51 protein-coding genes (1 of these 51 running past the window's edge) are annotated in these 56,810 nt (G+C 64.9%); 10 read left to right on the top strand and 41 right to left on the bottom strand.

Annotation, left to right across the window (positions count from 1 at the left end; genetic code table 11):
* From BMX85_RS27050 to BMX85_RS26975, 16 genes are all read right to left on the bottom strand, one after another.
* A protein-coding gene (locus tag BMX85_RS27050; protein WP_090326372.1) for an enoyl-CoA hydratase crosses the window boundary here: on the bottom strand, positions 1-5 show its start. Its footprint begins 769 nt before the window's first position; only the first 5 of its 774 coding nucleotides appear in the window; its start codon is at positions 3-5; its stop codon lies off the left edge, out of view.
* Positions 6-79: 74 nt separating this feature from the next.
* Entirely contained in the window at positions 80-1,276 is a 1,197-nt protein-coding gene (locus tag BMX85_RS27045) for an acetyl-CoA C-acyltransferase (RefSeq protein ID WP_090326369.1), read from the bottom strand.
* Positions 1,277-1,308: 32 nt separating this feature from the next.
* Positions 1,309-3,708 carry a 3-hydroxyacyl-CoA dehydrogenase/enoyl-CoA hydratase family protein gene (locus tag BMX85_RS27040; RefSeq protein ID WP_090326361.1) on the bottom strand — a complete coding sequence of 800 codons (2,400 nt, stop codon included), beginning with the start codon at positions 3,706-3,708 and terminating at the stop codon, positions 1,309-1,311.
* Between the two features lie 16 nt (positions 3,709-3,724).
* Positions 3,725-5,515: an acyl-CoA dehydrogenase C-terminal domain-containing protein gene (locus tag BMX85_RS27035; RefSeq protein ID WP_090326358.1), complete on the bottom strand. Its 1,791-nt coding sequence runs from the start codon at positions 5,513-5,515 to the stop codon at positions 3,725-3,727.
* A gap of 57 nt (positions 5,516-5,572) precedes the next feature.
* The gene (locus BMX85_RS27030; RefSeq protein WP_090326353.1) at positions 5,573-6,175 is read right to left on the bottom strand and encodes a TetR/AcrR family transcriptional regulator; all 603 of its coding nucleotides are present in this window, start codon (positions 6,173-6,175) and stop codon (positions 5,573-5,575) included.
* Between the two features lie 234 nt (positions 6,176-6,409).
* Complete coding sequence (locus tag BMX85_RS27025; RefSeq protein WP_090326349.1) at positions 6,410-6,784, bottom strand: RNA-binding S4 domain-containing protein; 375 nt, start codon at positions 6,782-6,784, stop codon at positions 6,410-6,412.
* On the bottom strand, positions 6,781-7,944 hold the full coding sequence (gene clsB, locus BMX85_RS27020; RefSeq protein WP_090326345.1) for a cardiolipin synthase ClsB: 1,164 nt from the start codon (positions 7,942-7,944) through the stop codon (positions 6,781-6,783). Before clsB ends, BMX85_RS27025 begins: the two co-directional genes overlap by 4 nt.
* Positions 7,945-7,950: 6 nt before the next feature.
* On the bottom strand, positions 7,951-8,778 hold the full coding sequence (locus BMX85_RS27015) for an endonuclease/exonuclease/phosphatase family protein (protein ID WP_090326341.1): 828 nt from the start codon (positions 8,776-8,778) through the stop codon (positions 7,951-7,953).
* A gap of 73 nt (positions 8,779-8,851) precedes the next feature.
* The gene (locus BMX85_RS27010; RefSeq protein ID WP_090326338.1) at positions 8,852-9,121 is read right to left on the bottom strand and encodes a DUF2442 domain-containing protein; all 270 of its coding nucleotides are present in this window, start codon (positions 9,119-9,121) and stop codon (positions 8,852-8,854) included.
* The gene (locus BMX85_RS27005) at positions 9,114-9,359 is read right to left on the bottom strand and encodes a DUF4160 domain-containing protein (RefSeq protein WP_090326333.1); all 246 of its coding nucleotides are present in this window, start codon (positions 9,357-9,359) and stop codon (positions 9,114-9,116) included. Before BMX85_RS27005 ends, BMX85_RS27010 begins: the two co-directional genes overlap by 8 nt.
* 75 nt (positions 9,360-9,434) lie before the next feature.
* Positions 9,435-9,713, bottom strand: a complete 279-nt coding sequence (locus BMX85_RS27000) for a DUF2442 domain-containing protein (protein ID WP_090326328.1) — start codon at positions 9,711-9,713, stop codon at positions 9,435-9,437.
* Positions 9,691-9,930, bottom strand: coding sequence for a DUF4160 domain-containing protein (locus BMX85_RS26995; protein ID WP_090326322.1), 240 nt, complete (start codon positions 9,928-9,930; stop codon positions 9,691-9,693). The genes BMX85_RS27000 and BMX85_RS26995 overlap by 23 nt, the downstream gene beginning before the upstream one ends.
* A gap of 73 nt (positions 9,931-10,003) precedes the next feature.
* Entirely contained in the window at positions 10,004-10,465 is a 462-nt protein-coding gene (gene nudB / locus BMX85_RS26990) for a dihydroneopterin triphosphate diphosphatase (RefSeq protein ID WP_090326318.1), read from the bottom strand.
* A gap of 66 nt (positions 10,466-10,531) precedes the next feature.
* Positions 10,532-12,331, bottom strand: a complete 1,800-nt coding sequence (gene aspS, locus BMX85_RS26985; protein ID WP_177196893.1) for an aspartate--tRNA ligase — start codon at positions 12,329-12,331, stop codon at positions 10,532-10,534.
* A 76-nt stretch (positions 12,332-12,407) separates the two neighbouring features.
* Positions 12,408-13,028 (bottom strand): DUF502 domain-containing protein, encoded by a 621-nt coding sequence (locus BMX85_RS26980; RefSeq protein WP_090326309.1) that lies wholly within the window; start codon positions 13,026-13,028, stop codon positions 12,408-12,410.
* 69 nt (positions 13,029-13,097) lie between these two features.
* Positions 13,098-13,400, bottom strand: coding sequence for an FmdB family zinc ribbon protein (locus BMX85_RS26975; RefSeq protein ID WP_090326305.1), 303 nt, complete (start codon positions 13,398-13,400; stop codon positions 13,098-13,100).
* Between the two features lie 249 nt (positions 13,401-13,649).
* Here BMX85_RS26975 and BMX85_RS26970 point away from each other — a divergent pair, with 249 nt between their 5' ends.
* Positions 13,650-13,847: a hypothetical protein gene (locus BMX85_RS26970; protein ID WP_090326299.1), complete on the top strand. Its 198-nt coding sequence runs from the start codon at positions 13,650-13,652 to the stop codon at positions 13,845-13,847.
* A 63-nt stretch (positions 13,848-13,910) separates the two neighbouring features.
* Here BMX85_RS26970 and BMX85_RS26965 read toward each other — a convergent pair whose 3' ends face one another.
* The 8 genes from BMX85_RS26965 to BMX85_RS26930 form a co-directional block, all read right to left on the bottom strand.
* Positions 13,911-14,507: a class I SAM-dependent methyltransferase gene (locus BMX85_RS26965; protein WP_090326294.1), complete on the bottom strand. Its 597-nt coding sequence runs from the start codon at positions 14,505-14,507 to the stop codon at positions 13,911-13,913.
* A 2-nt stretch (positions 14,508-14,509) separates the two neighbouring features.
* Positions 14,510-16,078 (bottom strand): ubiquinone biosynthesis regulatory protein kinase UbiB, encoded by a 1,569-nt coding sequence (ubiB, locus tag BMX85_RS26960; RefSeq protein ID WP_090326290.1) that lies wholly within the window; start codon positions 16,076-16,078, stop codon positions 14,510-14,512.
* Positions 16,075-16,698 (bottom strand): ubiquinone biosynthesis accessory factor UbiJ, encoded by a 624-nt coding sequence (locus BMX85_RS26955; RefSeq protein ID WP_090326286.1) that lies wholly within the window; start codon positions 16,696-16,698, stop codon positions 16,075-16,077. Before BMX85_RS26955 ends, ubiB begins: the two co-directional genes overlap by 4 nt.
* A 100-nt stretch (positions 16,699-16,798) precedes the next feature.
* Entirely contained in the window at positions 16,799-17,764 is a 966-nt protein-coding gene (locus tag BMX85_RS26950; RefSeq protein ID WP_090327040.1) for a Tim44 domain-containing protein, read from the bottom strand.
* Positions 17,765-17,781: 17 nt separating this feature from the next.
* A complete protein-coding gene (gene ubiE / locus BMX85_RS26945) occupies positions 17,782-18,516 on the bottom strand; it encodes a bifunctional demethylmenaquinone methyltransferase/2-methoxy-6-polyprenyl-1,4-benzoquinol methylase UbiE (protein ID WP_090326281.1) in 735 nt (244 codons plus the stop codon).
* Between the two features lie 83 nt (positions 18,517-18,599).
* On the bottom strand, positions 18,600-19,883 hold the full coding sequence (locus BMX85_RS26940) for an alpha/beta hydrolase family protein (RefSeq protein WP_090326276.1): 1,284 nt from the start codon (positions 19,881-19,883) through the stop codon (positions 18,600-18,602).
* 12 nt (positions 19,884-19,895) lie between these two features.
* Entirely contained in the window at positions 19,896-21,170 is a 1,275-nt protein-coding gene (locus BMX85_RS26935; RefSeq protein WP_177196892.1) for an LLM class flavin-dependent oxidoreductase, read from the bottom strand.
* Positions 21,170-23,413 (bottom strand): TonB-dependent receptor, encoded by a 2,244-nt coding sequence (locus tag BMX85_RS26930; protein WP_090326266.1) that lies wholly within the window; start codon positions 23,411-23,413, stop codon positions 21,170-21,172. The genes BMX85_RS26935 and BMX85_RS26930 overlap by 1 nt, the downstream gene beginning before the upstream one ends.
* Positions 23,414-23,623: 210 nt before the next feature.
* Between BMX85_RS26930 and BMX85_RS26925 the strand changes: the two genes are divergently transcribed.
* A complete protein-coding gene (locus BMX85_RS26925; RefSeq protein ID WP_090326263.1) occupies positions 23,624-24,679 on the top strand; it encodes a LacI family DNA-binding transcriptional regulator in 1,056 nt (351 codons plus the stop codon).
* An 8-nt stretch (positions 24,680-24,687) separates the two neighbouring features.
* Positions 24,688-25,617 carry an aliphatic sulfonate ABC transporter substrate-binding protein gene (locus tag BMX85_RS26920; RefSeq protein WP_090326257.1) on the top strand — a complete coding sequence of 310 codons (930 nt, stop codon included), beginning with the start codon at positions 24,688-24,690 and terminating at the stop codon, positions 25,615-25,617.
* A 125-nt stretch (positions 25,618-25,742) separates the two neighbouring features.
* On the opposite strand, the gene BMX85_RS26915 is transcribed toward BMX85_RS26920, so the two are convergent.
* The 4 genes from BMX85_RS26915 to BMX85_RS26900 form a co-directional block, all read right to left on the bottom strand.
* Positions 25,743-26,171, bottom strand: a complete 429-nt coding sequence (locus BMX85_RS26915) for a gamma-butyrobetaine hydroxylase family protein (RefSeq protein WP_090326254.1) — start codon at positions 26,169-26,171, stop codon at positions 25,743-25,745.
* On the bottom strand, positions 26,168-26,620 hold the full coding sequence (locus BMX85_RS26910; protein WP_090326250.1) for an HIT family protein: 453 nt from the start codon (positions 26,618-26,620) through the stop codon (positions 26,168-26,170). The genes BMX85_RS26915 and BMX85_RS26910 overlap by 4 nt, the downstream gene beginning before the upstream one ends.
* Positions 26,620-30,633, bottom strand: a complete 4,014-nt coding sequence (locus tag BMX85_RS26905) for a DUF3683 domain-containing protein (RefSeq protein ID WP_090326247.1) — start codon at positions 30,631-30,633, stop codon at positions 26,620-26,622. Before BMX85_RS26905 ends, BMX85_RS26910 begins: the two co-directional genes overlap by 1 nt.
* Before the next feature lie 224 nt (positions 30,634-30,857).
* On the bottom strand, positions 30,858-31,349 hold the full coding sequence (locus tag BMX85_RS26900; RefSeq protein ID WP_090326243.1) for a YqaA family protein: 492 nt from the start codon (positions 31,347-31,349) through the stop codon (positions 30,858-30,860).
* A 277-nt stretch (positions 31,350-31,626) separates the two neighbouring features.
* Between BMX85_RS26900 and ilvA the strand changes: the two genes are divergently transcribed.
* On the top strand, positions 31,627-33,162 hold the full coding sequence (gene ilvA, locus BMX85_RS26895) for a threonine ammonia-lyase, biosynthetic (protein ID WP_090327032.1): 1,536 nt from the start codon (positions 31,627-31,629) through the stop codon (positions 33,160-33,162).
* A 127-nt stretch (positions 33,163-33,289) separates the two neighbouring features.
* On the top strand, positions 33,290-34,123 hold the full coding sequence (gene queF, locus BMX85_RS26890) for an NADPH-dependent 7-cyano-7-deazaguanine reductase QueF (protein ID WP_090326239.1): 834 nt from the start codon (positions 33,290-33,292) through the stop codon (positions 34,121-34,123).
* Here queF and BMX85_RS30270 read toward each other — a convergent pair.
* Positions 34,077-34,331 (bottom strand): hypothetical protein, encoded by a 255-nt coding sequence (locus BMX85_RS30270; protein WP_143068078.1) that lies wholly within the window; start codon positions 34,329-34,331, stop codon positions 34,077-34,079. The genes queF and BMX85_RS30270 overlap by 47 nt on opposite strands.
* A gap of 101 nt (positions 34,332-34,432) precedes the next feature.
* Here BMX85_RS30270 and BMX85_RS26885 point away from each other — a divergent pair, with 101 nt between their 5' ends.
* The 3 genes from BMX85_RS26885 (at position 34,433) to rapZ (ending at position 36,819) form a co-directional block, all read left to right on the top strand.
* Positions 34,433-34,915 carry a PTS sugar transporter subunit IIA gene (locus tag BMX85_RS26885; protein ID WP_090326235.1) on the top strand — a complete coding sequence of 161 codons (483 nt, stop codon included), beginning with the start codon at positions 34,433-34,435 and terminating at the stop codon, positions 34,913-34,915.
* A 100-nt stretch (positions 34,916-35,015) separates the two neighbouring features.
* Positions 35,016-35,951, top strand: coding sequence for an HPr(Ser) kinase/phosphatase (gene hprK, locus BMX85_RS26880; RefSeq protein WP_090326229.1), 936 nt, complete (start codon positions 35,016-35,018; stop codon positions 35,949-35,951).
* Between the two features lie 7 nt (positions 35,952-35,958).
* The gene (gene rapZ / locus BMX85_RS26875; protein ID WP_090326224.1) at positions 35,959-36,819 is read left to right on the top strand and encodes an RNase adapter RapZ; all 861 of its coding nucleotides are present in this window, start codon (positions 35,959-35,961) and stop codon (positions 36,817-36,819) included.
* 38 nt (positions 36,820-36,857) lie between these two features.
* On the opposite strand, the gene BMX85_RS26870 is transcribed toward rapZ, so the two are convergent.
* The 8 genes from BMX85_RS26870 to BMX85_RS26835 all read right to left on the bottom strand — a co-directional run bounded on the left by BMX85_RS26870 (position 36,858) and on the right by BMX85_RS26835 (position 43,482).
* Entirely contained in the window at positions 36,858-37,940 is a 1,083-nt protein-coding gene (locus tag BMX85_RS26870; protein WP_090326220.1) for an enoyl-CoA hydratase/isomerase family protein, read from the bottom strand.
* Positions 37,941-38,083: 143 nt separating this feature from the next.
* Positions 38,084-38,443, bottom strand: coding sequence for a ribosome hibernation-promoting factor, HPF/YfiA family (hpf, locus tag BMX85_RS26865; protein ID WP_090326216.1), 360 nt, complete (start codon positions 38,441-38,443; stop codon positions 38,084-38,086).
* Between the two features lie 75 nt (positions 38,444-38,518).
* Positions 38,519-39,997 carry an RNA polymerase factor sigma-54 gene (locus tag BMX85_RS26860; protein ID WP_090326213.1) on the bottom strand — a complete coding sequence of 493 codons (1,479 nt, stop codon included), beginning with the start codon at positions 39,995-39,997 and terminating at the stop codon, positions 38,519-38,521.
* Between the two features lie 9 nt (positions 39,998-40,006).
* A complete protein-coding gene (gene lptB / locus BMX85_RS26855) occupies positions 40,007-40,759 on the bottom strand; it encodes an LPS export ABC transporter ATP-binding protein (protein WP_090326208.1) in 753 nt (250 codons plus the stop codon).
* A 2-nt stretch (positions 40,760-40,761) separates the two neighbouring features.
* Positions 40,762-41,325 (bottom strand): lipopolysaccharide transport periplasmic protein LptA, encoded by a 564-nt coding sequence (gene lptA / locus BMX85_RS26850; protein ID WP_090327028.1) that lies wholly within the window; start codon positions 41,323-41,325, stop codon positions 40,762-40,764.
* A 22-nt stretch (positions 41,326-41,347) separates the two neighbouring features.
* The gene (gene lptC, locus BMX85_RS26845; RefSeq protein ID WP_090326204.1) at positions 41,348-41,941 is read right to left on the bottom strand and encodes an LPS export ABC transporter periplasmic protein LptC; all 594 of its coding nucleotides are present in this window, start codon (positions 41,939-41,941) and stop codon (positions 41,348-41,350) included.
* 12 nt (positions 41,942-41,953) lie between these two features.
* Positions 41,954-42,484: a KdsC family phosphatase gene (locus tag BMX85_RS26840; protein WP_090326200.1), complete on the bottom strand. Its 531-nt coding sequence runs from the start codon at positions 42,482-42,484 to the stop codon at positions 41,954-41,956.
* Positions 42,484-43,482 (bottom strand): KpsF/GutQ family sugar-phosphate isomerase, encoded by a 999-nt coding sequence (locus BMX85_RS26835; protein ID WP_090326193.1) that lies wholly within the window; start codon positions 43,480-43,482, stop codon positions 42,484-42,486. The genes BMX85_RS26840 and BMX85_RS26835 overlap by 1 nt, the downstream gene beginning before the upstream one ends.
* Before the next feature lie 127 nt (positions 43,483-43,609).
* On the opposite strand from BMX85_RS26835, the gene BMX85_RS26830 reads away from it, so the two are divergent.
* The gene (locus BMX85_RS26830) at positions 43,610-45,592 is read left to right on the top strand and encodes a monovalent cation:proton antiporter family protein (protein WP_090326189.1); all 1,983 of its coding nucleotides are present in this window, start codon (positions 43,610-43,612) and stop codon (positions 45,590-45,592) included.
* 81 nt (positions 45,593-45,673) lie between these two features.
* Here the strand turns inward: BMX85_RS26830 and BMX85_RS26825 are convergent, their stop codons facing one another.
* The 3 genes from BMX85_RS26825 to BMX85_RS26815 all read right to left on the bottom strand — a co-directional run bounded on the left by BMX85_RS26825 (position 45,674) and on the right by BMX85_RS26815 (position 49,564).
* The gene (locus BMX85_RS26825; RefSeq protein WP_090326185.1) at positions 45,674-46,861 is read right to left on the bottom strand and encodes a GGDEF domain-containing protein; all 1,188 of its coding nucleotides are present in this window, start codon (positions 46,859-46,861) and stop codon (positions 45,674-45,676) included.
* Between the two features lie 90 nt (positions 46,862-46,951).
* The gene (locus BMX85_RS26820; protein WP_090326179.1) at positions 46,952-47,803 is read right to left on the bottom strand and encodes an MOSC domain-containing protein; all 852 of its coding nucleotides are present in this window, start codon (positions 47,801-47,803) and stop codon (positions 46,952-46,954) included.
* Between the two features lie 132 nt (positions 47,804-47,935).
* The gene (locus BMX85_RS26815; protein ID WP_090326176.1) at positions 47,936-49,564 is read right to left on the bottom strand and encodes an NYN domain-containing protein; all 1,629 of its coding nucleotides are present in this window, start codon (positions 49,562-49,564) and stop codon (positions 47,936-47,938) included.
* Positions 49,565-49,759: 195 nt separating this feature from the next.
* On the opposite strand from BMX85_RS26815, the gene BMX85_RS26810 reads away from it, so the two are divergent.
* Entirely contained in the window at positions 49,760-50,986 is a 1,227-nt protein-coding gene (locus tag BMX85_RS26810) for a glycosyltransferase (protein WP_229210685.1), read from the top strand.
* Between the two features lie 76 nt (positions 50,987-51,062).
* Here BMX85_RS26810 and BMX85_RS31470 read toward each other — a convergent pair.
* The coding region (locus BMX85_RS31470; protein WP_304529062.1) for a calcium-binding protein at positions 51,063-56,810 on the bottom strand (5,748 nt) is incomplete at its 5' end.

The raw sequence follows: 56,810 nt of genomic DNA, 5'->3' as shown, positions 1-56,810 counted from the left end.
TCCATGCTATCTCCATATGACAAGGGCGCCGTGGTTGACCCGCAGCGCCCTCTTTTGATTACGTGCTTATGCGCGCGATTTATACACGTTCGATGATACCGGCCGCGCCCATGCCGGCGCCGACGCACATCGTCACCATGCCGTACTTGAGGTTGTTACGGCGCAGCGCGTGCACGACGGTCGCGGCGCGGATGGCGCCGGTCGCGCCCAGCGGGTGGCCCAGGGCGATCGCGCCGCCCATCGGGTTGACCTTGGCCGGATCGAGGCCCAGGTCGCCGATGACGGCCAGCGCCTGCGCGGCGAACGCTTCGTTCAGCTCGATCCAGTCCAGCTGGTCCTGGGTGATGCCGGCGGCCTTGCAGGCGTCGGGAATCGCGAACTTCGGACCGATGCCCATGATTTCCGGCGGCACGCCCTTGACGGCGAACGACGAGAACTTGGCCAGCGGCGTCAGGTTGTGCTCGCGCAGAAATTTCTCCGACACGACCAGCAGCGCGCCGGCGCCGTCGGACATCTGCGAGCTGTTCGCTGCGGTGACCGAACCCTTGGCGGCGAAGACCGGCTTCAGCTTGGCCAGCGATTCCATCGTCGAGTCGGCGCGCGCGCCTTCGTCGGTGTCGACGGTGCGGGTCTTGATCTTGATCTCGCCGGTCGCCAGGTCCGGCGTGCGGGTGATGATCTCGACCGGCGTGGTCTCGTCCTTGAAGAAACCGGCCTGCTGCGCGGCGATGGCGCGGCGGTGCGATTCGACGGCGAACGCGTCCTGCGCTTCGCGCGACACTTTCCACTGCGTCGCCACTTTCTCGGCGGTCAGACCCATGCCGTAGGCCATGCCGACGTTTTCGTCGGTGAACATGTTCAGGTTCATCGATGGATGGTGGCCCATCATCGGCACCATCGACATCGATTCGACGCCGCCGGCGATCATGGCGTCGGCTTCACCGACGCGGATGCGGTCGGCGGCCATGGCCAGCGCCGTGATGCCCGAGGCGCAGTAGCGGTTGATGGTGACGCCGCCGACGGTCTTCGGCAGGCCGGCCAGCAGCACCGATTGACGGGCGATGTTGAAGCCCTGCTCCGCTTCCGGGAACGAGCAGCCGATGATGGCGTCGGTGATCAGGGCCGGGTCCAGGCCGGGCGCCTGCGCCAGCGCCGATTGCAGCACGCGCACCAGCAGGTCGTCCGGGCGGGTCTTGTTGAACATGCCGCGCGGCGCCTTGCCGATCGGGGTGCGGGTGGCGGAGACGATGTATGCGTCTTGAATTTGTTTGCTCATTATGTTCTTCCTGTTCAGTGTCGGTCGGCGGCTTAGTTGCGGACCGGCTTACCGGTTTGCATCATGCCCATGATCCGCTCTTGCGTCTTCGGATGGTTCAGCAGTTCCAGGAAGGCTTTACGCTCCATGTCCAGAATCCACTGCTCGCTGACGAACGAACCCTGGTCGATGTCGCCGCCCGAGACGATCTCGGCGATCATGTCGCCCAGCTTGAAGTCGTGCGCGGAGATGAAGCCGCCGTCGCGCATGTTGACCAGTTGCGCCTTGATGGTCCCCCAGCCGTAGCGGCCGGTGACCTGGATCGGCGTCTTCAGCGGCGGACGATAACCCTTGTCGAACATGGCGCGCGCTTCAACCTTGGCCACGTGCAGCAGCTCGTAAGGATTGAAGACGATCACGTCGTCCTCCTTCAGGTAGCCCATCGCCTGCGCTTCGAGCGCCGACTTCGACACGTTGGCCGTGGCCGCGTTGGTGAAACCGGTTTTCAGGAATTGCAGGATGTCGTTGCCTTTGGCTTCCTTGAAGGCGCGCAGTGCCGCTTCCTTCAGGCCGCCGCCGGCCGGGATCAAGCCGACGCCCACTTCGACCAGGCCGATGTACGACTCGATCGAGGCCACGCGCTTGGACGCGTGCAGCGCCATTTCGCAGCCGCCGCCCAGCGCCAGCCCGGCCACCGCAGCCACCACCGGCACGTTCGAGTATTTCATCGCCATGAAGGTGTCTTGCAGTTCCTTGATGATCGGGTCGACCGCCTTGGCGCCGCCTTGCATGAACGCAGGCAATGCCGATTGCAGGTCGGCGCCGGCCGAGAAGGCGCCGCCTTCGGCCGCGTCGCTATTCCAGATGACCAGGCCCTTGAAGTTCTTCTCGGCTTCGGCCAATGCCTTGCGGTAGCCGGCGATGACGCCAGGGCTGATCACATGCATCTTGGTCTTGAGCGAGATGATCAGCACGTCGTCGCCGGTGTGCCACAGGCGCACGTCGTCGTCTTCATGCACGGTGGTGCCGGCTTTCTTGCCGTCGGCCTCGCCGCTGCCGAACACCGGCGCGCGGAACACCTGGCGGTCGTAGACCGACAGCGTCGAGCGCGGCACGAACGATTTCGACACGGCCGAGTACGAACCTTCCGGCGTGTGCACGCCGCCTTTTTCAGCGACCGGGCCTTCGAACACCCAGGCCGGCAGCGGCGCGTTGCACAGCGCGTTGCCGGCGTCGATGTCTTCCTTGACCCACTGGGCGACCTGCGTCCAGCCGGCCGCCTGCCACGTCTCGAACGGGCCGGCGGTCCAGCCGAAGCCCCAGCGCATGGCGAAGTCGATGTCGCGCGCGTTGTCGGCGACGGTGTCGAGGTGCACGGCGATGTAGTGGAAGGCGTCGCGGAAGATCGCCCACAGGAACTGGCCCTGTGGATTGGTCGATTCGCGCAGCGCTTTCATTTTCTTGACCGGATCTTTTTCCTTCAGGATGCGGGCGATGATGTCGGCGGCCTTGCCGCCGCCGGCGACGTACTCACCGGTGGCGAAGTCGAGGCGCTGGATGTCCTTGCCGACTTTTTTATAGAAACCGGCGCCGGACTTTTGGCCCAGGGCGCCTTTTTCAACCAGTTTCGCCAATACTTCCGGCGTCTTGTAGACGGCGGCGAAGGGGTCGTTCGGCAGGTTGTCCTGCATCGTTTTGATCACATGGCCCATCGTGTCCAGGCCCACCACGTCGGCGGTGCGGAAGGTGCCCGACTTGGCGCGGCCCAGCTTGGCGCCGGTCAGGTCGTCGACCACGTCCACGCTCAGGCCGAACTTCTCGGCTTCGTGCACGATCGCGAGGATGCCGAACACGCCGACGCGGTTGGCGATGAAGTTAGGCGTATCTTTCGCACGAACCACGCCCTTGCCCAGGGTGGTGGTGAGGAAACCTTCCAGCTGGTCGGCGATTTCCGGCTTGGTGAACTCGGTCGGGATGATTTCGACCAGGTGCATGTAGCGCGGCGGGTTGAAGAAGTGCACGCCGCAGTAGCGCGATTTCAGGTCGGCGTCGAAGCCTTCGGACAGCTTGGTGATCGACAGGCCCGAGGTGTTCGAGGCGAAGATGGCGTTGGCGCCGATGTGCGGAGCGACCTTCTTGTACAGGTCGTGCTTCCAGTCCATGCGCTCGGCGATGGCTTCGATGATCAGGTCGCACTCGGCCAGCTTGGCCAGGTCGTCCTCGTAGTTGGCCACTTCGATCAGCGCGGCGTGGTCCTTGTTGCCCAGCGGCGCAGGCGACAGTTTCTTCAGGTTCTCGATGGCTTTCAGAACGATACCGTTCTTCGGGCCTTCCTTGGCCGGCAGGTCGAACAGCACGACGGGCACTTTGGCGTTGACGCAGTGGGCGGCGATTTGCGCGCCCATCACGCCGGCGCCCAGCACGGCTACTTTTTTAACGATGAAATTGGTCATGTCGTTTCCTCTAGTCTTAGAACAGGTCGGCGTCGAGTGCCATCAGGTTGGCGGAGCCCGAACGTGCCTGGCGGATCAGGGTTGCGGTTTCAGGCTGCAGGCGGGCGAAGTAGAAGCGCGCGGTCGCCAGCTTGGCCTTGTAGAAATTGTCGCCGCTGTCTTCCTTGGCCAGCGCGATCTTCGCCATCTGCGCGAAGAAATAGCTGTATACCATATGGCCGACAACACGCAGGTACGGTACGCAGGCGGCGCCCACTTCGTCCGGATTCTGGAAGGCTTTCATGCCGATTTCCATGGTCAGCTTGGTGACCTTGTCGCCCAGGTCGCCCAGCGGAGTGATGAATTCGCTCATCGCTTCGTCGGTGCCGTTGTCTTCGACGAATGCCTTGATCTTCTCGCCGAACTTGCGCAGCTTGGCGCCGTTGTCGCCCAGGATCTTACGACCCAGCAGGTCGAGCGACTGGATGGTGTTGGTGCCTTCGTAGATCAGGTTGATGCGGGCGTCGCGCACGTACTGCTCCATGCCCCATTCCGAGATGTAGCCGTGGCCGCCGAACACTTGCATCGCTTCCGAGGTGGCGATCCAGGCGTTGTCGGTGATGAAGGCCTTGACGATCGGGGTCAGCAGCGCGACTTCGTCGGCCGCTTCCTTGCGCACTTCTTCGTCCGGATGGTGCAGTTCGCGGTCGATCTGCAGCGCCACATAGGAAGTGAAGGCGCGCGCGCCCTCGGCGTAGGCCTTGCCGGTCAACAGCATGCGGCGCACGTCCGGGTGCACGATGATGCGGTCGGCCGGCAGTTCCGGATTCTTCACGCCCGACAGCGAACGCATTTGCGTGCGGTCCTTGGCGTAGATCAGCGCGTTCTGGTAAGCCACTTCGGTCAGGCCCAGCGACTGCATGCCGACGCCCAGGCGGGCCGCGTTCATGAACACGAACATGGCGTTCAGCCCCTTGTTCGGCTGGCCGATGATCCAGCCCTTGGCGCCGTCCAGGTTCATCTGGCAGGTCGAGTTGCCGTGGATGCCCATTTTTTCTTCGATGGCGCCGCAGGTGATCGGGTTGCGTTCGCCGACCGAGCCGTCTTCCTTCGGCAGGAACTTCGGCACCAGGAACAGCGAGATGCCTTTCGAGCCTTCCGGCGCGTCCGGCACGCGGGCCAGCACCAGGTGCAGGATGTTTTCAGCCATGTCGTGCTCGCCGGCCGAGATGAAGATCTTGTTGCCGGTGATCAGCCACGAGCCGTCGGCCTGCGGCAGCGCCTTCGAGCGCAGCATGCCCAGGTCGGTGCCGCAGTGCGGCTCGGTCAGGCACATGGTGCCGGTCCACTCGCCCGAGACCAGCTTCGGCAGGTAGGTTTTCTTTTGCTCGTCGGTGCCGTGTTCCTTCAGGCACTCGTAGGCGCCGTGCGACAGGCCCGGGTACATGGTCCAGGCCTGGTTGGCCGAGTTCAGCATTTCGTAGAACGAGTTGTTCAGCAGCACCGGCAGGCCCTGGCCGCCGTACTCAGGATCGCACGCCAGCGCGGCCCAGCCGCCGTCGACGTATTGCTTGTACGCTTCCTTGAAGCCTTTCGGCGTCGTCACGGAGTGGGTCGCGGCGTCGTGCTTGCAGCCTTCGCGGTCGCCCGAATGGTTCAGCGGGAACAGCACTTCCGACGTGAACTTGCCACCCTCTTCCAGCACCTGGTTGATGATGTCGGCATCGATTTCGGCGTAGTCCGGCAGTGCCTTCAATTCTTCTTGCACATTGAGCAGCTCGTGCAGCACGAATTGCATATCCCGGATTGGCGCGACGTATTGACCCATGTTTTTTCTCCTGATGACTACTTAAATTAGTTTAAATGCGTTGACTTGATGACTTGCTTAATGAGGTACTTCTGCATTGCGGTAGGATTCGATCAAGCGCTCGAAGCCGACGCCGGCGCGCTCCAGGCTGCCCGGAATGCGCAGGAAGCGCGCATCGTGGTGCAGGGCCAGGATCAGGCCGTACATCTCGTAGACCAGCTGCTGCGGATCGGTGTCCGCTTGCAGGTCGCCGCAGTCGACGGCCTGCTTCACGCAGCGCAGCAACGCGCCCTGCCAGGCGCCGACCATCGCCATCAACTCCTCGCGGATCGGCCCCGGACGGTCGTCGTACTCGACCGCGCCGCTGATGTAGATGCAGCCCGAGGCCACCTCCACGCTGACACGCTTGACCCAGCGCGCGAACATCGAACGCAGACGCTGCAAACCGCGCGGTTCCTTGACGCTGGGGAAAAACACTTCCTGCTCAAAACGGTGGTGATACAGCTTCAGCACTTCCAACTGCAAATCTTCACGCGATCCGAAGTGCGCGAACACGCCGGATTTGCTCATGTTCATCTTATCCGCGAGCAATCCAATGGTCAGCCCTTCGAGGCCGTCCCGGCTGGCCAGGTCCAGCGCCACATCCAGGATGGCCGCGCGAGTCAGCTCGCCCTTGCGCATAAATTTAGTTGAGGTATTAATAACTTGCATCCCAAGGTGTAGTTACATGGAGAAAAGAACATTTTGCTCCACTTCGTTTACTCCGTGTGAAAAAATTGCGAACGCTCGTACTATTATCCACCGGGGGATAAAAGTCAAACAGTACATTTAGAGGTGGGAGTCTATTGCTGCGGTGCGGCAATACAGCATGGAGGGAGGGAATGCGGCAAGCCGCTCACGGGCGTTCGACGCCCGTTATGAAAGCTTCCCCATTTGACGGCGGTCGCGCTTGGTGGGACGGCCCTTGAAATCGGCCGTCGGCTCGCGGAACATCTTGCGGTTCTCGGCCACGTTGGCGCGCCGCTCGACGCTCTCGTCGGTTTCCTCATACAGATTGCGGGCGATCGGCGCCGCCTGCCGCACGTCGGACAGGTTCATCACATCGATCTCCCAGCGGTCGGAGCCGTTGTCGATGTCCAGCTTGTCGCCGATGCGCACGGTGCGCGCCGGCTTGACCTTGTCGCCGTTGACCTTGACCTTGCCGGCGTCCACCGCGTCCGTGGCCAGCGAGCGCGTCTTGAAAAAGCGCGCCGCCCACAGCCATTTATCCAGTCTGACACTATCGCTCAAGCGTATTTCCCCACGGAGAACAACCGCATCACGGTCCGGTAGAATACGAACGCGATTTCGTAACCGATGCGTCGGAAGCGGCCGACGTGCTCGAAGTCGGCATAGCTGATGACCACGCCGTCGGCGACGGCCGCCTCGATGTGCCGGCGCAGGTTCTGCGCGAAGGCCGCATCCTTGATGATCACGTTCGCTTCCTGATTCAAAAACAGGCTCAAGCCGTCGACATTGCTCGAACCCACGGTCGCCCAGTCGTCGTCGATGACGGCCACCTTGGCGTGCAACTGGGTTTTGTGATATTCCACCACTTTGACGCCGGCCGCAAGCAGCTTCGGATAGAACGAGTGCGCCACCGCGTCCTGCAGCCAGATCTCGCCGACGCCGATCAGCAACACCACCTCGACGCCGCGCTCGGCGGCGGCGGCCAGCGCGTGGCGGAATTTGCGCCCCGGCGCGAAATACGGATTGGCCAGCAGCACGGTCTTGCGCGCGCGGCCCAGCGCCTGCAGGTAGGCGCGCTGTATCGTCCGGCGGTTGCGCAGGTTGTCGCGCACCACGAAGCCGGCGTGCACCATGTTGGCGGCGGCGATCTTGTTGACCTTGCGCGCGTCGCGGTACAGGCTGATACGCTTCATCAGGCCCATCTTGCCCAGGCGCTGCCACTGGGTGTGCGCCTCCAGGTGGATCGCCCCCACCAGCGGGCCGCGCACCTGCACCGCGAAGTCCCAGCGCGGCGCCGACAGGCTGATCGCGTGGTTGTAGTCGCAGAACATGTCGTCGTTGATATTGATGCCGCCGACCAGCGCGACCTCCCGGTCGACCACGCAGATCTTGCGGTGGGTGCGCGTGATGCCGCGCTTGAACCACGGATTGAAGATGCGGTGGTGGACGCCGGCCGCTTCCAGCTTCTCGTGCATGCAGTTGACCTTGCGCCGGCCGGTGCCCCACCAGTCGGTGATCATGCGCACGTCGACGCCGCGCCTGGCGGCGGCGGACAAGGCGTCCATGACTTTCTGGCCGGTGTCGTCGTCGGCGAAAATGTAGGTCTCGAAATAGACTTCGTACTGGGCCGCGTCGATCGCGCCGATCAACGCCGGGAAATACTCGGTGCCGGTGTACAGCAGCGTGACTTCGTTATCGGCGAGCAGTTTGACCGAGCCCATGGTGCCCTACCCCAGCGACAACGACGCCACGATGGGCGCGTGGTCGGACAGCTTGGCCCACAGGCTGCCATGCATGACCTCGGCCGATTCGACCTTGAAGCCGCGCACGTAGATGCGGTCGAGCCGGAAGAATGGCAGCGCCGCCGGGAAGGTGCGCGCCGGGCTGATGGTGGCCTTCATGCTGGCCTTGCGGCGCAGGGTGCGCATGATGCCGTCCAGCGACGCGTTCGTGCCGAGTTCATCGAAGGCCTCGACCACGCCCAGCGCGTTGCGCAGCTCGGCGCTGAGGGTGTTGCGCCAGTCGTTGAAGTCGCCGGCGATGATGACCGGTTCGCCGTTCGGCGCCGATTCGCGCACGGCCGAGATCAGCGCCTGCGTCTGCCGGCGCCGGCCCGCCTCGAACAGCCCCAGGTGCACCACGTAGCAGTGCACCAGGCCGTGCTCGGTATTCAGCACGCAGTGCAGGATGCCGCGCTGCTCGTAGGCATGGTCGGAGACGTCGTGGTTGGCCATGTTGGCGATGGGGAAAGCGCTCAGCAGCGCGTTGCCGTGGTGGCCGTGGTCGTAGACCGCGTTCATGCCGTAGGCCGCGTGCAGGTGGCGCGACTCGCCCGCGAAATATTCATGTTGCGCCGCAGCGGGCCAGTGCTTCTGACCCAGCTGCTCGGCGCCATACTTGGCCGCCTTGAGGTCATGCTTGCCTTGAACCTCTTGCAAAAAAACCACATCGGCATTGAACAGGCCGATCGCCTGTTTTAGCGCCAGCACACGCGGCTCGGCGCGGATGGAGGACACTCCCTTGTGAATATTGTAGGTGGCAACTCGGATTTTCATACGGAACATTCTAACCCCGAGTGCGCCTCCACGTGTGTTCGGCTACGCACACAGCGATCCGCGCAAGAAGCGGTCAACCAAACCTGGTGTTCGATGTCGGTCGCCGAATCGTGGTGTCGCCGTGTCCCCTCAACAAATGTTCAACACTGATATCTTCGTCGAGCGCTTCCCAGTGCAGACCCTGGCCACCACCGCTCAATACATAGTCTTCGCGTTGTAACGGAGTGGCTTGAGAAAGTCGCGGAAAAAAGTTGAGCGGCACCCCCAGCGTACGACCGTCGACGAGGTGCACCCACATATTATTCTGATCAAAAGAGAGTTTTTTTGCACGCGCTTCAATCATCAAAATACTCCTTCCACATATCGATGAAATAGTCTCGATGTTCAGCCACGAAGCGCACGAGTTCACGCATGGTCTTGGCGGGAATCCCAGAGGAGTGGGCGGCCGTCACCTCCGGTTCGATCCAAATCTTGGCGAGGCCTCCTTGTCCTTGCACGTGGACGTGAACAGGCTCACGGGGCAACCCTTCGTTCGAGAAAAAGAAGAACTTATACCCTTTGTAGCGCAAGATGGCAGGCATGGCAAGCGGCAGGTGGATAGCGATCCATGATACTAGGACGGGATCGCAGACCTACGCTTGAGCCGATACAATACCTTAATAGGTATCGGCTTCTGGAGATGATGGAGCTGCTGAAGAGAAACCGCGCAACATCGCACTGACGCTGAGATCTTCATCGAACCGCGCCCAGTGCAGCGCGTCGCCGGCACCGATGATTTCCCATTCGTCCAGTTGCGCCGAGGTCGCGCTCGCCAAGCTGGGATACCATGCCAGCGGCGTGCTGATGCGCCGCCCGTCCATCAGCCCGACCACCAGCGACTGGTCCTCGAACACCACGGTCTTGATGCGCTCGTCAGGCGTCTTCAAAGTAATCATTCCAGATCCTTAGAAAATCGAGCCGGTACTCGACGATGATGCGGACGATCTCGCGCACTTCAAGCGCGCTGAAGCCGACGTTGCGCACCACCGTCGCGCTCTCGATCCAGAACTTGGCCGACTTGCGGTCCTTGTCCACATGCAGGTGCGGCGGCTCACCCGTGACCTGGCTGTGAAAATAAAAACGGTAACCCCTGAGCCGCAACAGCGTCGCCACAACATCCTCCGGAACATGCTCCGAATGCCAAAGTATGCGCGGCACAGTCTGCCACTATTTGATGCGGCACAATCTAGCTAAACTGCTTCGGAAGCTGCTGGGGAAGTTGCAGAATCGCTTCCGCATTGGAGAAAGAAAAACATTTATCGGCCGCTTCCAGGTGCGGCATCCAAGCATGATTGAGGTGCTCGCGCGGGCTGAGCGTGATGGCGATATCGCGCGGCACTTCCACGCTGAACACGTGCTCGGTGTTTTCCGTCACGCCAGGCGCGTAGCGGTGGCGCCAGACCGGATAGATGGTGTAGATGTTGGACAGGTGCCAGTCGCGCAGCACGATGCGCTCGCCGTCGGCGACGATGCCGGTTTCCTCGAACAATTCGCGCGCGGCCGTCTCCAGCAACGGCTCGTCGACGGCGTCGAGCGAACCGGTCACCGATTGCCAGTAGCCCGGCTTGTCGGCGCGTTCGATCAGCAGCACTTGCAGGTCGGCGGTGTGGATCACCACCAGCACGGATTCGGGTATCTTGTATGGCATGAGGTCGGGACCAAAGAAAAAGGCGCCACGTGTGAACGTTGGCGCCTCTTCATTATGCCAGATGAATTAGCTGGCGACTTTCGGCTCGACGGCACGCAGACGGATGTGCAGTTCCTTCAACTGCTTCTCGTCCACTTCCGACGGCGCCTGGGTCAGCAGATCCTGCGCGCGCTGGGTTTTCGGGAAGGCGATCACGTCGCGGATCGAATCGGACTTGGTCATCAGGGTGACGATGCGGTCCAGGCCGAACGCCAGGCCGCCATGCGGCGGCGCGCCGTATTGCAGCGCGTCGAGCAGGAAGCCGAACTTCAGGCGCGCTTCGTCGGCGTCGATCTTCAATGCGCGGAACACTTTCGACTGCACTTCCTCGCGGTGGATACGGATCGAACCGCCACCGAGTTCCCAACCGTTCAAGACCATGTCGTAGGCCTTGGCGATGCAGGCGCCCGGATTGGTTTCCAGCATGTCCTCGTGGCCGTCCTTCGGCGCCGTGAACGGGTGGTGGGTCGCGGTCCAGCGGTCGTTTTCCTCGTCGTGTTCGAACATCGGGAAGTCGACCACCCACAGCGGCGACCAAACGTCGTCGAACAGGCCGGCGTTCTTGCCGAACTCGCTGTGGCCGATCTTCACGCGCAGCGCGCCGATGGCGTCGTTGACGACCTTGGCCTTGTCGGCGCCGAAGAAGATCAGGTCGCCGTCTTCGGCGCCGGTCATCTCGATCACTTTGGCCAGGGCGGCGTCGTGCAGGTTCTTGACGATCGGCGATTGCAGGCCGTCGCGGCCCTTGGCTTTCTCGTTGACCTTGATGTAGGCCAGGCCGCGCGCGCCGTAGATGGCGACGAACTGGGTGTAGGCGTCGATTTCCGAACGCGGCATTTCGGCGCCCTTCGGCACGCGCAGGCCGACCACACGGCCGTTAGGCATGTTGGCGGCGCCCGAGAAGACCTTGAAGTCGACGTCCTTCATCACTTCGGTCAGGTCGGTGAACGACAGCTTGACGCGCATGTCCGGCTTGTCCGAGCCGTATTTGCCCATCGCTTCCGAGAAGTCCATCACCGGGAACGGGTTCGGCAGGTCGACGTCCATCGTGTTCTTGAAGACGATGCGGATCATTTCCTCGAACAGATCGCGGATTTCCTGTTCGGTCAGGAACGACGTTTCGCAGTCGATCTGGGTGAATTCAGGCTGGCGGTCGGCGCGCAAGTCTTCGTCGCGGAAGCACTTGGTGATCTGGTAGTAACGGTCGAAGTTGGCCACCATCAGCAGCTGCTTGAACAGCTGCGGCGACTGCGGCAGCGCGAAGAAGCTGCCGGCGTTGACGCGCGACGGCACCAGGTAGTCGCGCGCGCCTTCCGGGGTCGACTTGGTCAGCATCGGCGTTTCGATATCGATGAAGCCCAGGTTGTCGAGGTACTTGCGCACTTCCATCGTCACCTTGTAGCGCAGGCGCAGGTTGTTCTGCATCTGCGGACGGCGCAAGTCCAGCACGCGGTGGGTCAGGCGGGTGGTCTCGGACAGGTTGTCGTCGTCCAGCTGGAACGGCACGGCCACCGAAGGGTTCAGCACTTCCAGTTGCGAGCACACGACTTCGATCTTGCCCGACTTCAGGTTGGCGTTGACGGTGCCGGCCAGGCGGTCCTTGACCACGCCGGTCACGCGCAGGCAGAACTCGTTGCGGACGTGTTCGGCGGCCTTGAAGACTTCGGCCTGTTCCGGATTGCAAACGATCTGTACCAGGCCTTCGCGGTCGCGCAGGTCGATGAAGATCACGCCGCCGTGGTCGCGGCGACGATGTACCCAGCCGCACAGGCTGACGGTTTGGCCAAGCAGCGCTTCAGTGGTGAGGCCGCAGTAGTGAGTACGCATTGAGGACATGTTATTTCTCGGTTCAGGTTAGATTGCTCGTGAATTCGGTGTGAAGCGTGTTCTTGGGTGCTGCTGTTTATTTGCTGACGACTGCGATGGCTTGCGGCACGCTTTCCGGCGCCACCACGCCCATCGAGACGATGTACTTCAGGGCCGCGTCGACCGACATGTCGAGTTCGACCACATCCTTGCGCGCCAGCATCAGGAAAAAGCCCGACGTCGGATTCGGCGTGGTCGGCACGTAGACGCTGACGTAGTCGCCCACCAGGTGGTTCTTGACGTCGCCGCCGGGGGTGCCGGTGAGGAAGGCGATGGTATACGAGTTCTGGTGCGGATACGGGATCAGCACCGCCTTGCGGAAGGCGTTGCCCGACGACGAGAACAAGGTGTCCGACACTTGCTTGACGCTGGAATACAGCGAGTTCACCAGCGGGATGCGCTTGAGCAGCTTTTCCCACATGCGCACCACGTAGTTGCCGACCAGATTATTGGTCAGCAAGCCGGTCAGGAACACGATCACGATCGTCAACAGCGTGCCCAGGCCGGGAATATTGACGCCGAACAGCGCCTTCGGCTGCCAGCGCGCCGGCACGAACAGCAGCGACTGGTCCATCGTGTTGATGATCAGGCTCAGGACCCAGGCGGTAATCGCCAGCGGCACCAGGATCAGCAGACCGGTAATGAAATATTTACGCATTAAAGACTCTTATATGGGTGCTCATGTGGGTGGAATGACGCACGGCAGCGGCCCGGCCGCTGCCGTCGTTCAGGCCGTTCCCGTGCCGCTCGCCGGCTTGGGCGTGCTGGCAGCCGCGTCCGCCTTGGGCGCGTCGGCCTTGGCCGCACCGTCCACCGGACCGGTGGACACGCCCGTCGCCGGCGGCGTGCCGCCACGGAAATCGGTGGCGTACCAGCCGGTACCCTTCAGCTGGAAACCAGCGGCGGTCAATTGTTTCTTAAACGACTCCTTGCCGCACGACAGGCAAACAGTCAGCTGCGGGTCGGAAATCTTCTGCAAGACATCCTTGGCAAAACCACATGCCTCGCAGCGGTAAGCGTAGATCGGCATCTATTACTCCGCAAAAATCATCAAAACCCTGAATTATAAAGCTTTTTACCGGGCGCTAGCCTGTTTCCTGTCGCCAAGTCCGGATGGCGGCCCGCAGGCTATCGATTCCATTAAAAGAATTCACTCGTAAATTGTTGGCGAGCATGATTAAATGGCGGCCTCAAGCGTTGATTTCCCAATCCCCGAATCGCCGCCTCGATGCTGTCCCGACTGTCGACGCACCGTATTCATCACCGATTGGGAAATATTATGAAGAAATATCTGTTTGCCGGCCTGCTGGCCACCACGCTGCTCTCCCCCGCCTTCGCGCAAGGCAAATATGCCGCCGAATCACCGGAACAACCGCTTCCCCGCCGCACCGTTGTCGCCAGTATGGCACTGCTGATTGTGCTGGGCTTGGCGAAGCGGCGGCTGACGCGGCCATCTAAAACACGTATGGCGGATTAAACGGAACGCCGTAATCGGCCATCGTTGTCCTGCCGGCCACCGCGGACAGGACAACGCGGATTTTCAGGCTCGCCGGCGCCAGACCATCCAGCGCTCCTTGCCGTCGAAGACGGGGATGGAGTCGCCTACAGGTTGGTCGGTGATGCATTCGAAATCCTGCTGCAGCAACGCGTCCAACTGCTCGCGGGCGATGCCGAACGGCGGCCCCTTGGGGGCGTCATCAAAGAAGAAATATCCGGCCAGCAGCGCGCCGGCGGGCAACAATGCCGCCCAGCGCGCCGCCACCCTGGGCCACATCGCGCGCGGCATGGCGCACAGGAAGGCGCGCTCGTAAATGAGCTGCAATGGCCGCGCGGGCTGCCAGGCAAAGAAATCCGCCTCGACGACGCGCTCCGCATGCCCGCCAACGGCGCGCTTGCCGGCCTGCACCGCCTGCGGCGAAAAATCGATGGCCGTCGCATCCCACCCCGCCTCGGCCAACAACGCCAGCTCGTAGGCCGAGCCGCAACCCGGGATCAACGTGACCAGCGGCGCGCTGGCGGCGACAAAGTCGCGCAGCGCCAGCGGCACGCCGCCGCGATCCCACGGCGTGAAGCTGCGCGCGAAGCGTTCATCCCAGAACGCCGGCGACAGCGGATCGCGCTGCTGGAAGTCGGCCATGATCAGAGCAGGTGGTGCCAGCGCAGGTACAGCTGGAAGCCGGCCACGCCCAGCCCGAACGCGCCGGCGAAGTAGATCACAAAGCTGAGCAACCGGTTGGTGCGCTGCTGTTCGTGGATCAGCACTTTGATCAGTTCGCCGTTATCGGCCGGCTGCTCGCCCTGCTGCTCCAGCGCCCGGTGAATCAAGCGCGGCAGCTGCGGCAGGATCTGCGTGTAGCGCGGCGCCTCGGCCTTCAACCGCTGCAGCAAGCCCTGCCAGCCGACCTGCTCGGCCATCCAGTTCTCCAGATACGGCTTGGCGGTCTTCCACAGGTCGAGGTCGGGGTCGAGCTGGCGGCCCAGGCCTTCGATGTTGAGCAGCGTCTTTTGCAGCAGCACCAGTTGCGGCTGCACTTCGACATTGAAGCGGCGCGAGGTCTGGAACAGCCGCAGCAGGATCTGGCCGAAGGAGATGTCCTTCAGCGGACGGTCGAAGATCGGTTCGCAGCAGGCGCGCACGGCCGACTCGAGTTCGTCGACGCGGGTTTCCTTCGGCGCCCATCCCGATTCGATGTGGGCCTCGGCCACGCGCTTGTAGTCGCGGCGGAAGAAGGCCAGGAAGTTTTGCGACAGGTAATCCTTGTCGTAGTCGTTGAGCGTGCCGACGATGCCGAAGTCGAGCGCGATGTAGCGGCCCAGGGTTTCCGGTTCGATCGACACCAGGATATTCCCCGGGTGCATGTCGGCGTGGAAAAAGCCGTCGCGGAACACTTGCGTGAAGAAGATCTCGACGCCGTCGCTGGACAGTTTTTTCAGGTCCACGCCGGCCGCTTCGAGCTTGTCGATCTGCGACACCGGCAGCCCGTGCATGCGCTCCATCACGATCACGCTGTTGGAACAATAGTCCCAGTACATCTCCGGCACCATCAGCAGCTTGGAGTCGGCGAAGTTGCGGCGCAGCTGGCTGGCGTTGGCCGCCTCGCGCATCAGGTCGAGCTCGTCGTGCAGGTATTTGTCGAACTCGGCGACGACTTCCTTCGGCTTCAGGCGCTTGCTGTCGGCCCACACGCGGCCGACCCACTCGGCGGCGATGTGCATCAGCGCGACATCCTCGTCAATCGATTTCTTCATGCCGGGACGCAGCACCTTGACCGCGACCTGCTTGCCGTCCTTCAAGGTGGCGAAGTGCACCTGCGCGATCGACGCCGACGCCACCGGCGTGCGCTCGAACGAGGCGAACAGCTGGTCCGGGTGGGCGCCCAGCGATTTGCGGATCTGCGCGATGGCCAGGTCGGAATCGAACGGCGGCACCCGGTCCTGCAGGCGCGACAGCTCGATCACCAGGTCGGCCGGTATCAGGTCGCTGCGGGTCGACAGCACCTGGCCGAACTTGACGAAGATCGGCCCCAGGTCCTCGAGCGCCATGCGCAGGCGCACGCCGCGCGGGGCGGAGATGTCGCGCCAGAAAATGATCGTGTCGATGAGCTTGGCGGTACGCGGCACTTTGAGGCCGGAAATGGCGATTTCGTCGAGACCGTAACGAATGGCGACCCGCAGGATCTTCAGCAGGCGTAAAAATTTCAAAATCATTGGGTTCCCAGTTTCTGTTCCAGTTTGGCCAGGCGCTTGGCGGCCCGTTCCACGTCGTCGCGCAGGCGCACCACGTCGGCCGAGAATTCCTCCACCGCCTGCGGGCGCACCAGCACCTGTTTTTCATCGAGCAGGAACTCGGCGACGTTTTCGGCCAGCTTCTGGTGGCCCGTCTTGACCGCCTCGAACGCGGCCCTGGCACCCGACACCATGCGCACCGCCGCCACCGGGCCGACCACTTTTTCCAAATCGACCTCCGCTTCCCAGCGCAGCGACGTGCTCAGGCTGGAGATGGCGTTGGCGAAATCGGCGTCGCCCTCGATGCGCACGTACGAGAACGCGCGCTCGCGGTTTTGCGCGATCAGCGGCAGGTCCGGCAGCTTGACCCTGATGGTAACCCGGGCCGGCTCATCCGCCGGTGCGGGCTCGAACAAACCGTCGGCGGTCACGCGCAGGCGCAGCGCGACGGTGCCGGCGTCGATGCAGGCGACCTTGCCGGCGTGGCGCCGCAACTGCTCGCGCGCCCACGGCTCCTGCGCCAGCAGATGGTTGACGGCCGCGCTTGCCGGCGCGGCGGCGGATAACAGGGCGGATAAGTGACTGAAGTTCAGTGGGGTCATCGGTAGGTCGTCGCTCAACAAGTTCTTTACGCCGGAAAAACAAAACCGCCCGGAAAGCGGGCGGTCTCGATCTTACCAGTTCGCCGGGATTTCCCGGTGATTACGCCAACTGTTGAATACCAGCAAGCAACCAGCCCGAAGCGCCGGACACCGGCTTGGTCAGGTTCCACACCTCGTTGAACGGCTCGGCCAGCGCGTCGGGCGCGGGCTTGATCATGCCGACGAACTTGACGCTGGCGAGGTACTCGGTCTCGCTCGTCTCGATGCCCAGCAGCTCGGCGTCGATGCTGACGACGTCGGTGTAATCCTTTTGCGCGCCGCGCTCGTTGATTTGCAATTTCATTTCAGCAAATACTTCAGGCGTGGTGAACTCGCGGATGTCGGCGGTGTCGCCCTTGTCCCACGCCGCTTGCAGGCGGATGAAGTTGCTTTTGGCCACGCGCAGGAACGACACGGCGTCGAAGTCGCCCGGCACGCCCCACGGGGTGTGCGGCACCGGCGCGGCTTGCACCGGCTGGTATTGCTGCTCAGGCAGGCGCGAACCGATTTCCGGCGTGCCGCCGGCTTGCGGGGCGTAGGCCTTGTTGTAGCCGTTGTCGTAGGCGTTGTTGTTACCGCTGCCATTGAAGTTGCCGCCGAAATTACCACCTGCCGCCGGCGCCACGGTCGGTTGCGACTTGCGGCGGAACATGCGGAAGATGAAGTACGCGGCGCCGGCCAGCAACGCCAGCATCAGCAACGTGCTCAGGATCGACGCCATCGCGCCGCCGATGCCCAGGTGCGAGAACAAAGCGCCCAGGCCCAGGCCCAGCAGCGCGCCGCCGAGGATGCCTTTCCACATGCTGGGGCGCTTGGCCGGCATGGCGTTCGGCGCGTTCGGGGCAGGCGCCGGGGCGGCCTGGCGCGGCGCCGGCGTCGGCGCGGCGGCCGGCGGCATGCGGTTGACGTTTTGCGACTGGCGGCCGATCGAACGGTTGCCGCCGGCGGGACGCGCGGTCGCCTCGGCCAGCATCGTGAAGGCGGACAGCGCGACAATCGCGCTGATCATCAATTTTTTCATGTTCATGGTCATTCCTACAGTATTTACAGTTTGATACCGGTGTGTAAAGCGGCCACACCTGCCGTCAAGTTGTAATACGTGACCCGTTCCAGACCCGCCTCTTCCATCATGGTTTTGAGCGTGTCCTGGTCCGGGTGCATGCGGATCGACTCGGCCAGATAGCGATAGCTTTCGGCGTCGCCGGCAATCTTCTGGCCCATCCAAGGCAGCACCTTGAATGAATAAATATCGTACGGTTTTTGCAAAGGCGTCGCCACCTTGGAAAACTCCAGCACCAGCAACTTGCCGCCGGGCTTCAATACGCGGCGCATTTCCGCCAGCGCCTGATCCTTGTGGGTCATATTGCGCAGCCCGAAAGCGACGCTGACGCGGTCGAAATAGTTATCCGGGAACGGCAATTTCTCCGCATCACACAGTAAGGTGGGGGTCAACAGGCCACGATTCAAGAGGCGGTCGCGGCCGACGCGCAACATCGACTCGTTGATGTCGGTCAGCCACACCTCGCCGGTCGGGCCGGCCTGCTTGGCGAACACCTTGGCCAGGTCGCCCGTGCCGCCGGCGATGTCGAGGCACTTGAAACCGGGGCGCACGGCCGCGTTGGCGATGGTGAACGTCTTCCACAGACGGTGCAGGCCACCCGACATGACGTCGTTCATGATGTCGTACTTGGCGGCGACGGAATGGAAAACCTTGGCGACTTCGCGGACTTTGTCGTCTTCCGCGACGGTTTTGTAACCGAAATGAGTGGTATTTGTCATGGTGGCAGGCCTGTTAGTTTGCCTGCATTATACAAGCGCACGGGGTTTTTTCCCTCCCGCGCGCCCTTGGCCGCATATTGTGCCTATCGGGCGGGCAGGTGGCGCCACTCCAGCCCGAGCGCGGTGCGCTTGCGGAAGCCCTTCCACAGGCCCGGATCGGGCTTGATGGTGCCATCGGCGGCCAGCGGCGGCAAGTCCAGATACGGCTGCAACGGCTGCGCCTTGAGGTGGATGCCGAGGAAGGCCGTCACGAAGTGCTGGTTGATGTTGTTGATGCGGCGGCTGTCCCACACCGGCTCGGAATACGACTGGAAATCGTCGAAGCTGGACCACATCGCCGGCGACGGCGGATTCGGCGCCGAGTTGTGGCGCCCGCCCTGATAGGTCAGCAGGTAGCGGTCGGCATTGACGACGCCCTCGAAAATGCGCACCACGCCATCCTTGTAGCCGGCCACGTCGTCCTGGTCGCCGGTAATGAAAAGGGTCGGCGTGCGCACGCCGGCCAACCCTTGGGCATCCCACACCTTGTGCGCGCCGCCCCACGGCGCGAAGGCCACCAGCGCCTTGATGCGGGCGTCGCGGCGCGATTCGTAGTCCTTGTTGCCCTGCTGGTTCACGGCCAGCTTGCCGCCGGGGACGTACGCGGCGGCGGCGGCGCTGACGCCGGCGCCGACGGTGTTCAGCGCGCCATAGGCGCCCATCGAGTAGCCGATCAAGGCGGTGTTGCCGGCATCGGCCACGCCGGCGAGGAAGTTGCCGCTGCCGCGCTTGGCCCAGGCCGCGACGCTGTCGAGCACAAACAGGTCGTCCAGGCGGCGGTTCAGCAGGGTGCTGGCGAAGCCGGCCTTGTCGGCGCGCGTGGATTCGGGGTGGTCGATGGCCACCACGACGTAGCCCTTCGACGCCAGGTTCTCGGTCAGGTAGCTCATTTGCAGGCGCGAACCCGGATAGCCGTGCGAGACGATCACCAGCGGATAGCGTCCGGCGACGGGCGCCGCGTCGCGCGCCGCGCGGCCGTTGAACTGGAACGGCGTGTTGGGGCGGGCGGGATCGTTCGGGCCGGCGCCCAGCACATCGGTGTAAACCGTATGTTCGTTCTGTCCCGCCGCCAGAATGGCCGGGTACCAGACTTCCAGCGTCAGCTTGCGGGTGTAGCGCGGATCGGGGTTGGCATCGCTGTAATGGAGCACGTCCAGTTGGTCGGCATGCTCCGCTACCAGAGTGCGCACGCCGACCGGCAAAGAGCCGCGCGCGGCCAGCTCCGGCGCGTCGGGGCGGAAGTCGCCGAAGTATTCCTGCGCGCGCACTGGCGCGATCAACGCCGAAACGGCCAATGCCGCGATCACAATCCTGCTGGCTACCTTCATTTTTATCCTTGTCTATAGACCCAAATGCTCCCGCAACGTCGTGCCATGGTACGCGGTGCGGAACAAACCGCGCCGCTGCAACTCCGGCACCACCAGCGACAGGAAATCATCCAACCCTCCCGGCAGCGCCGGCGCCATGAAATTGAAGCCGTCCGCCGCCTCCTGCTCGAACCACGCCTGCATCTGATCTGCCACCGCCTGCGCCGTGCCGACCACCGTGAAGTGTCCGCGCCCGCCGGCGATGCGCTCGTACAGCTGGCGTATCGTCAAATTCTCGCCCTGCGCCAGATCGGTCAGCAACTGCTGGCGGCTGCGCTGGCCGTCCTGCGTCTGCGGCAGATCCGGCAGCGGACCGTCCAGCGGATAGCCCGATAGATCGAAGTTGCCGATCATGCGCCCCAATAGCGCCAAGCCGGCCTTCGGCTCGATCAAACGCTGCAACTCGCCGAACTTGTCGTCCGCCTCGCCCTGCGAGCGCCCCACCACCGCGAACAAGCCGGGCATCACCTTCAGCGACTCCGGCGAGCGGCCATGCGCCACCACGCGGCGCGTCATGTCGCGGTAAAAATCCTGCGCCTTCGCCAGCGACGGCTGCGCGGTGAACACCACCTCCGCCGTGGCGGCGGCCAGATCGCGTCCGGCCTCGGAACCGCCGGCCTGCACCACCACCGGCCGCCCCTGCGGACTGCGCGACACGTTCAGCGGCCCGGCGACGGCGAAATGCGGGCCGCGATGATTCAACTTGCGCAGTTTGGCGGGATCGACCAGCCGGCCGCCATCCTTGTCGTTAATAAGCGCCCCATCCTCCCAACTATCCCACAATCCCGTGACAACCTGATGAAATTCGCGCGCGCGCTCATAGCGCGCCGCGTGCGCCACGTGCTGGTCGCGGCCGAAATTGGCCGCCTCCGCCGCGTTGTCGGACGTGACCAGGTTCCAGCCCGCCCTGCCCTCCGATATCTGGTCGAGCGACGCGAACTGGCGCGCCACCGTGTAAGGCTCGTTGTAGGTGGTGGTGGCGGTGCCGATCAAACCAATTTTTTCGGTCGACGCGGCCAGCGCCGACAACAACGTCAACGGCTCCAGCGCAGGCACGCCGCCGGTCAACGCCAGACTGTCGGCGAAGAACACCGCATCAAGGCAGGCCCGCTCCGCGCTTTGCACCTGCTGCCGGAATACCTTGAACGGGTTCGACTCCAGGTCCGTCTGCGGATGCCGCCACGCGGCGACGTGGTGCCCGTGCCGCATCATGAAGGCGGCGATGCTCAGTTGCTTGGTTGATGACATCAGAACTCCTTGCGTGCGGTGATGCCGAAGTAGCGCTCATCGTCACGCGGCACGGCACGCGTGACATAGCCGGTCGAGGTGACCAGATTCGTCGCGTAGGATTTGTTGGCCAGGTTTTTACCCACCAATGCGATGCGCCAGCCGCCCGGCGTCGATGACAAGGCGATGCCGGCGTTGATGACGCCATACGCGCCCTGGATCGCATCCGGCGACTGGAACAGGTCGAACTGCGTCTTGGCCTGATAGGTATAGTCGGCCGAGAAGTCGACGATCAAACCGTTTTGCAGCGGCAGCGCGTAGTTGGCGCGAGTGAAGGACTTCCACTTCGGCGAAAACGGCAACGGCTGGCCATTCAGATTGCACGACGCCGTGGCGGCCGGCGGGCAGTTGAAGCTGTCGATACTGGCATCGGTGTAGGCCAGCGACACGGTCAACGTCAGTTCGCGGGTCGGCCGCGCGTTGATATCCAGCTCGACGCCCTTGGTCGACACGTCGCCCGCGTTGATCAGTCGCGTGATGACGGTGCCGGCGACGGTGTCGAAGAAGTTGGCCTGGTAGTTCGAATACTTGGTGTTGAAGACGGCGACATTGGCGGTCAGGCGGCGGTCGAAGGCGCTCGCCTTCAATCCCAGCTCGAACGAATCGGAGGTTTCCGGCTTGAGCGCCAAGGTGTCGCGGCCAAGCATGTTGAAGAAGACGTTGTAGGCCGGCCCCTTGTAGCCGCGCGAGTACGTCGCGTAGGCGTTCACGTCGCGCGACAGCTGGTATTGCAGGCCGACGCGCCCGGAGTAGCCGTCCTCGCTGGTCGAGCCGCTGTTGCTCACGCCGGGCTGCACGCCGGGGAACGCCGCCGTCGATGTCGAGCTGCGGACATGGTCGTAGGACAGTTCATCCTTGGTCCAGCGCGCGCCGGCGATGGCGCGCCACTCCGGCGTCAGATTGAACGTGCTTTCGCCGAACAGCGAATAGCTGTCGTTCTTGACGCCATAGTCGGCGCGGCCGGAATTGGGCGCCGTCGTGGTAGCGACGATGCGCTGGTACGTTTCGCGGTCCTTGCCATGCAGGTAGAACGCGCCGACGACATATTCGAGGAACTGGTCCTTCGGCGACGCCAGCCGCAGCTCCTGCGACACCTGGCGGAAATCGACGGTGCCGATATCGCGCGTGGCCGGATAGGCGGCGCTGATGCGCGCCGCTTCCGCCGCGTTGCCGATGGCCGAGGTGCTGGTGTATTGCTGATTGGCCCAGTCGCGCACCGCCGTGATCGAGGTCAGGGTGTAGCCGCCGTTGCGCCAGTCAACCTGCGCCGACAAGCCCTTGTTGATGTCGCGGATATCGCTTGGAATATCGGTGTTGATGCTGCGGTTTTGGGTCGACGCGACCACCGGCGCGATCGCCTGCGAGAACGGCGCGCTGGTGGACTTGTAGGCGGTGAAGGACGGCGAGGCGTTGGAGCGCAGATAGTCCGCGATCAGGCTGATATCCAGATTCTTGTTCGGCGTGATGTCGACGCGCGCGCGCACGCCTTTGCGATCGTATCCATTGACCTTGCCGCCGCCGGCGTGGAGGTTGTCGACATTGCCGTCGTAGTCCGCATACAGCGCGGTGACGGCGGCGGCGACCACGCCCGGCTGGATCGTGCCCGACAGGCCGGCGCGCACGCGCTTCTCATTGCCCTCGTACCAGGAGGCGTCGACAAAGCCGCTGGTCTGTTCCGCAGGTTTGCGGCCGATCACGTTCAGCACGCCGGACGACGCGTTCTTGCCGAACAAGGTGCCTTGCGGGCCGCGCAGGATCTCGATGTGCTCGATGTCCAGCAAATCCAGCGTCGCCTGGCCCGGGCGCGCGTACACCACGCCGTCGATCACCGTCGACACAGTGGGTTCCACGCCGGGAGAAGTCGAGATGGTACCGATACCGCGCACGAAGATCGTCGAATCCTTGTTGCCACCCTGCTGACGGAACGTCACGCTCGGCACTTCCTGGACGATGGTGTCGATGCTGGTGCGGTTGGCCTGGGCCAGGTCGTCGCCGTTGAGCACCGACACGGCCACCGGCACCGATTGCAGCGAGGCGTTGCGGCGCGTCGCGCTCACCGTCACGCTGGGAACGGCGGCACTGTCGGTGCGGTCCAGAATGGGCGCGCTGGCCGCATCCGCCGCATCCAACCCGCCCGCCCATGCCGAGCTGACAAGCAAGGCGCCCAACGTCAGCGCACCGATTTTTTTACTGTTGTTCTTCATTGCCGATCCCTTGATTTGAAAGCGCCCTTTGCGCCATATGCGGAAAATCCACTTTCATCATCGAAGAACCAACTTAGTTCCCCGCCTGACGTTTGCTAGACTTTGAATGGTACCGATACCCTTTTTTTAGTGTCGGTGCGGGCCGATTTGAAGTCAAAGAATTAAAAAACCCATCGATATGTCTTTTCTAAATATGCGCGGACCAAGCAAATGAGCGAACCGGAAAGCACACGCAAACGCCGTGGCTCCGGCCGCGCGACGATCCACGACGTGGCGCGGCTGGCGGAAGTCGGATCGATCACCGTGTCGCGCTACTTCACGGAGCCGGGCCGCGTGGCGGCCACGCGCAGCGCGCGCATCGCCGCCGCCGTCAAGCAGCTGGGCTATGTGCCGAACCTGATGGCGGGCAGCCTGGCGTCGTCGCACAGCCGCATCATCGGCATGGTGATACCCAATATCTCCGGGCCGATTTTCGCCAGCACGATCCAGAGCTTCAGCGACACATTGAGCCGCCACGGCTACCAGCTGCTGCTGGCGTCGAGCTATTTTTCGGCCAAGCAGGAGGAGAGCGCGGTGCGCGCCTTCCTTGGCTGGAAACCGGCGGCGCTGGTGGTGACGGGACGCTTTCACAACCGCGCGACGGAAAAGCTGCTATCGGAAGCCGGCATTCCGGTGGTCGAAACCTGGGACTACGAGCCACGCCGCAAGCCGATACAGGTCGGCTATTCGAACATCGCCGTCGGCGAGCAGGCGGCGCGCTACCTGTACGCCAAAGGCTATCGCCGCATCGCCTTCGTGCAAAACAGCCTGGCGGGCGACCTCAGTGCCGTGGACCGTAGCGACGGCTACGCGTCTGTGATGCGCGAGCACGGACTGCAACCGAACATTTACGTACCGACGGCGGAGGCGCCATTCGACGCCGGCAAACAGGCCATCGAGGCGCTGGCGCTCAAGCTTGCGAAGCGCAGCGGCCAGCACGCCGAGGCGATCATCTTCGCCAACGACAATCTGGCCGCCGGCGCCCTGCTGGCGGGCCAGCGCGCCGGCCTGGAGATACCCGAGCAGTGCGCCATCGTCGGTTTTGGCGACTATCCGTTCTCGCCGCTGCTGCTTCCCGGTTTGACCACCATCCGGCCGCCGGGACGCGAGATCGGCGAAATCGCCGCGCTGCGCATCCTGGAGCAGCTGGGCGTGCTGCCGGCGTCCGGCCAGGACACGCGCCTCAACCTGCTGGCCTGCGAACTTATCGAGCGCGAAAGCGCATAAAGGAACCCATGAAGAACATCGTCGCCGGCTTGTTGCTGGCCCTCCCCCTGCTGGCGCACAGCGCGCCGGCCATCACCATCGGCTTCCAGAAAAGCAGCGGCCTGCTGGGCATTTTGAAGAACCAGGGCACGCTGGAGAAGGCCTTCGCCGGCCAGCAGATCAAATGGATCGAATTCCCCGCAGGGCCGCAGATGCTCGAAGCACTCAACGCCGGCAGCATCGACTTCGGCAGCACGGGCGCGCCGCCGCCGGTGTTCGGGCAGGCGGCCGGCATCGACCTGCTGTACGTCGCGGCGGAACCAGCGCCGGTCAACAGCGAGGCGATCTTCGTGCCGAAGGAGTCGGCGGCGCGCACGGTGGCGGATTTGAAGGGCAAGAAGGTGGCGTTCCAGAAGGGATCGGGCTCACACTTTTTGCTGGCGTCCGCGCTGCAAAAGGCGGGCTTGAAGCTGAGCGACATCAAGCCGGTATATTTGTCGCCATCGGACGCGCGGGCGGCCTTCGTCAGCGGCGGCATCGACGCGTGGGTGGTGTGGGACCCGTACTTCGCGTCGGCGCAGAAATCGTATCAGGTGCGGGTGTTGAGCGACTACACTGGCCTGCCGCAGGCGAACGGTTTTTATCTGGCATCGCGCAAGTTCGCCGCGCAGTCGCCGAAGGTATTGGCGGCGCTATTGGAACAGGTGGCGCTGACCGGCCAATGGGCCAACGCGCATACGAAGGAAGTGAGCGCGATGCTGGCGCCGCAAATGGGGCTGCCGGTCGATATCGTCGAAACCTGGCAGCGCCGCACGCGCTACGGCGCGGTGCCGGTCAGCGCCGCCATCGCCGCCAACCAGCAGCGCGTCGCCGACGTGTTCTATCAGCAGAAATTGATCCCGAAGGCGATCAGTGTGGCAGGAAGCATTTGGCCATGGCAATCGGCCACCGCCCGATGAGATGCTACGGAGACACGTAGGGCGGATTAGGCGGAACGCCGTAATCGGCCATCTTTGAGCCGTCGACGGCGCATGCATTGGCCGATTACGCTGCGCTAATCCGCCCTACATGCCTCCTCGCAATGCTAGTGTTTGTGGCCGCAGGATGGCCCGTGCACGTGTGGCGCCGGCGCCGGCGCGTTGGCGGGATCGCGGCCGCTGTCGCCGTCCAGGCCCGACGCGTGCAGGCGGTCCATATAATCCTGCCACAGCTTGTCCTTCTCGTTGCCCAGCTTGTACAGGTAGTCCCACGTGAACAGGCCGGTGTTGTGCCCGTCCGTGAAGGTCGGCTGCACCGCGTAGTTGCCGACCGGGTCCATCGCCGCGATGCCGACTTCGCGCTTGCCGACTTGCAGCACTTCCTGGCCGGGGCCGTGGCCCATCACTTCGGCCGACGGCGAATACACGCGCATCAGCTCGAACGGGATCGTGAACGAGGCGCCGTCGTCGAACTCGATGTCCAGCACCTTGGATTTATTGTGGACGGTCAACGCGGTCGGATTCCTGGAGCTCATGGTTGTACTTTCAAACGTTCGATAATCGCCGCGTGCAAGGCGGGCACCAGCGCGCGGCGCGCGGCCAGCACCTCCGGCGCGCCGGCGCGCGCGGCCGTGGCGAAACTCGAGTTGGGGAAATGCGCATCGTCCGGATAGCGCGGAATCACGTGCCAATGCACGTGCGGGGTCATGTTGCCGAAGCTGGCCAGGTTGATCTTTTCCGGCGCCATCACGGCGCGCTGCGCCGCCTCCACCGCGAACACCACAGCCATGACATGGCCGCGCTCGGCCGCGCCGAGATCGGTCATCTCCTTGACGTGCGCGTTCCACACCACGCGCGTGAAGCCCGGATACTCGGCATCGTCGACGGCGATCACCGACAGCCGGTCGTCGCTCCAGATGACGACGCCGTCGGCGGGCGCCGCCAGCAGCTTGCACAGATCGCAGGTATCAACACCGCGCGCCATCACACCAGCACCCGCTCGATGCCGCCGTCGTTGGCGCGCTTGACGTAGTCGGCCATCCAGTTCTCGCCCAGCAGATGCTTGGCGATCTCGACAACGATGTAGTCGGCCGTGGTGCCGGCGTCCTCGCCGTAGCGCGAGACGCCGCCCAGGCAGGCCGGGCAGCTGGTCAGGATCTTGACCTCGCCTTCGAAGCCGTCGGCGCGCAGCTTGTCGGCGCCCTTGATGACTTCCTCTTCCTTGCGGAAGCGCACCTGCGTCGAGATGTCCGGACGCGCGATCATCAACGTGCCCGAATCGCCGCAGCAGCGGTCGTTCTTCTCGATCTTGACGTTGTCGTGGGTGGCGATCAGGCCGTTGACGGTCTTGGTCGCCTCCTGCAACTTCATCGGCGTGTGGCACGGCTCGTGGTACATATAGCGCGTGCCGGTCACGCCTTCCAGGCGGACCTGCTTCTCCAGCAGATACTCGTGGATGTCCATGATGCGGCAGCCCGGGAAGATCTTGTCGAACTCGTAGGTCGCCAGCTGGTCGTAGCAGGTGCCGCACGACACCAGCACCGTCTTGATGTCCAGATAGTTGAGGGTGTTGGCCATGCGATGGAACAGCACGCGGTTATCGGTCATCATCTTCTCGGCCTTGTCGTACTCGCCCGAGCCGCGCTGCGGATAACCGCAGCACAGGTAGCCCGGCGGCAGCACGGTCTGCACGCCCACTTCCCACAGCATCGCCTGGGTCGCCAGGCCGACCTGCGAGAACAGCCGCTCCGAGCCGCAGCCCGGGAAGTAGAACACCGCCTCGGTATCGGCCGTGGTCTTCTTCGGATTGCGGATGATCGGAATGACCTTGTCGTCCTCGATGTCGAGCAGCGCGCGGGCGGTCTTCTTCGGCAGCCCGCCCGGCATTTTCTTGTTGATGAAGTGGATCACCTGCTCGCGCACCGGCGGCTTGCCGACCGTCGGCGGCGGCGCCTTGGTCTGCTTCTTGGCGAATTTCTTCAACAAATCGTTACCGAGGCGCTGGGCCTTGTAGCCGATGCCGACCATCGCCGCGCGGGTGGCGTTGATGGTGGCCGGATCGGTGGCGTTGAGGAAGAACATCGCCGCCGACTTGCCCGGATTGAACGATTTCTTGTCCATCTTGCGCAGCAAATTACGCATGTTCATCGACACGTCGCCGAAGTCGATGTCGACCGGGCACGGCGTCACGCACTTGTGGCAGACCGTGCAGTGGTCGGCCACGTCCTCGAACTCTTCCCAATGCTTGATCGAGATGCCGCGGCGGGTTTGCTCCTCGTACAGGAACGCTTCGATCAGCGACGACGTCGCCAGGATCTTGTCGCGCGGCGAGTACAGCAGGTTGGCGCGCGGCACGTGCGTCGAGCATACCGGCTTGCACTTGCCGCAGCGCAGGCAGTCCTTGATGCTGTTGGCGATCTCGCCGATATCGCTTTGCTGCATGATCAGCGATTCGTGGCCCATCAGGCCGAACGACGGCGTATAGGCGTTGGACAGGTCCGCCTCCATGCCCGGCAGGTTCAGCAGCTTGCCCTTGTTGAAGCGGCCTTCCGGATCGACGCGCAGCTTGTAGTCGCGGAACGGGCCGATTTCCTCCTCGGTCAGGAACTCGAGCTTGGTGATGCCGATGCCGTGCTCGCCCGAGATGACGCCGTTGAGCGAACGGGCCAGCACCATGATGCGCGCCACGGCCGAATGCGCCAGTTGCAGCATCTCGTAGTGGTCGGAGTTGACCGGCAGGTTGGTGTGGACGTTGCCGTCGCCGGCGTGCATGTGCAGCGCGACGAACACGCGCCCGCGCAGCACGCGCTTGTGGATCGCGGTCGCCTCGTCGAGGATCAGCTTGTAGGCCGCGCCGCTGAAGATCTGGCGCAGCTGGGCGCGGATTTCCTGCTTCCACGTCACGCGGATGGTGCGGTCCTGGACGATGTCGAACAGGGTCGCGTCCGGCTGCAGCTTCAGACGCTCGTCGAACACGGCCTGCAGGCGCTCCAGGCCCAACGCGGCCAGTTCGGCGGTGACGCTGGCCAACGGCTTGTCGAGCTCGGCCAGCAGGAAGGTCCAGCGGTCGCGCACCTGCGTCAGCAAGGCCTCGGCCTGCTGCACGCGGTCGCCCAGCATCTCCGCGTCGCCCACGGCGTCGTCGGCGTCGTCGCTCTTGCCGATCGGCAGATTGCCGGCGGCGAAGAAGTCGCGCAGCTCGTCGACCAGTTGCAGCTTGTTCTTGATCGACAGCTCGATGTTGATGCGCTCGATGCCGTCGGTGTACTCGCCCATGCGGTTGAGCGGAATCACCACGTCTTCATTGATCTTGAAGGCGTTGGTGTGCTTGGCGATGGCGGCGGTGCGGGCGCGGTCGAGCCAGAACTTCTTGCGCGCCTCGGGGCTGACGGCGACGAAGCCCTCGCCGACGCGGGTGTTGGCGATGCGCACCACTTCCGACGCGGCCATGGCCACGGCGTTCTCGTCGTCGCCGACGATGTCGCCGAACAGCGCCATCTTCGGCAGCACGCCGCGTTTCGACTTGGTGGCGTAGCCGACCGCGCGCAGGTAGCGCTCGTCCAGGTGCTCCAGGCCGGCCAGGCGCAAGGTGGCGAACTGCTCGCCCTTGGCCGGCAGGCCGTCGAGGTAATCCTTGATTTCAACGATGGACGGAATGGCGTCGCGCGCCTGGCCGAAGAACTCCAGGCAGACGGTGCGGGCGAACTTCGGCATCTTGTGCAGGATCCAGCGGCCCGACGTGATCAGGCCGTCGGTGCCCTCCTTCTGGATGCCCGGCAGGCCGGACAGGAACTTGTCGGTCACGTCCTTGCCCAGGCCTTCCTTGCGGAAGATGCGGCCGGCGATCTCCAGGATCTCGGTCTTGAACGGCGCGCCCTTGGCTTCGCCGCGCGCGGTCGGATGGGTCCACTCCAGCTTGAAGCGGGCCAATGGCGTGTCGTGGATCTTCGACAGGTTGTGGTCCAGGCGCGTGACTTCGAGCCAGTCGCCGTTCGGGTCGACCATGCGCCACGAGGCCAGGTTGTCGAGCGCGGTGCCCCACAGCACCGCCTTCTTGCCGCCCGCGTTCATCGCGATGTTGCCGCCGATGCAGGAGGCGTGCGCCGAGGTCGGATCGACCGCGAACACGAAGCCGGCCTTCTCGGCCGCCTCGGACACCTTGTTGGTGATCACGCCGGCGCCGGTGTAGATGGTGGCGTATTCCTTGTCCAGGCCGGGCAGCACCTTCATCTCGACCGCGCCCATGTTGAGCAGCTTCTCGGTGTTGATGACGGCCGACATCGGCGTCAGCGGAATGGCGCCGCCGGTGTAGCCGGTGCCGCCGCCGCGCGGGATGATGGTCAGCCCCAGTTCGATGCAGCCCTTGACCAGGCCGGCCATTTCCTCTTCGCTGTCGGGCGTGAGCACGACGAACGGATACTCGACGCGCCAGTCGGTGGCGTCGGTCACGTGCGAGATGCGCTTCATGCCGTCGAAGCAGATGTTGTGCTTGTCGGTGTAGCGGCCCAGCACCTTGTAGGTGCGCTTGCGCAGGTCGTAGACCTGCTTGAATTCCTCGCCGAAGTCGGCCACGGCCTTGCCGGCCGCGCGCAGCAGCTTGATGACGTTGACGCTGCGCTGCTTGGACGCTTCCGATTCGCTGCCGTCGTCGTCGATGGTCAGGCGGCGCTTGTCGACCTCGGCCAGGCGGTGGTGCAGCGCGTTGATCAGCTCCTGGCGGCGCTTCGGGTTGTCCAGCATGTCGTCCTGCAGGTACGGATTGCGGCGCACGGCCCAGATGTCGCCGAGCACCTCGTACAGCATGCGGGCCGAGCGGCCGGTCTGGCGGGCGCCGCGCAGCGCGTCGAGCAAGCTCCACGATTCCTCGCCCAGCAGCCGGATGACGATCTCGCGATCGGAAAACGACGTGTAGTTGTAAGGAATTTCGCGGAGACGCTGGGTCTCCGGTCCGTGGGGCGTTTCCGCCAGCAGAGCTTGGATTTGTGCAGGGGCATTCATTGGCGATTGGACTTGTAAACTGGAACCCGGGAGGGCCATTCTAGCGTATTGCGACGCACCATGTCGGAACAGCCTTAGACGGCGGGGGGACTCTTGCGTTTCCCCGGACGCGCCATTAATTTGCGGATGAACGCGATTATCGGCAAGAAAATTCAACCATTCCGCCGGAAACTGAACGAAATTCCGAATCCTGCGCATCCGGCAATACGATCAATTGCACCAGATTAGCCCAGCATTTGTCCGATCCGGTGCCAGACGCCGTCCGGCACATACAACAGCAAGGTGGTCATGGTCAGGTAGCGCAGCAGTTTGCCGACGCACATATAGGCCAGGCTGGGCCAGAAAGGCAGTTTGAGCCAGCCACCCAGGGTGCACAGCGGATCGCCGATGCCGGGCAGCCAGGCCAGCAGCATGGTCTTGGCGCCGTAGCGCTCGAGCCAATGGAACCAGCGGCTCTTGCGCTCCTTGGCGAAGGTGGTCTTGGCCTGGTAGCCGATCCAGTAATCGACGGCGCCGCCGAGGGTGTTGCCGACGGTCGCCACGCCGATGGCGCTCCAGAACAGTTCCGGATTGGCCTTGATGACCGCGAACACCGCCGGCTCCGAGCCCAGCGGCACCAGGGTGGCGGACACGAAACTGATGACGAAGACCGACGTCAGGCCCACTTCCGGTGCCGCCAGCACGTTGAGCAGCCAGGCGATTGCAGATTCGATCATCGGTTTCTTTAGCGGGACGAAAGGTGTCCATTATAATGATCCGCACACCGCACGATTGAACAGCCCGGTCCTTGCCCACAGGCATAGTACCCGCGCCCCTGCCCGACCCGGTCACCCGCCGGATAGTTAGCATCGAACAACTGCGGAGCCCACGGGGTCAAGTCTGTCATTCGGACAGGAGCTGTGCCGTAGCAGTACTTACGGCACAGCTCCTGTCCGAATGACAGACTTGACCCCAGCATGGACTCCGGCCCTCTGGAATCACTGTTTGCAGACCATGACTATCGACTATCTGAAGAAAATCCTGACCGCGCGCGTCTACGACGTCGCTGATGAAACCCCGCTGGAACTCGCGCCGACCTTGTCGCAGCGCTACGAGAACCGAATTTATTTCAAGCGCGAGGACATGCAGAGCGTGTTCAGCTTCAAGATTCGCGGCGCCTACAACAAGATGGCCCACCTGAGCGACGCCCAGCGCAAACGCGGCGTCATCTGCGCCTCGGCCGGCAACCACGCCCAGGGCGTGGCGCTGTCGGCCGCCAAACTGGGCTGCCGCGCGCTGATCGTCATGCCGACCACCACCCCGCAAGTGAAGATCGACGCCGTCAAGGCGCGCGGCGGCGCCGACGTCGAAGTGGTGCTGCACGGCGAGTCCTATACCGACGCCTACAACCACGCGCTGACCCTGGAGCAGGAACAGAAGCTGACCTTCGTCCATCCGTTCGACGATCCCGACGTCATCGCCGGCCAGGGCACCATCGGCATGGAAATCCTGCGCCAGCATTCCGGCCCGATCCACGCCATCTTCGTCGCCATCGGCGGCGGCGGCCTGATCGCGGGCGTGGCCTCGTACGTCAAGGCGATCCGCCCGGACATCAAGATCATCGGCGTGCAAACCATCGATTCGGACGCCATGGCGCGCAGCATCAAGGCCGGCGAGCGCGTCACGCTGGCCGATGTCGGCCTGTTCTCGGACGGCACCGCGGTGCGCCTGGTCGGCGAGGAAACGTTCCGCATCGCGCGCGAACTGGTCGACGACATCATCATCGTCGACACCGACGCCATCAGCGCCGCCATCAAGGACGTGTTCACCGACACCCGCAGCATCCTGGAGCCGGCCGGCGCGCTGGCCATCGCCGGCGCCAAGGCCTACATCGAGCGCGCGGCCATGACCAAGGACCCGGTCAAGAACGAGACCTTGATCACCATCGCCTGCGGCGCCAACATGAATTTCGACCGCCTGCGCTTCGTTGCCGAGCGCGCCGAACTGGGCGAGGCGCGCGAGGCGGTGTTCGCCGTCACCTTGCCCGAGCAGCGCGGCAGCTTCAAGCGCTTCTGCTCGCTGGTGGGGCCGCGCAATGTCACCGAGTTCAACTACCGCATCAGCGACAAGGACGAGGCCCACGTGTTCGTCGGCGTGCAGATCGCCGACCGCGGCGAGTCCGGCGCGCTGGCGCGCAAGTTCGAGGAGCACGATTTCAAGACGCTGGATTTGACGCACGACGAACTGGCCAAGGCCCACATCCGCCACCTGGTCGGCGGCAAGAGCGGGCTGGCCAAGGACGAGCTGCTGTACCGCTTCGAGTTCCCCGAGCGCCCGGGCGCGCTGATGCGCTTCCTCGACAGCATGGCGCCGAACTGGAACATTTCGCTGTGCCATTACCGCAGCCAGGGCGGCGACGTCGGCCGCATCCTGATCGGCTTGCAGGTGCCGTCCGAGGAAATGGGCGCGTTCGCGCAGTTCCTCACCACGCTCGGCTACCGTTACTGGGACGAGAGCGCCAATCCGGTCTACAAGCTGTTCCTGGGCTGAGGACCAAGCGTCTTCTGATAACCGTGGGGCGGATTGGCGCGGCGTCATCGGCCCTACGCCTCACCCCGTCCCGGCATGCCGCGGTGAATTAGGCTACCATTTCACCTTTGCCGAATCCACGACCGTCATGACCAACTCCGCCGACCTGTCCCCGCTGGGAAAAACCTCCGCCTACCGCACCGATTACGCGCCGGAACTGCTGTTCCCGATCCCGCGCCAGGGCAAGCGCGACGAGCTGGGCCTGGCCGGCACGCTGCCGTTCTTCGGCGTCGACATCTGGAACGCCTACGAGATCTCCTGGCTCAACCAGCGCGGCAAACCGCAGGTGGCGATCGCCCGCGTCACCTTCCCGGCCGATTCGCCCAACATCATCGAATCGAAATCGTTCAAGCTCTACCTCAATTCGTTCAACCAGACCCGGCTGGAAAACGTGGTGGCGCTCAAATCGCTGCTGCAACAGGACCTGACCGAGGCGGCCGGCGCCAACGTCCACATCACCATCACCCAGCCGGAGGAATTCGGCATGATCGCGATGGGCGAACTCGACGGCCTGCTGCTGGACCGCCTCGATATCGAAGTCGACAACTACAGCCCGTCGCCGGAGATCCTCAAGGCCGCGCACGACGAGGAGCCGGTCGAGGAAAAACTGGTGTCGCACCTGCTCAAGTCGAACTGCCTGGTCACAGGCCAGCCCGACTGGGCCAGCGTGCAGATCCACTATGCCGGTCCGCAAATCGACCAGGAAAGTTTGTTGAAATACCTGATCGGTTTCCGCGAGCACAACGAATTCCACGAACAATGCGTCGAGCGCATCTTCGTCGACATCCTGCGCCAGTGCGCGCCGCAGCAGCTGGCCGTGTACGCGCGCTATACCCGCCGCGGCGGCCTGGACATCAATCCGTGGCGCAGCAATTTCAGCACGGCACAGAAACCGCCGAACCTGCGCGGGGCGCGTCAATAGCAAAAATCAGGCGTATGATGTGGCCAATGATGCGACTTTCGTAAGAAATCCGCGCATCGGTTGAAAAACGCGAAAAATCGGAAAAACGCGTCGCTTTGCGGCGAAAAACCGGCATTTTCACGCTTTTTTGCGCATAAATAGCAAATGCTTTCTGCGGTGCATTTTCAATAATAACCTTGGCGGCCCGGCGCGCCGGCTGCCTGATCATTAAGCAACGCCGGTGCGAGCGAATTCATGTTACATGGCGCACAAACAAGCCTATAATTCGGCGGCGGCACGCCTTGTGCGTCGTAACATTCTTATCGTCTTATGAATAACCTGAGCAAAATACTCTCCCTCGAAAACGTCCTGCTCGACCTGGAAGTGTCCAGCAAGAAGCGGGCATTCGAGCAAGCCGGCCTGATCTTCGAAAACAACTGCGGCATCGCCCGCTCCACCGTCTCGGACAACCTGTTCGCGCGCGAGCGCCTCGGTTCGACCGGGCTCGGTCACGGCGTGGCCGTGCCGCACGGCCGCATCAAGGGCATGAAGAGCCTGAAATCGCCGCTGGCGGCGTTCGTCCGCCTGGCCGAGCCGATTCCGTTCGAGTCGCCCGACGGCAAGCCGGTCAATCTGCTGTTCTTCCTGCTGATCCCGGACCACGTCACCCAGCAGCATCTGGAAATCCTGTCGGAAATCGCCGAGATGTTCTCCGACGACGCGTTCCGCACGGCGCTCTCCACCGATCCGGACCCGAAATCGGTGCATTCGCGCATCATCAACTGGATGCCGAGCCTGCAGGCTGCCGGCTGACCGCCAGGCGGGGAAGTGGCTTGCAAGCATGGGTTGGCGGACAATAGGTTAAACTAAGGGCGTACCGCCACGTAGTCCAACCTTGAGATAAAGACGCCCTATGCTGCAAACGCCGCTGACGATACAAAGGCTTTACGACGACAATCGCGAGAGTTTGCAGCTCGGCTGGTTCGCCGGCTTTCCCGGCGGCGAACGCCTGATCTCCGGCGACGTCGCCTCCGCCGCCGACCAGGTCGGCCACCTGAACACCATCCACCCGGGCCGCATCCAGGTCTTCGGGCACCAGGAAATCAATTACTACCAGCGCTTGAAGGCGCTCACGCGCGCCCACGTCATCGGCGAGCTGATCGCCGGCGGCCCGCCGGCGCTGATCATCGCCCAGGGCCTGGAAACGCCGCCCGACATCCTCGCCATCTGCGACGAAAAAAACATCCCGCTGTTCTCCACTCCGTTACCTGCCGCACAGGTGATCGACTTCCTGCGCGTGTATCTTTCCAAGAAGCTGGCGCAACGCATCATCATGCACGGCGTCTTCATGGACGTGCTGGGCGTGGGCGTGCTGATCACCGGCGACTCGGGCCTCGGCAAGAGCGAGCTGGGTCTGGAACTGATTTCGCGCTCGCACGGGCTGGTGGCCGACGACGCGGTCGAGTTCTCGCGCATCGCGCCGAACATGATCGAGGGCCGCTGCCCGGCCCTGCTGCAGAATCTGCTGGAAGTGCGCGGGCTGGGCCTGCTGGACATCAAGGCGATCTTCGGCGAGACGGCCGTGCGCCGCAAGATGCGCCTGAAGCTGATCGTGCACCTGGTGCGCCGCGGCGCGCTGGAGGAGGAAGTGGAGCGGCTGCCGTTCCAGTTCCCGACCGAGGACGTGCTGGGCCTGCCGATCCGCAAGGTCGTCATTCCCGTCGCGGCCGGCCGCAACATCGCGGTGCTGCTGGAGGCCGCCGTCCGCAACACCATTCTGCAATTGCGCGGTATCGACACCTTACAAGAGTTCATGGAGCGCCAGCGGCAAGCCATGAGCGGAGATTAAAACCATCATGCGTATCGTCCTCATCACAGGCATATCCGGCTCCGGCAAATCGGTGGCCTTGAACGTACTGGAAGACACCGGCCACTATTGCGTCGACAACCTGCCGCCGGCGTTGCTGTCGAACCTGGTCTCGACGCTGGCCGAGGAAGGCCTGCAGGCGCTGGCGGTGGCGGTCGACGCCCGCAGCGCCGAATCGCTGGCCTCGCTGCCGGCCGACGTCAAGCGCCTGCGCGAGGAAGGGCACGACGTCAAGGTCATGTTCCTGACCGCCAACACGCACTCGCTGGTGGCGCGCTTCTCGGAGACGCGCCGCAGCCATCCGCTGTCGCACGAGTTGCGGCCCGGGCAGAACCCGGCCGCGCGCCGCACCTTGATCGAATGCATCATGGAGGAGCGCGAGCGGCTCTCGGCCATCGAACAACTGGGCCATGTGGTCGATACGTCGGAGTTGAGCGCCAACAAGCTGCGCGCCTGGGTCAAGGACCTGGTCGCCAGCGAAGGGGCGCCGCTGACCTTGTTCTTCGAATCGTTCGCCTTCAAGCTGGGCGTGCCGATGGACGCCGATTTCGTGTTCGACGTGCGGGCGCTGCCGAATCCTTACTACGATTTGACGTTGCGCCCGCTGACCGGGCGCGACGCCCCGGTCATCGACTTTCTCGACGCGCAGCCAAGCGCCATCGAGATGATGGGCGATATCCGTGCGTTTGTGGAGAAGTGGCTGCCGTTCTTCAAGACCGACAACCGCAGTTACCTGACGGTGGCGCTGGGCTGCACCGGCGGACAGCACCGGTCGGTGTATATGGCGGAGAAACTGGCGGCGTATTTCCACCCCAACGAACGCGTGGTCCTGCGCCACCGAGAACAGTAACACGGCGTCCAGGGTTTTTTGATGCCGGTGGCCGGCGGTCAAAGATGGCGCAACGGATGCGCGTAATCCGGCCACACCGGCTCGAACAGCCCCCGCACCATTTCCCCGGTCACCTCCTCCAGCGACGGCGGATTCCACCTCGGCGCGTTGTCCTTGTCGACCACCAGCGCGCGCACGCCTTCCAACACCTCGCCATGCGCGAACACGCGCCGCACCAGCGCGCGCTCGAGGCGCAGGCAGCCCGCCATGTCCAACGCCGCGCCACGCCGGATCAACTCGTGCGTGACACTCATCATCAACGGCGACCGGCTCGCCATCGCGCGCACCGTTTCGCGCGCGAACGCGCCCGCGTCCGACGCCAGCGAGGCGACGATGGCCGGCACCGATCCGGCGCCGAAGTGGCGGTCGATGGCGTCCCGCTCGGCCTCCAGCCGGCCCGCCCCCGCGGCGCCCCTGAACGGCTGCGCAAAGGCCGCGATCGCCTCGACCAGCTCCGCGCCCGGGGTCGACTCCAAAATCGCGTCCAGCACCTCCAGTTCGTCCGCAGGCACATAATGGTCGGCCAGGCCCGCGTACAGCGCGTCGGCCGCGCCTATCGTCACGCCGGTCACGCCCAGATAGCGCCCCAGCGCGCCCGGCGCGCGCGACAGGAAATAGCTGCCGCCCACATCCGGGAACAGGCCGATGTTCACCTCCGGCATCGCCATCCTGGTGCGCCCGGTGACGATGCGCACCCGGCTGTGCGGCCCGCTCTGCGCGATGCCCATGCCGCCGCCCATGACCACGCCATCCATCAGCGCGATGTACGGTTTCGGATAGCTGTGCACCAGGTGGTTGAGCGCGTATTCCTCGGTGAAGAAATCCTCGATCAGCGCGCTGCCGGCTTGCGGCGTGGCGCGGCCGGCGTCGTGGAAGAAGCGGATGTCGCCGCCGGCGCAGAAGGCCTTGTCGCTGCTGGAGCGGATGGCCACGGCGGCGACGTCGGAATCGTCGCGCCACGCCAGCAGCGCCGCCGTGATGGTACGCAGCATCGGCAGCGACAGCGAGTTCAACGCCTTCGGCCGGTCCAGCGTGATGAAACCGGTGCCGTTGACGATGCCGGTGTGGACCAATTCGCTCATGATGCCGCCGCCCCGTGATAAAAAAACCCATTCTACCGCCGAAACGGGATAAATGATTTTCATCGAAGCGAAGTACGCGGCACGACGCGGACACAAAAAAGGGCGCCCTTGCGCCCTTTGTTGGATGGTGCCGGAGGCCGTTGTTATAGGGCGGCGGCAGCGGGTTCGTAGCTATCCGGGAGATGCTTGATCGCATCGTGGCCGTGCTGCTGAACTTTGGATTTGTATTTCATGACCTGCCGGTCAAGCTTGTCGACCAGGGTGTCGATCGCGGCGTACAGGTCTTGCGACAGGCTTTCCACGTACACGGTTTTACCCGACATGCGCAGGTTGATTTCAGCCTTTTGGCGTTTCGATTTCTCTTTAAGGTTATCTACAGTCAGAATGACAGCAATATCAATAACTTGATCGAAGTGACGAGTGACACGTTCCAGTTTGTTCTGTACGTATTCGCGGATGGCCGCGGTCACTTCGAGATGATGTCCACTGATGGTCAGATTCATACACGCTCCTAAAGATAGATGTCGCTTACGGTCAGTGCCGCGCCCATTGCGGCCGGGCGCACAGTGACCAAGTAACTACAAAGACTTGCGGAGACTGACCGGAGGGATTTTCAACGCTTCGCGATATTTGGCAACAGTGCGTCGCGCAATCACCATGCCTTGTTCCCCCAGCATGTCCGCAATCTTACTGTCGGATAAAGGATTTTTAGGGTCTTCAGCTCCTGTCAATTGCACGATGAGTGCCCGTATCGCCGTCGAACTCGCTTCACCGCCCGCTTCGGTGGCGACGTGGCTACCAAAGAAATATTTCAACTCAAACATGCCGTGCGGCGTCAGCATGTACTTTTGAGTCGTCACCCGAGAAATAGTGCTCTCGTGTAAACCCAGTGTATCAGCAATTTCGCGAAGCACAAGGGGCCGCATGGCAACGGCGCCGTGCGAGAAAAAGTTCTTTTGTCTTTCTACTATCGCCTGGGCCACGCGCAGGATGGTGTCGAAGCGCTGGCGCATATTCTTGATCAGCCACTTGGCTTCCTGCAGCTGGGCCCCCATCGCGCCCTCGCCCTTGCCCTGCTTGAGCAGGTTGGCGTACATGGCGTTGACCCGCAGGCGCGGCATGACGTCGTTGTTGAGGCTGACCTGCCAGCCGGTGCGCGACTTCTTGACGATCACGTCCGGCACCACGTAGTCGGACACGTCCGAGGCGAACGCCGAACCGGGATGCGGATTGCACAGGCGGATGACGGCCTGCGCCTCGCGCAGATCCTCGTCGTCGCACGCCAGCGCCTTTTTCAGCTTGTTGAAATCGCGCTGGGCGAACCACGTCAAATGGTTTTCGACGATGGTCAGCGCCATGCGCCGCGTCACCAGCGCGACGCCGGGCAGGCGCTTGATCTGCAGCGCCAGGCATTCGGAGGCGTTGCGCGCGCCCACGCCCATCGGGTCGAAGCTCTGCAGCATCGACAGCGCGGTGCGCAGTTCGTCGAGGTCGACTTCCAGTTCCTCCGGCAGGCGCGCGTGGATCTCCTCCAGCGGCTCCTCCAGGTAGCCGTTCTCGTCGAGCGCGTCGATGATCAGCTCGACCAGCGCGCGGTCGCGCATCTGCAGCACCGTCACGCGCATCTGCTCCATCAGGTGCTCGCGCAGCGTGCAGTGGTTGGCCTCCAGTTGCGGACGGGCGTCCTCGTCGTCGGGGGCCTTGCTGCGGCCGGCGTCGCTCCAGTCGACGTCGGCCTCGCTGCTGGTGCTTTCGGTATCGGCGGCCGGGCCGTCGTAGGTGTCGGCGTCGGCGGCGGGGGGCGCGTCCTGGTTCGGCGGGCCTTCGGCCGGCGCCTCGCCGGACGGCGCCTGCTGGCTGATGGCGCCGTCGGACAGCAGCCGCAGCGAACGGTCGAGCGGATCGTCGAGGCGCTCGAGCAAGGGGTTGTCGGTGAGCAGTTGCTCGAGCTCCTGGTGCAGCTCCAGCGTGGACAGCTGCAGCAGACGGATCGACTGCTGCAGCTGGGGTGTCAGCGCGAGGTGCTGCGACGTGCGCAGTTGCAATGACTGTTTCATGGGGCGCGATTACATTCTGAAGTGTTCACCCAGGTACACGCGGCGCACCGACTCGTCGGCGATGATGTCGTCCGGTCGGCCTGAAGCCAGAACCGAGCCCTGGTTGATGATATATGCGCGGTCGCAGATGCCCAGCGTCTCGCGCACATTGTGGTCGGTGATGAGGACGCCGATATTGCGTTCCTTGAGGAAGCGCACGATGCGCTGGATCTCAATGACGGCAATCGGGTCGACCCCGGCGAAAGGTTCGTCGAGCAGCACGAAGCGCGGGTTGGTGGCCAGCGCGCGGGCGATCTCCACGCGGCGGCGCTCGCCGCCGGACAGCGACAGCGCCTGGTTTTCGCGCAGCTTTTCGATTTGCAAATCGGCCAGCAGGGTATTGAGCCGTTCATCAATGGCAGCCTTGGATAAAGGCTTGCCGTCCACTTTCTGGATTTCGAGGACGGCGCGGATATTTTCTTCCACGGTCAGCTTGCGGAACACCGAAGCTTCCTGTGGCAGGTAGGACAGGCCGAGCGAGGCGCGGCGGTGGATCGGCAGCGAGGAGATGTCGACGCCGCTGATGTCGATGGTGCCGGCGTCCGACGGCACCAGGCCGACGATCATGTAAAACGAGGTGGTCTTGCCGGCGCCGTTGGGGCCGAGCAGGCCGACCACCTCGCCGCATTCGACCTGCAGCGAGACGTCATGCACGACCTGGCGCTTGCCGTAGGTCTTTTGCAGGCCGCGTACGATCAGGGTGCTACCGCAGCTAGGTTCCATGCTTATTTCCCCGCCGCCGGAGTGGCCGGCGCCTGCTTGGCCGACGGCTGGATCACCATCGTGCTGCGGCCGGCGCCCGGCTTGCTCTCGCCGCTGGCGGTGTTCTTGACGGCGAAGAATTCGCGCCGGCTGTCATACGAGATGAACTCGCCGTCGACCTGGCTGGCGGTCTTGCTGCCTTCCAGTTTCTTGATCTGCGCCTTCGAGAACAGCTTGACCAGCTCGGTCTTGCCGTCGTACTCGATGCGGTCGGCGCGGCCGTCGACCCACTGGTCGCCGGCGCCGTCGAGCTTTTGGCGGAACGTCGCCTGCACGCCCGGCGCGCCGGTCAGCACCACCAGCTGGTAGCCTTCCGGGTCTTCGGTGACGACCGCCTTGGGCGACTTCATCAGCAAGGTGCCGCGGGTCAGCACGACGTTGCCGGTGAAGGTCTTGATCTGCTTGACGTCGTCGGCGTCGAGGTTGTCGAAGGAAATCTCGGTCGGCTTGTTGGAATCGGCTTTCTCGGCGTGGGCCGCGCCCAGCGCGGCCAGCAGCAGCGCCGCCGACAGTATCAGTTTTTTCATCATGTTGTCCTTCATCTTCGTTTTAACGTGGCGCCTTCGGCGGCATCGTGATCGTTCCGCGTCCGCCCAGTTGCAGCTGGCGCGTCGCGTTGTTGGTTTTCATGCCGGTGCCGCTGGAGGTCGTGCTGCCCAGCTTCATCTGCACCGGCGCCTTCGTTTCCATCCGTTCCTCGTCCGGGAACACGGTCAGGGTGCTGGTTTGCAGGCGCATCGGCTCGGCCTGCGGCGACGCCGGCCGCACCACGTCGACGTTGCCGTTGAGCGTGACACGCGTATTGTTCTGGTCGACCCGCGCGGTCTCGGCGTGGATCGTCATCGGCGGCTGCCGGCCCGACAGGCTGTTGAGGAACGGCTTGTCGATATCGGACGAGTCGTCGACCGGCCGGTGGGTCAGCTTGTCGCCGGAGATGATGTAGGCCGGCTTGCCCTCCTTCGTCATGCGCACCAGGCTGAAGCGGTCGATGATGTAGTCCGGCTCGTTGAGGAACTGGTCCGCCTGCTGCTCCTGGCCGGACTGGTTGACCACCTGCACCAGCCAAAAGCTGCCGACGGCGACAAACACGCCGATCATCATGGTCAGGGTCAGCTGCCAGCGATGTGCTGTTCGTTTACGCATGATCGGGCTCCGTCACACCATGAACTGCGCCAGCACGCGCTCGTACGTGCCGTGCGCGTGCAGCAGCAGCTCGCACACTTCGCGCACCGCGCCGCGCCCGCCGTGCGCCACCGTCACGTGGTGGGCGCGCTCGAGCACCTCCTTGCGCCCGCCCGGCACCGCCACCGCCAAGCCGACCCGCGTCAGGATCGGCAAATCGACGATGTCGTCGCCGATGAAGCCGACCTGTTGGGCCGTCAGGCCGGTCTTTTCCAGCAGCGCGTTGAACGGCGTCAGCTTGTCGTGGCCGCCCTGGTGCACGAAGCCGATGCCGAGGTCGGCGGCGCGCTTGGCCACCTGCGGCGACACGCGCGCGCTGATGATCGCCGTCTGCACGCCGGACTCCTGCAGCAGCTTGATGCCCAGGCCGTCGTAGACGTTGAAGGTCTTCAACGCCTCGCCGTCGGCGCCGTAATGCAGGCTGCCGTCGGTGAGCACGCCGTCGACGTCGAAGATCATCAGTTTGACGCGCGCGGCGCGTTCCACATAAGTCAGTTCGGTCATTAAATCACCTTTGCACGGGTCAGGTCGTGGATGTGCAGCGCGCCGACCAGCTTGCCGTCGGCGTCGGTCACCAGCATCTGGTTGATGCGGTATTGCTCCATCACGGCCACGGCGTCGACCGCCAGTTTCTCCGGCGAAATGCTGCGCGGATGCGGGTGCATGACGTCGCGGATCACCACCTTGGTGAAGTCCTGGACCTTCTCGATCATGCGGCGCAGGTCGCCGTCGGTGAACACGCCGAGCGGCTTGCCGTCGGCGTCGACGATGGCGGTCATGCCCATGCCCTTTTGCGTGATCTCCAGCAGCGCGTCGGTCAGTTTGACGTCGGCGCCGACCTTCGGCACGTCGTCGCCGCTGCGCATGACGTCGCGCACGTGCGTCAGCAGGCGCCGGCCCAGCGCGCCGCCCGGGTGCGAGCGCGCGAAATCCTCTTCGCGGAAGCCGCGCAGGTCCAGCAGCGCGACGGCCAGCGCGTCGCCCAGCGCCAGGGTGACCGTGGTCGACGTCGTCGGCGCCAGGTTCATCGGACAGGCTTCCTTGGCCACGGCCACGTTCAGGTGGACGTCGGCGATGCCGGCCAGGCTCGAGCCGGGCTTGCCGGTCATCGCGATGACCTTGCTGCCCATGCGCTTGACCACCGGCAAGATCGTCATCAGTTCGGCGCTTTCGCCGGAATACGAGATGGCGATGAAGGCGTCGTCGGCGGTGACCATGCCGAGGTCGCCGTGCGCGGCCTCGGCCGGGTGCACGAACAGCGCCGGCGTGCCGGTCGAGGCCAGGGTCGCGGCGATCTTGCGGCCGATGTGGCCGGACTTGCCGATGCCCGACACCACCACCCTGCCCTTGCAGTTCAGCAACAATTCGATGGCGCGCACGACGCTGTCGTCGTCGCCCAGGCGGGCGTCGAGCGCGGCGATGGCGTCGGCCTCGTTTTGCAACGTTTCGCGGGCCAGCCGCAACGCGTGCCCGGCCGTTTTTGCGTCAAAAGCTTTCAGCATTGTTTTTTCATGGGTTACACTCATACCCAAGTATAGCCGAATTGAGAAAGCAAAAAACTTGCCAGTCAAAACATAACGCCCTGCCCGGCGATGAACCACTAAATATTATTCTACTGGCTATGTTGAAATGACGTTTTCACCCCTGGAATTAACCCTGATACTGCTCGGCAGCGCCGTGTTGGGCGTGGTGGCCTTCCGCATGATGCACCTGCCGCCGATGCTGGGCTACCTGGCCGTCGGCATCCTGATCGGCCCCCACGCGCTGGGCTGGGCCGAGCAAAGCGAGGCCACCCACGGGCTGGCCGAGTTCGGCGTGGTGTTCCTGATGTTCTCCATCGGCCTCGAATTCTCGCTGCCCAAGCTGATGGCCATGCGCGGCATCGTCTTCGGGCTCGGCATGGCGCAGGTGGTGTTCACGATCGTCGCCACCATGCTGTTCGGCTGGGCCATCGCCACCCAGCTGCCCCCTTCCATCCAGATCAGCTGGCAAGCCTCGTTCGCGCTGGGCGGCGCGCTGGCGATGTCGTCGACCGCGATCGTGGTCAAGATGCTGACCGAGCGGCTCGAGCTTGAAAGCGAACACGGGCGCAAGATCATCGGCATCCTGCTGTTCCAGGATCTGGCCGTGGTGCCGCTGCTGATCCTGATCCCGTCGCTGGGCCAGCGCCCCGACGCGCTGGTCGAGACGCTGGCCTGGGCCGGCCTGAAGGCGGTCATCGTGCTGGCGCTGCTGCTGTTCGTCGGCCACCGCCTGATGCGCGGCTGGTTCACCATCGTCGTCAAGCGCCGCTCGCAGGAGCTGTTCATGCTCAACCTGCTGCTGGTCACGCTGGGCGCGGCCTGGATCACCGAGCGCGCCGGGCTGTCGCTCGCGCTGGGCGCCTTCGTGGCCGGCATGCTCATTTCCGAGACCGAATACCGGCACCAGGTGGAGGAGGACATCAAGCCGTTCCGCGACGTGCTGCTGGGACTGTTCTTCATCACCATCGGCATGCTGCTCAACGTCCGCCTGGTGCTGGAGAACTGGTGGCTGGTGCTGGTGTTGCTGGGCGGCCCGGTGCTGCTCAAGTTCGCGCTGATCGCCGGCCTGGCCAAGCTGTTCGGCTCGTCCGACGGCGTGTCGATCCGCACCGGCCTGGCGCTGGCGCAGGCCGGCGAATTCGGCTTCGTGCTGCTCAACCTGGCCGGCGGCAGCAAGCTGATGGACCCGTTCATCATCCAGGTGGTGCTGGCGTCGATGGTGTTGTCGATGCTGGTGGCGCCGTTCCTGATCGCCAAGTCGGACCAGATCGTCATGAAGGTGTCGAGCAACGAATGGATGATGCAATCGCTGGCGCTGACCAAGATCGCCAGCCGCACCATGTCCACCAGCAAGCACGTGATCGTGGCCGGCTTCGGGCGCAGCGGCCAGAGCCTGGCCACCTTGCTGGGCGAGGAAAACATCGAATACCACGCGCTCGACCTCGACCCGGAGCGGGTGCAGGAGGCGCAGGCGGCCGGGCTGCAGGTGTCGTACGGCGACGCCGCGCGGCGCGAGAGCCTGATCGCCGCCGGCATCTACCGCGCCAGCGCGGTGGTGATCACCTACGCCAGCACGCCGTCGGCGCTCAGGGTGCTGCACCTGGTGCACGAGCTGGCGCCGACGTTGCCGGTGATCGTGCGCGCGCACGACGACACCGACCTCGACCGGCTGAAGGCGGCCGGCGCCGCCGAGGTGGTGCCGGAACTGATGGAGGGCAGCCTGATGCTCGCCTCGCACGCGCTGGTGATGCTGGGCGTGCCGCTGCGGCGCGTGGTGCACCGGGTGCAGGCCGCGCGCGAGGAACGCTACGCGTCGCTGCGCGGCTACTTCCGCGGCGGCAGCGACGCCGGCGAGGACGCCGACCTCGAGCGGCTGCACTCGGTCACGCTGGACGGCGGCGCCACCGCCGTCGGCCGCCTGCTCGGCGAGATCGACATGGCCGGGTCCGGCGCCGAGGTGACCACCATCCGGCGCGGCAAGGCCCAGCTCGAGGCGGGGCCGGACATGATGCTGGCGGCGGGCGACGTGGTGGTGGTGCGCGGCGTGGCCGACGCCGTCGCGCGGGCGGAAAGCCGCCTGCTGCGCTAGCGCCGCAGGCGGCGCGGGTGGCTCAAGGCCGCCGCTCCAAGGTGGCCGGGGTGGGCGCCGGTGGCGCCGGCGCCACTATCATTATGAAGAGGGCACGGCCGGTGGCGGCGCCACGCTGACCACGCGGTTGCGGCCGGCGTCCTTGGCCGCGTACAGCAAGGTGTCGGCCTGCGCCACCCAGGCGCGCGCGACGGCGACCGGGTCGCCGTCGGTGTGGCCCGGCTCGAGGCAGGCCACGCCGATCGACACCGTCACCGACAATTGCAGTTCCGGCGACAGCGCGATCATCGTGCCGGCCACGCTCGCGCGGATGCGCTCGGCGACAAAGGCGGCGCTTTCCAGGTTGGCGTCGATCAGCAGCACGACGAACTCCTCGCCGCCGAAGCGGGCCACCGCGTCCGAGGCGCGCAGCTCGTCCTTGATGCGGGTGGCCACCTCGCGCAGCACGTCGTCGCCGCCGCCGTGGCCGACGGTGTCGTTGACGCGCTTGAAGTGGTCGATGTCGATGTACATGAACGAGATCGGATACGCCTGGCGCCGCGCGCGGGCGATCTCCTCGAGCAGCCGGCGGTCGATGTAGCGCCGGTTGTAGACGCCGGTCAGCGAGTCGGTCAGGCCGATGTACTTGAGCATCTCGTTGCTGATGACGTTTTCCAGGCAGATGGCGATGATCGACGCCATGTGCTCGACGAAGTCGGTGCCCAGGCTGGGGGTGAAGCGGGTCGGGTCGCGGCTGCCCAGGTTCAGCCCGCCGATGACGCGTTTGTTACGCAGCAGCGGCACCAGCGCCACGCTTTGCAGCCCGGCCGGCGCGTCGGGGAACTGGCGCGCGTGGCGCGTGGCGTCGTACATGCCCAGCAGCGGCTTGGGCGGCGGCGCGCCCGGGCCGCGCTGGCCGAGCTCGAAACCGAGGCCGTCGAGCTCCTCGACGAAGATCAGGCCGGGAAAATCGGCGAACACCACGTCGAGCTTGAGCATGACCTCGCGGATGTCGGCGCCCTCGTCGACCAGGGTCAGGGTCACGCTGTCGAGCTCGGAGATCACCGGCAGCACGCGGAAGATGGTGCCGACCAGCTCGGGGAAATTGGCCGCGCCGACGATGTTCAGGTCGAACGCCTGGTGGCGCGTCATGATCGAGTGGTTGCGTTCGGCCTGTTCCAGCAGATAGGCCATGCGCGCCCGCAGCGCCTGGTTTTCGGCCGCCAGATCGTTCGCGCGCGTTGCGTGGTCGGTCGGCGCCGTTACTTTGCCCGTTGCGGTTTGCGTCATAGTTGCCCTTACTGTTCACCCGGTTTCATGTCATTGCAACATTACGCCAAGTTGTGCCGCTTGGGAATGCCCCGGGGCCGCCCAAGTGCATTAAAACGCCAGTGTAACGACGATTTCCTGGCCGACGCGCACACGTTGGCCGTCGCCGGTGATCAGGATGCTGTTCATGCCGAAGCAGACGGCGCCGTCGAGCTCGGGCTTGGCGCGGTAGCCTTGCATGATGTCGAGCGGGTCGGGGCCGTACACGCCGGTGGCCTGGTCGATCGACGGCATCGGGCAGCGCGGGCACGGTTTGACCGGTTTGAGCAGCGCGTCGCCCATCTGGAACGACTCGGCGTAGTCCTCCTCGAAGGCCTCGATGCCGCCGATGACCAGGTTGGGCCGGAAGCGGTTCATCGGGATCGCCGCGCGGCCGGCGCCGCGCAGCTTGTCGTTGAGGTCGTCCAGCGACGATTCGCCGACCACCAAAATCGGATAGCCGTCCGAGAACAAGGTGGTGGCCGGCACGCCCTTGGTCCAGGTCTCGCTGACGGCGCGGGTGGCGTTGGCGTGGAAGCGCGCCAGCCGGCACGGCACGCCGATGGCCTTGGTGAACCATTCGGCCGTCAGCTCGTCGCAGTCGTAGGCGAGGATGGTGTGGTCCCAGATTTGCGTGGACAGGGTCGGCGCCAGGTCGGGGTCGGGCAGGCCCAGCGGAATTTCCAGGCGCAGCATGCCGGGCGCGCGCAGCTCCAGCGTGCTGGCTTTCAGCGTGGGAGTGATGAGCGCCATGCGCGGGTGCTCGCGCTGCGTCATGACGACGCCGTCGGTGTCGACGACCATCCATTCGCGGTCGTAGATCTGCTCGGTCATCAGGCCGGCCGTGGTCAGCGTGGCCTCCTGCAGCGCGATGCCGGCGCAGGATTTGATCGGATACAGCGTGAGGGCGGCAAGGATGGGCATGAGGCGGCTACCTTTGTGGCGGCATCCGCCGCGCTGGTTAATAAGATCGTAACGTTGTCATTATACGATCCATCGCCGCCCCTTGCCCGGCCGTCGCCAATTGCTTAATCGCCCGTCGGCTGACCCCTAGGCTTACTCGTCGGACTCGGCGACGGCCTTGGGCGCGCGCGGCTTGCGCGGCGCCCGCGGCTTGGCGGGCTTGGCCGGCGCGGACGGCGCTTCGGCCTCGACCACCACCGGCGCGGCCGCTTCCACCGCAAGCGCCACCGGCTCGGCGGCGGCCGCGGCGCGGCCCTTGCCGCCCTTGCCGCCCTTGGCCGGCTTGCCCTCTTCGGCCTGCGGCTTGGCGGCCGCCTTGACCTTGCGCGCCGGCGGCTTGGCGCCGCTTTTCTTTTTCGCCGGCGCGACCGCGTCCACCGGCGCGGCCTGGACCACGTCGTCGTCGGTTTCGGCGACCGGCGGCTGGAACGGCAGGTCGACCGCCATCTCCGTCACCACCGGCGCCTCGGCGGCGGCGACGCCGCCCTGGCCCTGGCGTTCACCCTGCTTGCGGCCGCCGCGATTGCCGCGTCCGCGGCCGCGATTGCGCTCCGCTTCCGGCTGGGCCGACGGCTGCGCGTCCGGCGCCGCGTCGGGCTGGTCGGAGGGCTGGTCGGAGGGCTGCTCCGGCGCGCCCTGCCACGCGGCATAGGCCTCGACCACCGGCGCCGCCCGGTCGGCGTCGGCGTCGGCGTCGTCGTCGGGGTTGCGGTCGTCGGCGTCCTGCCCGGCGCGCGCCTGCTGCGCCAGGCGCTCGGCCTGGCGTTCGGCGAAGCGTTCGGCGGCGGTGCGGCCGCGGCCGCGGCTGCGGCGCGATTCCTGCTTGCCGCCTTCCTGCGCGTCGGCGCCGGCATGGTCGGACGCCTGCGATTCGGCGGCGCCCTGCATGGCGCCGTTGGACGCGCCGCTGCTGCGGTACACGTAGGCGCCGGATTTTTCATCGCGGCCGAATTCGAGCAGGCCGCGCGCCTTGCATTCCTCGATCAGGTTGCCGAAGGTGCGGAAGCCGTAATACGATTCGCTGAAGTCCGGCTTGCGGCGCTTGATCGCCTCTTTCAGCACCGAGGCCCAGATCTTGCCGCTGTCGCCGCGCTCGAGCACCAGCGCCTCGAAGGTGTTGACGGCGATTTCCACGGCCTGGTTGCGGCGCTTGTCCATCTCTTCGCGGCGGCCGCGCTCCTCTTCCGGCGAGCGCTTGACGGCCGGCTTGCTGGCCTCGCCGGCGTCGCGCTTGGCGCGGCGGCTCTCGCGCACCAGGTCGTCGTAGAAAATGAATTCGTCGCAGTTGGCCACCAGCAGGTCCGACGTCGATTGCTTGACGCCGACGCCGATCACCTTCTTGGCGTTCTCGCGCAGCTTCGACACCAGCGGCGAAAAATCGGAATCGCCCGAGATGATGACGAAGGTATCGACATGCGACTTGGTGTAGCACAGGTCGAGCGCGTCGACGACCATGCGGATGTCGGCCGAGTTCTTGCCGGACTGGCGCACGTGCGGGATCTCGATCAGCTCGAAGTTGGCCTCGTGCATCGGCGCCTTGAACGCCTTGTAGCGGTCCCAGTCGCAATACGCCTTCTTGACCACGATGCTGCCCTTGAGCAGCAAGCGCTCCAGCACCGGCTTGATGTCGAACTTGTCGTAGTTGGCGTCGCGCACACCGAGCGCCACGTTTTCAAAATCGCAGAACAGCGCCATGCTGACGTTATCGTTGGAAGAAGCCATGAAGAGTAATTTTTTCTAGTGAGGGAAGGAGGCGGGTGCGGAACGCAGACGCGGCGGCCCGGCGAGCGGATAATGCAACGATTATACCCAACAACGGGCGGCGCGCGACGAACCGCAGCGCCGGCCCGACAAGCCTTGATGATTGCCGGCAATGTATACTGCCCGGTACACGCCGCCCACCCCATAGGTCACGCCTTGCAAGCACGCCACAAATATCTGTTCATCCACCAAAATTTCCCCGGCCAGTTCCGGCATCTGGCGCCGGCGCTGGCGGCGCTGGGACACGAGGTGGTCGGCCTCGGCATGTGCGCGCCGGCCGTCGCCACGCCCGGCGTGCGCTACGTGCGCCACGCGGTCGACGCGCGCGCCCGGCCCGTCGCCCCGGCGCCGTGGCAGGACTTGCAGGGCAAGGTGCTGCGCGGCGAATCGGCCGCCGCCGCCCTGCACGCGCTCAAGGACCAGGGTTTCGCGCCGGACGTGGTCGTCGCCCATCCGGGCTGGGGCGAGGCGCTGTTCGTCAAGGACGTTTTTCCCGACGCCAAACTGCTGATCTACGCCGAGTACTATTACCAGGCCGACGGCGGCGACGCGTTCTTCGATCCCGAGTTCTCGCGGCCGGACGCGGCGGCGGTGCAGCGGCTCAGGCTGCGCAACACGCATCTGTTGCACGCCATGTCGGCGGCCGACGGCGCGCTGTCGCCGACGCTGTTCCAGCGCGACCGCCATCCGGACTGGTTCCGCCGGCGCATCTCGGTGATCCACGACGGCATCGACACCGCGCGCTTCCGGCCCGACGCCCGCGCCTGGGTGCAATTGCGCTCGGCCGGCCTGACCCTGCGCGCCGGCGACGAGGTGGTGGTGTTCGTGGCGCGCCATCTGGAACCATATCGCGGCTATCACGTCTTCATGCGCGCGCTGCCGGAACTGCTCGAGCGGCGGCCCAACGCGCAGGTGGTCATCGTCGGCGGCGACGGCGTCAGCTACGGCGCCCGCCCGCCGGCGGGCCAGAGGTGGAAACAGATTTTCCGCGACGAGGTGGGCGACCGCATCGATGCCGGACGCGTCCATTTCGTCGGCAAGGTGCCGCACGCGGTGCTGACGCAATTGATGCAGGTGGCGGCGGTGTACACCTACCTGACCTATCCGTTCGTGCTGTCGTGGTCGCTGATGGAGGCGATGAGCTGCGGCTGCCTGATCGTCGCCTCGGACACGGCGCCGGTGCGCGAAATGATCGAACACGGCCGCAACGGCCTGCTGGTCGACTTCTTCGACCACGCGGCGCTGGCGGCCACCGTGGCCGACACGCTGGCGCGGCGCGACAGCCTGCGCGGGCTGCGCGCGGCCGCCCGGCAAACGGTGGTCGAGCGCTACGACCTCGCCACGCGGTGCCTGCCGGCGCTGCTCGATTTCGTGCGGCCTTGACCAACCTTTAAAACATGCGGGGCGGAACGCCGTTGTCCGCCCCGCATACGCCGGACGACGCCGACGCGCCGGCGAGTTACATCATGTAGTCGCCCAGCACCGTGGTTGGCGTGCCGGTCAGCACAGCCACCTGGGTCAGCTCGGCGGCGGAGACCAGCGCGTCGGCGCCGCTGGACCTGAACAAGTACAAGCCGGTGGCCGTGCCGGTCGAGACCGCGAACAGCGCGGTCTCGCCAAGCGCGTAGGCGCTGCTTGCCGAGCCGATCACGGCGGCGGCGCTGGCGGCGCTGGCGCTGGTCGCGCGGGCGCTGAACAACACCAGCTCGGCGTCGTGCGCGAAGCCGCCCGGCGCCTCGCGCAGCGCGGCGCCGTCGAGCCACAGGTCGCGATTGCCCACGCCCAGCCCCGCCAGGTTCAGCGCCAGATGGTCGGTGCCGGAGACGAAGTCGGTGACCGTGTCGGTGCCGAGCACGTTGTTGAGGACGAACCGGTCGGCGCCGGCGCCGCCGGTGAGCGTGTCGCTGCCTGCGCCGCCGTCGAGCACATCCGCGCCATCGCCGCCGATCAACCTGTTGGCGGCGGCATTGCCGGTGATCTCGTTGTCGAGCTCGTTGCCGGTGACGTTGACCGCGCCCGCGGCGGGCGCCGACGTGACCAGCGCATACTCGACGTTGGCGGCCATGACGTAGGTGCCGGCGGCGCCCAGCGCCACGTGCGCCCCGTCGTGGCCGCCGTCGGCCGTTTCGACGACCTTGTCGTTGACGTTGTCGACCACATAGACATCGTTGCCGTTCCCGCCCGCCATCGTGTCGGCGCCGGCGCCGCCGTCAAGCGTGTCGTTGCCGTCGGTGCCGGACAGCTGGTCGGCGCCGGTGCTGGCGGTGTTTTGCTGCACCTGCGCCAGTGTCTTCAGAACGCTGCCGAAGTAGAAGTTTTCAACGTTGCGCACCGTGTAGACATGGCCTTCGCCGTCGGCCAGCACGGTGTCGGTGGCGTTGCTGCGGACGATGCTGTAGCTCGAGAACGCGTTCATGCCATAGAAAGTGTCGACGCCGGCGCCACCGTCGATGGTGTCCCTGCCCGCGCTGGCCTGGAACTGATCGTCGCCCAGGCCGCCGAGCAGGCTGTCGTTGCCGGCGCCGCCGACCAGCAGGTCGTTGCCGGCGCCGCCATCGAGCGTGGCCCCGGTGCTGTTGCCGGCGAACAGGCGGTTGGCGCCGTCGTTGCCCTTGCCGGAGAAGGCGCCGGCGACCGCGCCGTCATACACCAGGTCCTCGACGTTGGCGGTGAGGGTATAAGTGCCCAGCTTGCTAAACACGGTCTCGTAACCCTCGCCAGCGATTTCCCTGACCACGTCGCCGCTATCGGCCACCACATAGGTGTCGTCGCCGGCTTCGCCGGCCATGGTGTCGTTGCCGGCGCCGCCGACCAGCGTGTCGTTGCCGTCGCTGCCGCGCAGACTGTTGGCGGCGGCATTGCCGCCCAGGTAGTTGTCCTCCCAGTTGCCGACGATATTGACGGCGGCGGTGCCGGTGGCCAGGGCGTCCTCCAGATTGACGTCCAAGTAGTAGGTGCCGGCCATCGCGAACCCCACTTCGACCGTGTCATGGCCGCCGTTCCACTCTTCGTAGGTGATGTCGCCAGGCGAGGACACCATGTACAGGTCGTCGCCGCCGCGGCCGACCAACAGGTCGTCGCCGGCGCCGCCGTCGAGGATGTCGGCGCCGGCGCTGCCGAACACGGTGTCGCTGCCCGGGCCGACACTGTTGGCCAGCGTCTGCTGCATCGACATCACGGCGCCGCCGAAGTCGAACGACTCCACGTTGCGCACGGTGAGCTTGGCGCCGGAATAGTGCGTCAGCATGGTGTCGGTCGCGTTCAAGCGCACGATGGTGTAGTTGCCATACGCTTCCAGGCCCCACACGGTGTCGTTGCCGGCGCCGCCGTCGATGGTGTCGACGCCGGCCGTCGCGTCGAACTCGTCGTTGCCGGCGCCGCCCGCCAGGCTGTCATTGCCGGCGCCGCCAACGAGGAAGTCGTCGCCGCCGCCGCCGTCGAGCTTCGAACCGCCGTCGCGTACGCTCATGAAATTGTCGAGGGCGTTGCCGGCGGCGGTGAACATGCCGCTGCCGACGTAAAACAACAATTCGACATTGGCCCCCAGCGTGTAGGTTGACAAGCTGGTGATGACCGTGTCGACGCCGCCGTCGGCCAGCTCGGCGACCACGTCGCCGCTCTCGGCGACGACGTAGATGTCGTTGCCGGCGCCACCGGCCATCTGGTCGTTGCCGGCGCCGCCGTCGATGGTGTCGTTGCCGGCGCCGCCGCTCAGGGTGTTGGCGGCGGCATTGCCGGTCAGCTGGTTATCCAGGGCGTTGCCGACAAGGTTGATGGCCACCGCGCCGGCCGTCGTCACGGTGGCGATTTCCACGTTGTCGGCCAGCACGTAAGTCCCGGCCGACGCCAGCGCCACCTCGATGCGGTCGATGCCGCCATTGACGCCTTCGAGCACGACGGCGGCCTTGTCGGCGATCACATAGGTGTCGTCGCCGTCGAAGCCCTCGAGGGTATCGGCGCCGAGGCCGCCGTTGAGCCTGTCGGCGTCCCCGCTGCCGTACAGGTGGTCGGCGCCGGAGCTGGGTACGTTGTACAACAGGTCGGCGAGCGCGGCGTCGCCGTCGCTGAACGCCACCACTTCGACATTGCGCAGCGTGACGGTGTTGCCGGCGCTATCGGTCAGCACGGTGTCGGAGGCGCTGACGCGGGTCACCTTCACCTGGTCGTGCGCCACCGACTGCATCCACAGCCGGTCCTGGCCCAGCCCGCCGTCCACGGTGTCATTGGCGCCGCCGCCAAAGAACTCGTCATCGCCGGCGCCGCCGGCCAGGCTGTCGTTGCCGGTCCCGCCGATGAGCGTGTCGTTGCCGGCGCCGCCATCGAGCTTGTTGCCGAAGTTGCCGCCGGTGATCTCATTGTCCGACGCGTTGCCGGTGGCGGCGAACGCCGCCTTGCCAGTGTAGATGAGCACGTCGACGTTGGCGCTCAGCGTGTGGCTGGCCACCGACGTGCGCACGGTGTCCCGGCCCCCGTCCAGGGCCTCGGTGATCACGTCGGCGGCGTCGTTGACGAGGTACAGGTCGTCGCCATCGCCGCCGATCAGCCTGTCGCTGCCGGCACCGCCATCAAGGGTATCGTTGCCGCCCCCGCCGGTGAGCGTATTGGCGGCCGCGTTGCCGGTCAGCAGATTGTCAAGGTCGTTGCCGGTCAGGTTGACCGCGACCGAGGCGGCCGAGGTCACCTTGCCGTTCTCGACGTTGTCGCCCAGCGTATAGGTGCCGGTGGTGGCAAGCGCCACCAGCGCGACGTCGGTGCCGAAATACTGGCCCTCGACGATGACGTCGCCGACGTTATCGATGATGTAGGTGTCATCGCCGTCGCCGCCGTCCATGGTGTCGGCACCGGCGCCCCCGTCCAGCGTGTCGGCGCCGGCGGTCCCGGCCAACATGTCCTTGCCGATGCTGGCCACGTTGTACACCAGGGTTTCGAGCAGCTGCGCGCCATCGGAAAATTCGAACAACTCGACGTTGCGCACGGTCAGCACGTTACCGGCCTTGTCGGTGAGCACGATGTCGTCGGCGGTCGGCCGGGTCAGGACGTAGTCGGCGCGCGCGCCGAGCCCGGTCAACACGTCGACGTCGGCGCCGCCGTCGATGGTGTCCTTGCCGGCGGCGCCGCTGAAGGTGTCGTTGCCCGAGCCGCCAATCAGGCTGTCCGCACCGTTGCCGCCGGCGAGTTGATCGTTGCCGGCGCCGCCGTCGAGCTTGTTGCCGCCGTGGCCGCCGGCAAGCATGTTGTCGAGCGCGTTGCCGGTGCCGGAGAAAGCGGCCTTGCCCGCGTAGGCCAGGTTCTCGACGTTGGCCGCCAGCGTATAGGTCGCCAACGACGTGCGCACGGTATCGCTGCCCTCCTGCGCCAGCTCGGTGACCACATCGCCGGCCACATCCACCAGATAGACATCGTCGCCGCTGCCGCCGGCCAGTTTGTCGGCGCCGGCGCCGCCGTCGAGGGTATCGTTGCCGCCGCCGCCGATCAGCGTATTGACGGCCGCGTTGCCGGTCAACAGGTTGTCGACGTCGTTGCCCGTCAGGTTGACGGCGATCGTCGCGGCCGAGGTCACCTTGGCGATCTCGACATCGCCCGCCAGCGTATAAGTGCCGGCGACGGCCAGCCCCACCAACGCCACATCGTTGCCGAAGTACTGGCCTTCTTCGATGACATCGCCGAGGTTATCGATGACGTAGGTATCGTCGCCGTCGCCGCCGTTCATGGTATCGGCGCCGGTGCCGCCGTCCAGCGTGTCGCTGCCGGCGGTGCCGTACAGGCGATCGTTGCCGATGCTGGGGACGTTGTACACCACGCCGTCGAGCGCTTGCGGACCGTCGGCAAATTCAAACCATTCCACGCCGCGCACGGTGAGCACGTTGCCCGCTTTGTCGGTGAGCACGACATCGTCCGCGTTCGGGCGGGTAACGACGTAGTCGGCGAAGTTGCCCAGTCCTTGCAGCGCATCGGTGCCGGCGCCGCCATTGAGGGTGTCCTTGCCGGTCGCGCCGACGAAGGTGTCGTCGCCCAGGCCGCCGATCAGGTTGTCGGCGCCGTTGCCACCGACGAGTTGATCGTTGCCGGCCCCGCCGTCGAGCTTGTTGCCGCCATGGCCGCCGGTGATGACGTTGTCGAGCGCGTTGCCGGTGGCGGTGAACGCGGCCTTGCCGGTGTAGGCCACGTTCTCGACGTTGGCCGTGAGCGTGTAGGTCGCCAGCGATGTCCACACGGTGTCCGTGCCCTCGCCCGCCAGTTCGGTAATGACATCGCCAGCCGCGTCCACCAGATAGAGGTCATCGCCGCCGCCGCCGATCAGTTTGTCGGCGCCGGTGCCGCCATCGAGCCGGTCGTTGCCGGCGCCGCCGGTCAGCGTGTTGGCGGCCGCGTTGCCGGTCAGGACGTTGTCGAGATCATTGCCGGCGAGGTTGACCGCCAGCGCGGCGCCCGCCGTCACGGTGGCGTTCTCCACGTTCGCCGCCAGCGTGTAGGTGCCCGCCGCCGTCAGCGCCACCTGGACCAGGTCGACGCCTTCGCCGGCGTTTTCCAGCACCACGTCGGCCGCGTTGAGCAGCACATAGGTGTCGTCGCCGAAGCCGCCGCTGAGCGTGTCGACGCCGAGGCCGCCGTTGAGCACGTCGTCGGCGTCGGTGCCATACAGGCTGTCGTTACCCGGGCTGGGGACATTCTCTTGCACCTGCGCCAGCGTCCTGTCGCCGTCGGCGAAGGCGAAGTTTTCCACGCCGCGCAACGTGATCATATTGCCCGCGCCGTCGGTCAGCAGCGTGTCGGTCAAGGTCGGCCGCGTGACGACATAGTCGGCGAAGTTGCCCAGGCCTTGCAGCAGGTCGGTGCCGGCGCCGCCGTCGACGGTGTCCTTGCCGCTCGCGCCGACGAAGGTGTCGTCGCCCAGGCCGCCGATCAGGCTGTCGGCGCCGTCGCCGCCGATGAGTTGATCGTTGCCGGCGCCGCCGTCGAGCTTGTTGCCGGCATGGCCGCCGGCGATGATATTGTCGAGCGCGTTGCCGGCGCCGGTGAACGCGGCCTTGCCGGTGTAGGCCAGGTTCTCGACGTTGGCCGTCAGCGTATAGGCCGCCTGCGAAGTCCACACGGTGTCCGCGCCCTCGCCCGCCAACTCGGTCACCACGTCGCCGGCCGCGTCCACCAAGTAGAGGTCATCGCCGCTGCCGCCGATCAGCTTGTCGGCGCCGGCGCCGCCATCGAG

It is taken from the genome of Duganella sp. CF517 (assembly GCF_900110275.1).
In the GTDB taxonomy this organism is placed as follows: Bacteria; Pseudomonadota; Gammaproteobacteria; order Burkholderiales; family Burkholderiaceae_D; genus Rugamonas.
Note: the sequence above shows the minus strand (reverse complement) of the source record. Positions and strands in the feature narration are given on the sequence as shown.

Excerpts from the sequence above, each read along its gene's own strand:
- BMX85_RS26905 (WP_090326247.1), bottom strand. The coding sequence starts at position 30,633 with ATGAATGCCCCTGCACAAATCCAAGCTCTGCTGGCGGAAACGCCCCAC.
- BMX85_RS26860 (WP_090326213.1), bottom strand. The coding sequence starts at position 39,997 with ATGAAACAGTCATTGCAACTGCGCACGTCGCAGCACCTCGCGCTGACA.
- BMX85_RS27030 (WP_090326353.1), bottom strand. The coding sequence starts at position 6,175 with ATGCGCAAGGGCGAGCTGACTCGCGCGGCCATCCTGGATGTGGCGCTG.
- hpf (WP_090326216.1), bottom strand. The coding sequence starts at position 38,443 with ATGAATCTGACCATCAGTGGACATCATCTCGAAGTGACCGCGGCCATC.
- lptC (WP_090326204.1), bottom strand. The coding sequence starts at position 41,941 with ATGCGTAAACGAACAGCACATCGCTGGCAGCTGACCCTGACCATGATG.
- hprK (WP_090326229.1), top strand. The coding sequence starts at position 35,016 with ATGCTGCAAACGCCGCTGACGATACAAAGGCTTTACGACGACAATCGC.
- lptB (WP_090326208.1), bottom strand. The coding sequence starts at position 40,759 with ATGGAACCTAGCTGCGGTAGCACCCTGATCGTACGCGGCCTGCAAAAG.
- ubiE (WP_090326281.1), bottom strand. The coding sequence starts at position 18,516 with ATGACAAATACCACTCATTTCGGTTACAAAACCGTCGCGGAAGACGAC.
- BMX85_RS26955 (WP_090326286.1), bottom strand. The coding sequence starts at position 16,698 with ATGACCCCACTGAACTTCAGTCACTTATCCGCCCTGTTATCCGCCGCC.
- BMX85_RS27010 (WP_090326338.1), bottom strand. The coding sequence starts at position 9,121 with ATGATTGAAGCGCGTGCAAAAAAACTCTCTTTTGATCAGAATAATATG.
- aspS (WP_177196893.1), bottom strand. The coding sequence starts at position 12,331 with ATGCGTACTCACTACTGCGGCCTCACCACTGAAGCGCTGCTTGGCCAA.
- BMX85_RS27040 (WP_090326361.1), bottom strand. The coding sequence starts at position 3,708 with ATGACCAATTTCATCGTTAAAAAAGTAGCCGTGCTGGGCGCCGGCGTG.
- BMX85_RS26910 (WP_090326250.1), bottom strand. The coding sequence starts at position 26,620 with ATGGCGCGCGGTGTTGATACCTGCGATCTGTGCAAGCTGCTGGCGGCG.
- nudB (WP_090326318.1), bottom strand. The coding sequence starts at position 10,465 with ATGCCATACAAGATACCCGAATCCGTGCTGGTGGTGATCCACACCGCC.
- BMX85_RS26840 (WP_090326200.1), bottom strand. The coding sequence starts at position 42,484 with ATGACCGAACTGACTTATGTGGAACGCGCCGCGCGCGTCAAACTGATG.
- BMX85_RS26825 (WP_090326185.1), bottom strand. The coding sequence starts at position 46,861 with ATGACGCAAACCGCAACGGGCAAAGTAACGGCGCCGACCGACCACGCA.
- clsB (WP_090326345.1), bottom strand. The coding sequence starts at position 7,944 with ATGGGCTCGGTCAAACTGCTCGCCGATAACGAAGTCACGCTGCTGTAC.
- BMX85_RS26970 (WP_090326299.1), top strand. The coding sequence starts at position 13,650 with ATGAAGAAATATCTGTTTGCCGGCCTGCTGGCCACCACGCTGCTCTCC.
- BMX85_RS26935 (WP_177196892.1), bottom strand. The coding sequence starts at position 21,170 with ATGTCATCAACCAAGCAACTGAGCATCGCCGCCTTCATGATGCGGCAC.
- BMX85_RS27000 (WP_090326328.1), bottom strand. The coding sequence starts at position 9,713 with ATGATTACTTTGAAGACGCCTGACGAGCGCATCAAGACCGTGGTGTTC.
- BMX85_RS26965 (WP_090326294.1), bottom strand. The coding sequence starts at position 14,507 with ATGGCCGACTTCCAGCAGCGCGATCCGCTGTCGCCGGCGTTCTGGGAT.
- rapZ (WP_090326224.1), top strand. The coding sequence starts at position 35,959 with ATGCGTATCGTCCTCATCACAGGCATATCCGGCTCCGGCAAATCGGTG.
- BMX85_RS27035 (WP_090326358.1), bottom strand. The coding sequence starts at position 5,515 with ATGGGTCAATACGTCGCGCCAATCCGGGATATGCAATTCGTGCTGCAC.
- BMX85_RS26835 (WP_090326193.1), bottom strand. The coding sequence starts at position 43,482 with ATGCTGAAAGCTTTTGACGCAAAAACGGCCGGGCACGCGTTGCGGCTG.
- BMX85_RS26950 (WP_090327040.1), bottom strand. The coding sequence starts at position 17,764 with ATGAACATGAAAAAATTGATGATCAGCGCGATTGTCGCGCTGTCCGCC.
- BMX85_RS26815 (WP_090326176.1), bottom strand. The coding sequence starts at position 49,564 with ATGGCTTCTTCCAACGATAACGTCAGCATGGCGCTGTTCTGCGATTTT.
- BMX85_RS26980 (WP_090326309.1), bottom strand. The coding sequence starts at position 13,028 with ATGCGTAAATATTTCATTACCGGTCTGCTGATCCTGGTGCCGCTGGCG.
- BMX85_RS27015 (WP_090326341.1), bottom strand. The coding sequence starts at position 8,778 with ATGAAAATCCGAGTTGCCACCTACAATATTCACAAGGGAGTGTCCTCC.
- BMX85_RS27005 (WP_090326333.1), bottom strand. The coding sequence starts at position 9,359 with ATGCCTGCCATCTTGCGCTACAAAGGGTATAAGTTCTTCTTTTTCTCG.
- BMX85_RS26870 (WP_090326220.1), bottom strand. The coding sequence starts at position 37,940 with ATGAGCGAATTGGTCCACACCGGCATCGTCAACGGCACCGGTTTCATC.
- BMX85_RS26820 (WP_090326179.1), bottom strand. The coding sequence starts at position 47,803 with ATGCCCATCCTTGCCGCCCTCACGCTGTATCCGATCAAATCCTGCGCC.
- BMX85_RS26900 (WP_090326243.1), bottom strand. The coding sequence starts at position 31,349 with ATGATCGAATCTGCAATCGCCTGGCTGCTCAACGTGCTGGCGGCACCG.
- BMX85_RS26940 (WP_090326276.1), bottom strand. The coding sequence starts at position 19,883 with ATGAAGGTAGCCAGCAGGATTGTGATCGCGGCATTGGCCGTTTCGGCG.
- BMX85_RS26830 (WP_090326189.1), top strand. The coding sequence starts at position 43,610 with ATGACGTTTTCACCCCTGGAATTAACCCTGATACTGCTCGGCAGCGCC.
- BMX85_RS30270 (WP_143068078.1), bottom strand. The coding sequence starts at position 34,331 with ATGATCAGGCAGCCGGCGCGCCGGGCCGCCAAGGTTATTATTGAAAAT.
- BMX85_RS26975 (WP_090326305.1), bottom strand. The coding sequence starts at position 13,400 with ATGCCGATCTACGCTTACCGCTGCGAGGCATGTGGTTTTGCCAAGGAT.
- BMX85_RS26885 (WP_090326235.1), top strand. The coding sequence starts at position 34,433 with ATGAATAACCTGAGCAAAATACTCTCCCTCGAAAACGTCCTGCTCGAC.
- BMX85_RS27045 (WP_090326369.1), bottom strand. The coding sequence starts at position 1,276 with ATGAGCAAACAAATTCAAGACGCATACATCGTCTCCGCCACCCGCACC.
- queF (WP_090326239.1), top strand. The coding sequence starts at position 33,290 with ATGACCAACTCCGCCGACCTGTCCCCGCTGGGAAAAACCTCCGCCTAC.
- BMX85_RS26915 (WP_090326254.1), bottom strand. The coding sequence starts at position 26,171 with ATGAGCTCCAGGAATCCGACCGCGTTGACCGTCCACAATAAATCCAAG.
- ubiB (WP_090326290.1), bottom strand. The coding sequence starts at position 16,078 with ATGATTTTGAAATTTTTACGCCTGCTGAAGATCCTGCGGGTCGCCATT.
- lptA (WP_090327028.1), bottom strand. The coding sequence starts at position 41,325 with ATGAAAAAACTGATACTGTCGGCGGCGCTGCTGCTGGCCGCGCTGGGC.
- BMX85_RS26920 (WP_090326257.1), top strand. The coding sequence starts at position 24,688 with ATGAAGAACATCGTCGCCGGCTTGTTGCTGGCCCTCCCCCTGCTGGCG.
- BMX85_RS26925 (WP_090326263.1), top strand. The coding sequence starts at position 23,624 with ATGAGCGAACCGGAAAGCACACGCAAACGCCGTGGCTCCGGCCGCGCG.
- BMX85_RS26930 (WP_090326266.1), bottom strand. The coding sequence starts at position 23,413 with ATGAAGAACAACAGTAAAAAAATCGGTGCGCTGACGTTGGGCGCCTTG.
- ilvA (WP_090327032.1), top strand. The coding sequence starts at position 31,627 with ATGACTATCGACTATCTGAAGAAAATCCTGACCGCGCGCGTCTACGAC.